44 protein-coding genes, 1 pseudogene and 1 other annotated feature (1 of these 46 cut by a window edge) are annotated in these 41,801 nt (G+C 36.3%); of the genes and pseudogenes, 28 read left to right on the top strand and 17 right to left on the bottom strand.

Going from position 1 to position 41,801, the window contains the following annotated elements; translation table 11 throughout:
• Positions 1 to 182 precede the first annotated feature (182 nt).
• A complete protein-coding gene (locus tag B5P42_RS03445; protein ID WP_113733652.1) occupies positions 183 to 416 on the top strand; it encodes a hypothetical protein in 234 nt (77 codons plus the stop codon).
• A gap of 239 nt (positions 417 to 655) precedes the next feature.
• Positions 656 to 888 (top strand): annotated as a pseudogene (locus tag B5P42_RS03440) (DUF2642 domain-containing protein).
• 67 nt (positions 889 to 955) lie between these two features.
• Here B5P42_RS03440 and B5P42_RS03435 read toward each other — a convergent pair.
• Positions 956 to 1,231 carry a hypothetical protein gene (locus B5P42_RS03435; protein WP_002166150.1) on the bottom strand — a complete coding sequence of 92 codons (276 nt, stop codon included), beginning with the start codon at positions 1,229 to 1,231 and terminating at the stop codon, positions 956 to 958.
• Positions 1,232 to 1,535: 304 nt separating this feature from the next.
• On the opposite strand from B5P42_RS03435, the gene B5P42_RS03430 reads away from it, so the two are divergent.
• Complete coding sequence (locus B5P42_RS03430) at positions 1,536 to 1,772, top strand: hypothetical protein (protein WP_113733651.1); 237 nt, start codon at positions 1,536 to 1,538, stop codon at positions 1,770 to 1,772.
• 135 nt (positions 1,773 to 1,907) lie between these two features.
• Here the strand turns inward: B5P42_RS03430 and prsA are convergent, their stop codons facing one another.
• Complete coding sequence (prsA, locus tag B5P42_RS03425; protein WP_113733650.1) at positions 1,908 to 2,765, bottom strand: peptidylprolyl isomerase PrsA; 858 nt, start codon at positions 2,763 to 2,765, stop codon at positions 1,908 to 1,910.
• A gap of 130 nt (positions 2,766 to 2,895) precedes the next feature.
• Positions 2,896 to 3,027, bottom strand: coding sequence for a DUF3941 domain-containing protein (locus B5P42_RS03420; RefSeq protein ID WP_001120851.1), 132 nt, complete (start codon positions 3,025 to 3,027; stop codon positions 2,896 to 2,898).
• A 100-nt stretch (positions 3,028 to 3,127) separates the two neighbouring features.
• Here B5P42_RS03420 and B5P42_RS03415 point away from each other — a divergent pair, with 100 nt between their 5' ends.
• On the top strand, positions 3,128 to 3,985 hold the full coding sequence (locus tag B5P42_RS03415) for a YitT family protein (RefSeq protein WP_113733649.1): 858 nt from the start codon (positions 3,128 to 3,130) through the stop codon (positions 3,983 to 3,985).
• A 26-nt stretch (positions 3,986 to 4,011) separates the two neighbouring features.
• On the opposite strand, the gene B5P42_RS03410 is transcribed toward B5P42_RS03415, so the two are convergent.
• The 3 genes from B5P42_RS03410 to B5P42_RS03400 form a co-directional block, all read right to left on the bottom strand.
• Complete coding sequence (locus B5P42_RS03410; RefSeq protein WP_002011309.1) at positions 4,012 to 4,209, bottom strand: DUF3813 domain-containing protein; 198 nt, start codon at positions 4,207 to 4,209, stop codon at positions 4,012 to 4,014.
• Positions 4,210 to 4,350: a competence protein gene (locus tag B5P42_RS03405; RefSeq protein ID WP_113733648.1), complete on the bottom strand. Its 141-nt coding sequence runs from the start codon at positions 4,348 to 4,350 to the stop codon at positions 4,210 to 4,212.
• Between the two features lie 105 nt (positions 4,351 to 4,455).
• Positions 4,456 to 5,265 (bottom strand): Cof-type HAD-IIB family hydrolase, encoded by an 810-nt coding sequence (locus B5P42_RS03400; protein ID WP_002030271.1) that lies wholly within the window; start codon positions 5,263 to 5,265, stop codon positions 4,456 to 4,458.
• 490 nt (positions 5,266 to 5,755) lie between these two features.
• On the opposite strand from B5P42_RS03400, the gene B5P42_RS03395 reads away from it, so the two are divergent.
• Positions 5,756 to 5,935, top strand: a complete 180-nt coding sequence (locus B5P42_RS03395) for a YjzC family protein (protein ID WP_002086997.1) — start codon at positions 5,756 to 5,758, stop codon at positions 5,933 to 5,935.
• 172 nt (positions 5,936 to 6,107) lie between these two features.
• Positions 6,108 to 8,708, top strand: coding sequence for an ATP-dependent chaperone ClpB (gene clpB, locus B5P42_RS03390; protein ID WP_113733647.1), 2,601 nt, complete (start codon positions 6,108 to 6,110; stop codon positions 8,706 to 8,708).
• 31 nt (positions 8,709 to 8,739) lie between these two features.
• On the opposite strand, the gene B5P42_RS03385 is transcribed toward clpB, so the two are convergent.
• Complete coding sequence (locus B5P42_RS03385) at positions 8,740 to 8,922, bottom strand: YjzD family protein (protein WP_001211111.1); 183 nt, start codon at positions 8,920 to 8,922, stop codon at positions 8,740 to 8,742.
• 156 nt (positions 8,923 to 9,078) lie between these two features.
• On the opposite strand from B5P42_RS03385, the gene B5P42_RS03380 reads away from it, so the two are divergent.
• The 7 genes from B5P42_RS03380 (at position 9,079) to B5P42_RS03350 (ending at position 15,387) form a co-directional block, all read left to right on the top strand.
• Entirely contained in the window at positions 9,079 to 9,813 is a 735-nt protein-coding gene (locus B5P42_RS03380; protein WP_063217364.1) for a lipase family protein, read from the top strand.
• Between the two features lie 29 nt (positions 9,814 to 9,842).
• Positions 9,843 to 10,715: an NAD-dependent epimerase/dehydratase family protein gene (locus B5P42_RS03375; protein ID WP_002188748.1), complete on the top strand. Its 873-nt coding sequence runs from the start codon at positions 9,843 to 9,845 to the stop codon at positions 10,713 to 10,715.
• Between the two features lie 64 nt (positions 10,716 to 10,779).
• Positions 10,780 to 10,956 (top strand): ComZ family protein, encoded by a 177-nt coding sequence (locus B5P42_RS03370; RefSeq protein WP_002011319.1) that lies wholly within the window; start codon positions 10,780 to 10,782, stop codon positions 10,954 to 10,956.
• A 433-nt stretch (positions 10,957 to 11,389) separates the two neighbouring features.
• Positions 11,390 to 12,322: a beta-ketoacyl-ACP synthase III gene (fabH, locus tag B5P42_RS03365; protein ID WP_001100550.1), complete on the top strand. Its 933-nt coding sequence runs from the start codon at positions 11,390 to 11,392 to the stop codon at positions 12,320 to 12,322.
• A gap of 31 nt (positions 12,323 to 12,353) precedes the next feature.
• Positions 12,354 to 13,592, top strand: a complete 1,239-nt coding sequence (gene fabF / locus B5P42_RS03360) for a beta-ketoacyl-ACP synthase II (protein ID WP_113733646.1) — start codon at positions 12,354 to 12,356, stop codon at positions 13,590 to 13,592.
• A 115-nt stretch (positions 13,593 to 13,707) separates the two neighbouring features.
• Positions 13,708 to 14,499, top strand: coding sequence for a DUF2268 domain-containing putative Zn-dependent protease (locus tag B5P42_RS03355; protein ID WP_113733645.1), 792 nt, complete (start codon positions 13,708 to 13,710; stop codon positions 14,497 to 14,499).
• A 141-nt stretch (positions 14,500 to 14,640) separates the two neighbouring features.
• Positions 14,641 to 15,387, top strand: a complete 747-nt coding sequence (locus B5P42_RS03350; RefSeq protein ID WP_002030367.1) for a YjbA family protein — start codon at positions 14,641 to 14,643, stop codon at positions 15,385 to 15,387.
• 387 nt (positions 15,388 to 15,774) lie between these two features.
• Here B5P42_RS03350 and trpS read toward each other — a convergent pair whose 3' ends face one another.
• Together trpS and B5P42_RS03340 are read right to left on the bottom strand one after the other, a co-directional pair.
• Positions 15,775 to 16,764: a tryptophan--tRNA ligase gene (gene trpS / locus B5P42_RS03345; RefSeq protein ID WP_002011330.1), complete on the bottom strand. Its 990-nt coding sequence runs from the start codon at positions 16,762 to 16,764 to the stop codon at positions 15,775 to 15,777.
• A gap of 74 nt (positions 16,765 to 16,838) precedes the next feature.
• Positions 16,839 to 17,056: a binding site (T-box leader), on the bottom strand.
• Between the two features lie 105 nt (positions 17,057 to 17,161).
• Positions 17,162 to 17,542, bottom strand: a complete 381-nt coding sequence (locus B5P42_RS03340; protein ID WP_002125921.1) for a DUF3899 domain-containing protein — start codon at positions 17,540 to 17,542, stop codon at positions 17,162 to 17,164.
• Positions 17,543 to 17,861: 319 nt separating this feature from the next.
• Here B5P42_RS03340 and B5P42_RS03335 point away from each other — a divergent pair, with 319 nt between their 5' ends.
• The 5 genes from B5P42_RS03335 (at position 17,862) to B5P42_RS03315 (ending at position 23,556) form a co-directional block, all read left to right on the top strand.
• Positions 17,862 to 19,496, top strand: coding sequence for a peptide ABC transporter substrate-binding protein (locus B5P42_RS03335; RefSeq protein WP_113733644.1), 1,635 nt, complete (start codon positions 17,862 to 17,864; stop codon positions 19,494 to 19,496).
• A 127-nt stretch (positions 19,497 to 19,623) separates the two neighbouring features.
• Complete coding sequence (gene opp3b / locus B5P42_RS03330) at positions 19,624 to 20,553, top strand: oligopeptide ABC transporter permease (protein ID WP_088035105.1); 930 nt, start codon at positions 19,624 to 19,626, stop codon at positions 20,551 to 20,553.
• Entirely contained in the window at positions 20,550 to 21,566 is a 1,017-nt protein-coding gene (gene opp3C, locus B5P42_RS03325) for an oligopeptide ABC transporter permease (RefSeq protein ID WP_088035103.1), read from the top strand. Before opp3b ends, opp3C begins: the two co-directional genes overlap by 4 nt.
• Before the next feature lie 18 nt (positions 21,567 to 21,584).
• The gene (locus B5P42_RS03320; protein WP_088035101.1) at positions 21,585 to 22,628 is read left to right on the top strand and encodes an ABC transporter ATP-binding protein; all 1,044 of its coding nucleotides are present in this window, start codon (positions 21,585 to 21,587) and stop codon (positions 22,626 to 22,628) included.
• On the top strand, positions 22,621 to 23,556 hold the full coding sequence (locus tag B5P42_RS03315) for an ABC transporter ATP-binding protein (RefSeq protein ID WP_002086978.1): 936 nt from the start codon (positions 22,621 to 22,623) through the stop codon (positions 23,554 to 23,556). The genes B5P42_RS03320 and B5P42_RS03315 overlap by 8 nt, the downstream gene beginning before the upstream one ends.
• Before the next feature lie 191 nt (positions 23,557 to 23,747).
• Here B5P42_RS03315 and B5P42_RS03310 read toward each other — a convergent pair whose 3' ends face one another.
• Positions 23,748 to 25,193: an MATE family efflux transporter gene (locus B5P42_RS03310; RefSeq protein WP_002166144.1), complete on the bottom strand. Its 1,446-nt coding sequence runs from the start codon at positions 25,191 to 25,193 to the stop codon at positions 23,748 to 23,750.
• A 354-nt stretch (positions 25,194 to 25,547) separates the two neighbouring features.
• Here B5P42_RS03310 and B5P42_RS03305 point away from each other — a divergent pair, with 354 nt between their 5' ends.
• Positions 25,548 to 27,194 carry a peptide ABC transporter substrate-binding protein gene (locus B5P42_RS03305; protein WP_113733643.1) on the top strand — a complete coding sequence of 549 codons (1,647 nt, stop codon included), beginning with the start codon at positions 25,548 to 25,550 and terminating at the stop codon, positions 27,192 to 27,194.
• Positions 27,195 to 27,224: 30 nt separating this feature from the next.
• Here the strand turns inward: B5P42_RS03305 and B5P42_RS03300 are convergent, their stop codons facing one another.
• Entirely contained in the window at positions 27,225 to 27,428 is a 204-nt protein-coding gene (locus B5P42_RS03300; RefSeq protein ID WP_000559981.1) for a hypothetical protein, read from the bottom strand.
• 580 nt (positions 27,429 to 28,008) lie between these two features.
• On the opposite strand from B5P42_RS03300, the gene spx reads away from it, so the two are divergent.
• On the top strand, positions 28,009 to 28,404 hold the full coding sequence (gene spx, locus B5P42_RS03290; protein WP_002011348.1) for a transcriptional regulator Spx: 396 nt from the start codon (positions 28,009 to 28,011) through the stop codon (positions 28,402 to 28,404).
• Positions 28,405 to 28,454: 50 nt separating this feature from the next.
• Here the strand turns inward: spx and B5P42_RS03285 are convergent, their stop codons facing one another.
• Entirely contained in the window at positions 28,455 to 29,129 is a 675-nt protein-coding gene (locus tag B5P42_RS03285) for a TerC family protein (RefSeq protein ID WP_002030376.1), read from the bottom strand.
• Positions 29,130 to 29,565: 436 nt separating this feature from the next.
• On the opposite strand from B5P42_RS03285, the gene mecA reads away from it, so the two are divergent.
• The 4 genes from mecA (at position 29,566) to pepF (ending at position 35,070) form a co-directional block, all read left to right on the top strand.
• Positions 29,566 to 30,249 (top strand): adaptor protein MecA, encoded by a 684-nt coding sequence (gene mecA / locus B5P42_RS03280; RefSeq protein ID WP_002011351.1) that lies wholly within the window; start codon positions 29,566 to 29,568, stop codon positions 30,247 to 30,249.
• 72 nt (positions 30,250 to 30,321) lie between these two features.
• Positions 30,322 to 31,866, top strand: coding sequence for a cardiolipin synthase (locus B5P42_RS03275; protein ID WP_002064255.1), 1,545 nt, complete (start codon positions 30,322 to 30,324; stop codon positions 31,864 to 31,866).
• Positions 31,867 to 31,957: 91 nt separating this feature from the next.
• Positions 31,958 to 33,193 carry a competence protein CoiA gene (locus tag B5P42_RS03270; protein ID WP_113733642.1) on the top strand — a complete coding sequence of 412 codons (1,236 nt, stop codon included), beginning with the start codon at positions 31,958 to 31,960 and terminating at the stop codon, positions 33,191 to 33,193.
• Positions 33,194 to 33,243: 50 nt separating this feature from the next.
• Positions 33,244 to 35,070 (top strand): oligoendopeptidase F, encoded by a 1,827-nt coding sequence (gene pepF / locus B5P42_RS03265; protein WP_002134970.1) that lies wholly within the window; start codon positions 33,244 to 33,246, stop codon positions 35,068 to 35,070.
• A 133-nt stretch (positions 35,071 to 35,203) separates the two neighbouring features.
• Here pepF and B5P42_RS31885 read toward each other — a convergent pair whose 3' ends face one another.
• The 4 genes from B5P42_RS31885 to B5P42_RS03250 all read right to left on the bottom strand — a co-directional run bounded on the left by B5P42_RS31885 (position 35,204) and on the right by B5P42_RS03250 (position 37,662).
• Entirely contained in the window at positions 35,204 to 35,377 is a 174-nt protein-coding gene (locus B5P42_RS31885; RefSeq protein ID WP_000748141.1) for a hypothetical protein, read from the bottom strand.
• A 229-nt stretch (positions 35,378 to 35,606) separates the two neighbouring features.
• Positions 35,607 to 36,500 carry a ClpXP adapter SpxH family protein gene (locus B5P42_RS03260; protein ID WP_002011359.1) on the bottom strand — a complete coding sequence of 298 codons (894 nt, stop codon included), beginning with the start codon at positions 36,498 to 36,500 and terminating at the stop codon, positions 35,607 to 35,609.
• A complete protein-coding gene (locus B5P42_RS03255) occupies positions 36,500 to 36,898 on the bottom strand; it encodes a globin domain-containing protein (protein ID WP_000043388.1) in 399 nt (132 codons plus the stop codon). The genes B5P42_RS03260 and B5P42_RS03255 overlap by 1 nt, the downstream gene beginning before the upstream one ends.
• A 185-nt stretch (positions 36,899 to 37,083) precedes the next feature.
• Positions 37,084 to 37,662: a CYTH domain-containing protein gene (locus tag B5P42_RS03250; protein ID WP_060749442.1), complete on the bottom strand. Its 579-nt coding sequence runs from the start codon at positions 37,660 to 37,662 to the stop codon at positions 37,084 to 37,086.
• 144 nt (positions 37,663 to 37,806) lie between these two features.
• Here B5P42_RS03250 and B5P42_RS03245 point away from each other — a divergent pair, with 144 nt between their 5' ends.
• Genes B5P42_RS03245 through B5P42_RS03230 form a run of 4 tightly spaced genes read left to right on the top strand, consistent with a single transcriptional unit; the run spans position 37,807 to position 40,572 of the window.
• Positions 37,807 to 38,178, top strand: a complete 372-nt coding sequence (locus tag B5P42_RS03245; RefSeq protein WP_002011362.1) for a UPF0738 family protein — start codon at positions 37,807 to 37,809, stop codon at positions 38,176 to 38,178.
• A gap of 30 nt (positions 38,179 to 38,208) precedes the next feature.
• Positions 38,209 to 38,847, top strand: coding sequence for a GTP diphosphokinase (gene yjbM / locus B5P42_RS03240; protein WP_002125951.1), 639 nt, complete (start codon positions 38,209 to 38,211; stop codon positions 38,845 to 38,847).
• An 18-nt stretch (positions 38,848 to 38,865) separates the two neighbouring features.
• Positions 38,866 to 39,663 carry an NAD kinase gene (locus B5P42_RS03235; protein WP_002011365.1) on the top strand — a complete coding sequence of 266 codons (798 nt, stop codon included), beginning with the start codon at positions 38,866 to 38,868 and terminating at the stop codon, positions 39,661 to 39,663.
• A gap of 15 nt (positions 39,664 to 39,678) precedes the next feature.
• Positions 39,679 to 40,572, top strand: coding sequence for an RluA family pseudouridine synthase (locus B5P42_RS03230; RefSeq protein ID WP_002134973.1), 894 nt, complete (start codon positions 39,679 to 39,681; stop codon positions 40,570 to 40,572).
• A 45-nt stretch (positions 40,573 to 40,617) separates the two neighbouring features.
• On the opposite strand, the gene B5P42_RS03225 is transcribed toward B5P42_RS03230, so the two are convergent.
• Positions 40,618 to 41,801, bottom strand: partial view of a peptidase G2 autoproteolytic cleavage domain-containing protein gene (locus B5P42_RS03225; RefSeq protein ID WP_088035093.1) — the 3' portion only. The gene runs 211 nt beyond the window's last position; only the last 1,184 of its 1,395 coding nucleotides appear in the window; its start codon lies beyond the right edge, outside the window; the stop codon is at positions 40,618 to 40,620.

Below are 41,801 nucleotides of genomic sequence, written 5' to 3'. Positions count from 1 at the left end.
TAATAGGAAGGAGAGGGTCGGGATTATCATAGTGGAAAGCTTAACATTGGTAGGATTTCTTTTCATGTTATATACATTAGTTGCTAAAAAAACAAACTAATTATTTAAAACGATATATGGTTTCCTTTTTAAGGGCGAGATTTATTTGATAGTGAAATGGATAATGTAAAGGAGGAATTTAGATGGATGCAAGGAAAGAACGCATAAAATACGAAAAGATGTCAAAGAATTATGACCGTATTTATTCAGTTTCGTTTCTCCTATTAATTGTACTTGTTTGTAATAGTGTGATTATCATAGGAGCTACAGGGGGAAAATATGGAGTGTTTTTATTGTTAGCAATTTTACTTACCGCACGTATTACGAAAGAATCTCAAAAAAAGTATGAGCAGTATTCTAATAAAGCGCGTATTTAAAATGATACATATCTTGAAAGGAACAGCCTGGATGTACATTCAAAATATCCCTATATCATCACCTATTAACTAGTAAAAGTAACCTTATATAAATAATTTTTTAGCAATTTAGGAATAGAAAACGCACCTTATTAAAATGTTAGTTTCTTTTTTTATAATGAATTATCCTTCTAGTATAGTTATAAGATTTATATCATATATTAAGAGAAAAAATGTAAGTTAGAAAGGAGTCCTATAGAATGAGCTTTTTAGAGGCAAATGACTTTAGTGAACAAAATATGGTAAGTGTACCTAATCCCTACGTATATTAGACATTACAATCGGTAATTGGTAAACATGTGGTTATTGAAGCTGTAAGAGGTAATGTAAGAGGAAAGTTAAAGAATGTGAACCGGATCATTTGCTCATTGAAGATAAGGTGCCGCATATTGTACGTATTCAACAAATTGTATGGATTATGCCAAAACAATGATCAAATTACATCTAGTTTGATTTATAACCGATTGGCGTCATAGACGCCCAAATAAAAATACAGGATTTTATCTCTGTGTTTCTTCAAATTTTCGTTTTTGAATATATGCTTGAGCATGAATGATTTCTTCCTGAAGTGCTTCTAATTCTTCTGTAGATCCTGATTCAATCCTCATATAAGTAGTAACTAAACTAATCATCATATCCATCTTCTCTACTATATTTTGAATGACCTGTTCAGATTGTTCTTTTTTAGGGTGTTGTATTGCTATTAATACATTTTCCATATAATTGTTCTTTCTTTGCTGGATATCATAAATAAACTGTTTTGTGTTTGAGTTCATTTGTTGTTCCTCCTTTTGGATATATTTTCATTCTATCATATTTGAATAGAAAATATTGGATTCCCCTAAATTCACACCTGTCTCGTATATCTCCACAAATATACAAACTAATTCCTTAACGTACAGGGAATAAATTGAAATACGTCAATTTAATGTCTAAATGTACAGTTTTCTTTTTTGGGTATGGTGCCCCCTAATAGCTTCAGTTGAATTTTGTATGCTTTTGTTACAAGAGATTAAGAAAGAATAGATGAGATATTGAAACGGAGGTACGGAAGGGCAAGATAATGTACTAGAACAATTAATAAACCGTCTTTCCGTAGTATGCCCTGAAAAAGAACGTGAAATATTAGCGGTGGATTTAAATGATATATATGAGAGTAGTGAAAGATTCGAAAAATTGCTTGAAAATATTATGAAATCTCAGCAAAATAAACACGACTTAATAGATATATTAATTGAAGTAGAGATAGAACTAGATCACATCAATTGGCATTATAAAAGTCTGAAGAAAAAGCTGAAAGTATTAATGAAAGAATAAAAGAAGTAGGCTGCTCAAGCAGCCTACTTCTTTATGTTGTCAATTTTGGTCGGTAAATCGATATATTCGAAAAAATGCCGATATAATCTCATTTACCATCATGCATACTGTTCAAAAAGTTTGCACCCTCGTTTTTTATTTCTCTTTCCCAAAAAGATGAGAAAATGTATCTTTCAATTCACTATCGTTTATTTTAATATCCGCCTTTTTTAATTCATCTTGTAATAATTTTTGACCGAAGGAAGGGTCGGCAAGACGTTCTTCTTCTAAGTCTTTACGTATAGAGTCTTTCACTTTATCGTAAGGTTGTAAATCTTTTTTATCAGTTAGTTTAATAATGTGATAGCCGTTTGGTGATTTTACGGGATTGCTAATTTGGCCGGGCTTTAATTTGTAGGCAGCTTTTTCAAATTCAGGTGTCATTTTGCCTGCCCCGAAGTATCCGAGGTCTCCGCCATTATCTTTTGATGCTAAATCTTGAGATTCTTGTTTTGCTAATTCTTCAAATGAAGTGCCGGTATCTAATTTCTTCTTTATCTCTTTCGCTTCATTTTCGTTACTTACTAAAATGTGACTAGCTTTAATTTCTGGTTTATAGTGGTCTTTCACATCTTTTTCTGTAACGCTTTGTTTAATCGCTTCATTCAATGCAAGTTTGAATTTAATTTGATTTTTGAAATCTTCTTCATCTTTTAAACGATTATTTTCTAGTGTTGCTTTGAATTGTTCTCCATATTGATCTTTTGCTTTTTCTACTTCTTTATCTACCGCATCATCAGATACTTTATATTTTTTAGTAATAACATCTTGTGCTACCATTTCGTATAGCGTGTCTTTTCCGTATCGATCTTTCAATTGTTTTTCGAAATCGCTCTTCGTAATGGTTGAGTTTGTTGTTGTAGCGATTGTGGCCGAGTCATTTTTTTGTCCGCAAGCAGATAGCATTAATATACTTATTAGTGCAGTGATAATGAATGTACTTTTTCCTTTCATGCTAACACCTCATCCGAATATGTTATCGCTATTGTAGAATATAGAAGTGAACATGAAGTGAATTTTTAATGTTTTTTCCCTGTAAAATGTAAAAAAAGTACATCAACATTAAAGTTGATGTACGATGTAATCAAAGGTGATCGGTTTTCTTAGAATATGCACGTTTTCCTTGCTGAATATTTTTTTGCTCTTGTTCATTTTTTTGAGTGCGCTTTGCATTATTGTCGCGTGCTTTTTTGTCGTTATCGCTAGTATGTGGCATATGTATCAACTCCATTTCTAAACGTTGTATGTTTATCATTTCCTTTTTCGTAAAGACTATGTATAGCGGTGCATTCATGAATACTAAAGGTGGATTAGAAATGGATTTGAAGCTGAATTATACTGAACTTATTAAGAAGTTAGTTGTTGTAATTATTGCGGGTTTATTAAATGCGATTGGGATGAATTTATTTTTAACACCAGCGAAAGTGTATGCGAGTGGTTTTGCTGGATTGTCTCAATTATTGTCACAAATATTAGGTGACTTTTTATCTATTCATATATCTACGGGGGTATTGTTTAGTTTGTTTAATATTCCTGTCGTTATTTTAGCGTGGAAAAAGGTTGGGAAGGCCTTTACATTTTTTAGTTTTCTTTGTGTTGTATTTATGACTTTGTTTTTAGAAATTATCCCAGTTAGAGCGGTTTCGCACGATATTATATTGAATGCGATTTTTGGTGGTATTATTTCAGCGATTGGGGTAGGGGTTGCTTTAAAGTGGGGGGCTTCTACAGGTGGTCTAGATATTATTGCCATGATTTTATCAAAAATAAAAGATAAGCCTGTCGGCACGTATTTTTTCTTCTTTAATGCACTTATCATTATCGCTGCTGGCTACGTATATGGATGGGAAAAGGCATTATATACTTTAGTCACTTTGTATGTATCAACGAGAATTATTGATGCGATTCATACCCGTCATGTGAAGATTACGGCATTAATTGTTACAAAGAACGGGACAGATGTGCGAAAAGCGATTCACTCTCGCTTAGTGAGGGGGATTACAACTATACCAGCAACAGGTGCTTATACAAATGAAAATAAAGAAATGTTAATGATTGTTATTACTCGTTACGAGTTGTACGAATTAGAGAGGGTTATTAAACAAGTGGACCCAGGTGCATTTACAAATATACTGCAAACGGTCGGTGTGTTTGGATTGTTTAGAAAAGATTAAGGAGGACCAAAGCTGGTCCTCCTTTTTTAATGCGAATTCGTAATGTTTTGCAATTGCTCCTGCATTTCACGTAGCTGAACTTTTTCAGCAGTTGAAGAGTTTGCATAAGCAGAGTGCAAAGAGTTTTTTGCTCTATAAACGAGTTCCTGTTGTTCAGCGCCACTTGAACAAGAAACGGCACTTGAAACAGCGTCTCTAGCTTGTTGGAATAGTAAGTTCCCCATTTAAACCCCTCCAAATGAAGAGTTACTTCTCGCTTTTTCTGCCTCAGCTAATGTACCTCTGTACGGGAATCTTGCATCATGCTTCATAACAGCATTGGCTCCTTGCTGGATAAAACGCTTTGATTTGTTCTTTTTACCCATTCGAAAAACCCCCTTTATTTAGCTGAAAACAATTGACGCGCTTTCTCTTGCGTCTAATAATAGTATGAGCGTTTGGCGAGAAACTATAAGCAGGGAATTTTTAGATTACAATCCAAGAACCTCTTCTAAATATAGAGCGATACCATCTTCTTCATTCGTTAATGTCGTATGATTTGCGAGTGATTTTAATTCAGGAATCGCATTACCCATTGCGATTCCATGACCAGCAAATTCGATCATTTCAAAGTCGTTATCCTCATCACCAAAAGCGATAATTCGCTCTTTAGGAATATTATAATGGCCTGAAATTTTTTGTAATCCGACAGCTTTATTTAATCCGCTTTTTACAATTTCAATAATTGGCCAAGGCGCACCCCATTTTCTATGGTCGATGACTTCAGCATGCATATCTGTTAAATGTTGGCGAATTGCAGCAGAATGCTCGTCATGTGCATCGATTAATAAGCAAGTTGGATGGTCGTTTAAAATATTTAATAAATCTCCTGTGAAAATCTTTGGAGAACCGAATTCAAAAATATGTTTTTTATCTTCATCAATTTCACGGACATACACATCATCGATGACTTCAGCATAGACATTTTTCACGCCGAAATCAAAGCAAGCTCGGACGATTTCTTGCGCTGTTGAAAGTTCAAGAGGAGAGTGATGTGTTCCCCAACTTGAATCAAGAGGGTGATGCACGTAAGCTCCATTAAAGTTTACGATTGGTGTGTTAAGGCTAAGTTCTTTATAATAATCGTAACTAGCGCGGAATGGACGTCCTGTTGAAATAACGACAATATGTCCTTGTTCTTTTGCTTTTGCAATTGTGTTTTTCGTTCTTGGAGAAATTATTTTGTTGTCTGTTAATAAAGTTCCGTCTAAGTCTAATGCGATTAAATGTTGTTTATTCATAATTTCACCTCTTATAATAATTTTTTTATTTCTATCTGTATTTCCGTTTTTAATATGCAGAAATAAGAGGTTAGACTGGGTGAAACTACTGTAAATGAAAGTTTCACTATATATCCATCTTACGTCGCGAAGCGCTGTGGTGTCTACTATTTCTCATTGGAAATTAGGAAAAGTCAACATCTTTTTAGAAAGTTCAAACAATGTTTCTTTCGTTATGTACAATTTGTGAAAAGGGTTACATTGTTTGAACAATGCGACTTATAATGAACATGTAATCTTCTCGTATATGTTTGACTCTCCTTTGAAACTGGCCTAAAGTAGGTTGGTTTCTTTTTTTTCAACAAATATGCCAATAATTCCTGCTTAAGCTTGTGTAATTATATATATGTACATGGGTAAACCGTAGTACTTGTTTCCTAAACATGACAGAAAAGCTTTCTTTTAAAATGGATATACTAATGAGGCAAGACGTCATGGAAGGAGAATGGAAATGGGACAAAATCGCAGGTTTCGTTCAGGGCAAAAAGCGCCAAATGATGGCATTTACGTAGAAATTGGTGAAACGGGAAGTATGGTGAAAAATCCGCAAATGGTACAATTAACTGCCGGTGAAAAGTTTCCAGAGAACGCAAATCATAACCGTCAGTGGACATATAAAAGAAAACCGTAACAGAAGCCGCAATCGTTATTGCGGCTTTTTTGATTAGGAAAATGAATGTTACTTTTTTCTTTTTCCAATAATAAGTTTGAACTACATAAGCAAAATTATTGTATAAAAAAGTCAGTTGGCGTATAATCAAATCAAAGGTCAAAGAAAGTCAAACATTTGGAGGGCTGTAAAGATGGACTTAAATCAAATGACAACGAAAACACAGGAAGCGATTATGAGTGCTCAATCTTTAGCGGTATCTCATCATCATCAAGAAGTAGATACTGTTCATCTATTGCTTACGTTATTAGAGCAGCAAGACGGATTAACGGTACGTATTTTTCAAAAAATGAATGTCGATATAGAAGCGTTAAAGCAAGGTGTAGAAAGTTTAATTAAGAAAAAGCCTTCTGTAACTGGAAGCGGGGCAGAGGCAGGGAAATTATATGTAACAGGTGCTTTGCAACAACTGCTTGTAAGAGCAGGAAAAGAAGCGGAGAAATTGCAAGATGACTACATTTCAATCGAACATGTATTACTTGCTTTTTCTGAAGAAAAAGGCGATATAAATCAATTATTCGCAAAATTTTATATTACGAAAGATAAATTATTACAGTCTTTAATGACAGTTCGGGGGAATCAAAGAGTGACTAGTCAAAATCCAGAAGCAACTTATGAAGCGTTAGAAAAATATGGCCGTGATTTAGTGGCTGAAGTAAGAGCGGGGAAAATTGATCCTGTAATTGGCAGAGATAGTGAAATTCGCCGCGTGATCCGCATTCTTTCACGCAAAACGAAAAATAACCCCGTTTTAATCGGAGAGCCAGGTGTTGGTAAAACAGCAATCGTTGAAGGATTAGCGCAGCGTATTGTGAAAAAAGATGTCCCAGAAGGATTAAAAGATAGAACAATTTTCGCTTTAGATATGAGTGCACTTGTGGCCGGAGCAAAATTCCGCGGTGAGTTTGAAGAACGTCTGCAAGCTGTATTAAATGAAATTAAAAAGAGTGAAGGTCGCATTTTATTATTCATTGATGAACTTCATACAATCGTCGGCGCTGGTAAAACAGAAGGAGCGATGGATGCGGGAAATATGTTAAAACCAATGCTAGCGCGTGGTGAACTGCATTGTATCGGGGCAACGACATTAGATGAATACCGTAAATATATTGAGAAAGATCCAGCGTTAGAAAGACGTTTCCAACAAGTGTTAGCAGAAGAGCCAACTGTTGAGGATACAATTTCCATTTTACGTGGTTTAAAAGAGCGTTTTGAAATTTATCACGGTGTAAATATTCATGACCGCGCGATTGTAGCGGCATCTGTTTTATCAGATCGATATATTTCGGATCGTTTCTTGCCCGATAAAGCAATTGATCTTGTTGATGAAGCTTGTGCAACAATTCGAACAGAAATTGATTCTATGCCAACAGAACTAGATGAAGTAACGCGCCGCATTATGCAGCTGGAAATTGAAGAAGCTGCTCTTGGGAAAGAAAAGGACTTAGGTAGTCAAGAGCGCCTAAAAACATTGCAACGTGAATTATCGGATTTAAAAGAAGTTGCAAGTAGTATGAGAGCGAAATGGGAGAAAGAAAAAGAAGACATTCATAAAGTGCGTGACTTACGTGAACATTTAGAGCGCTTGCGCCGTGAGTTAGAAGAAGCAGAAGGAAATTACGATTTAAATAAAGCAGCTGAGCTTCGCCACGGGAAAATTCCAGCTATCGAAAAAGAGTTAAAAGAAGCGGAAGAGATGGGTGCACATAATAAACAAGAGAATCGTTTATTACGCGAGGAAGTAAGTGAAGAAGAAATTGCAGACATTGTTTCAAGGTGGACTGGTATTCCTGTCGCAAAACTCGTTGAAGGTGAACGTGAGAAATTATTACGTCTTGAACAAATTTTATCAGAGCGTGTTATCGGTCAAGAGGAAGCGGTAAGCCTTGTATCAGACGCAGTACTTCGTGCTCGCGCTGGTATTAAAGATCCGAATCGTCCAATTGGTTCATTTATTTTCTTAGGCCCTACAGGTGTTGGTAAAACTGAGCTTGCAAAAACGTTAGCGCAAACATTATTTGACAGTGAAGAGCAAATGATTCGTATCGATATGTCTGAGTATATGGAGAAACACGCAGTGTCACGCTTAATTGGAGCGCCTCCTGGATATGTTGGATATGAAGAAGGTGGACAATTAACAGAAGCAGTAAGACGTAAACCATATTCTGTTATTTTGTTAGATGAAATCGAAAAAGCACATCCAGAAGTATTCAACATTTTATTACAAATGTTAGACGATGGCCGCATTACAGATTCACAAGGACGTACAGTAGACTTTAAAAATACGGTTATTATTATGACTTCAAATATTGGATCTGCTCACTTATTAGAAGGGCTAGAAGAAGATGGTTCTATTAAAGAAGAGTCAAGAGAACTTGTAATGGGACAATTAAGAGGACATTTCCGACCAGAATTCTTAAACCGTGTCGATGAAATTATTTTATTCAAACCTCTTACAAGGAATGAAATTAAAGGTATTGTTGATAAGATTGTACAAGAATTACAAGGGCGTTTAGCAGATCGCCACATATCATTAGAATTGACGGAATCTGCAAAAGAATTTGTTGTAGAAGCTGGATTCGATCCGCTGTACGGAGCTCGTCCGTTAAAACGATACGTACAGCGTCAAGTTGAGACGAAATTAGCGAGAGAATTAATTGCAGGAGCGATTACGGATAATAGTCACGTAGTTGTTGATGTAGAAAATAACGAATTAGTCGTTCATGTAAAGTAAAAAAAGAGTTCGGATAAAATCCGGACTCTTTTTAGTGTTGTTCTACTGGCTCGTTTGGAATCGCAGCTGCAATCGCTAATACTAATACCGCAAGAACAACTGAGAAAATAGACGCTTGGTTAAAATCGTATGTACCGCCAGTCATAGAGCCGATTACATAGCTCATCATATGTACAAGCGCGAACGACCAAATTAATGCCCAAATGAAACGCATATTTTACACCTCTATTCGTTCAATCTGTCCTTATTGTAACACAATTGAAAAAAGAATATAGAAAAATATTTGTAGATTTTTCAACGCAAATTTGCATTCTGTTCATACATTATAAAAGAGTACTTTTATACGTTTAGAAAATAAGGCGGGGGAAAAATGAGTATTACGGAACGTTTTTTTTACTTAGAAAAAGAACCATGTGTAATTTATTTACCGGAAAAGCCAAATGGATTTTCTGTTATGCTCCTAGGAGATTATAACTATTTTATTGAGAATGGTACAAGTTTATGGACACAGCATGCAGGGAGAGCTTATTTTTTACAGGGCCTTATTGAAAAAGGCTATACGGTCTTTTCATCTAACTTATACGGAAGGCATTGGGGGAACGATCGAGCTGTTCGTCTTGCAAAACGTTTGTATGATGTCGTTCTAAGAAAAGAGACGTTGAATGCGAAAATGCACATTATGGCAGATGGTATGGGAGCGCTTGTAGCACTGGAGATGATGAACAAATACCCTGAATGTATACGTTCTGTCGTTATGCTAAATCCGTGTTTAGATTTACCAGAATATGTGGATTTTGAGAAAGAGCATAAGTTTTTTTACAAAAGATTAGTGAAGGAATTAAGTTTGGCGTATGATTCCAAAGAAGAAGAATTAGAATCAAAAATAAATAAGAAATCATTTGCGCTTCTTCCGTCTTGTGTACCTGTTAAGATTTTCGTATCAACACAGGAAAAAAGAGGAAGAAAACAATTGTTACGTAAATACGAGAAAATGAGGCAATTCAATCAATGCGATACTTCTGTTTTATTCCATCTGCAAGATGTGAAATATAAAATGGTTAGACAAACGACTGATTTCTTTAAAAAATATGAAGAAGAATTGTGAAGCTCCCATATACATAAATGAGGAGCTATTTGTTTCAAGGGGAAAGGGTTGGTGGTATGAAACGCGTGCTGATTATAGGTGCACTTACGTTTGTAGGTTATCACCTTGTGAATAAAATGATTGCAGAAGAAGTAGAAGTATATGGTCTTGATTTTGATGAATTTGATAGTATGACAAAAATTAATGAAGAGAAATTATTGTTGATTGGGCGGAATGCGTTATTTACGTACTATTCTATAAGGGATGAAGACGGATGGCGATCGGTAGAGGAAGAGAGTTTCGATACAGTTTATTTTTGCTTGTATGAGCCGAATCAGCAAAGTGGATTTCGGAATGAAAGGGTCATATTACAATATTTAAAACGAATCGTAAGGATGTGTGAAAAAAATAAAGTAAAGTTAAATCTAATTTCTTCTATTGAAATAGGAAGCACTGAAGAATCCGAAAACAAACATCTATTTTCGAAAGTGGAAGAAGGGTTGAAAAAAGGCGAATTACAATATAGTGCATATCGAGTTCCTACATTATATGGGCCGTGGCAACCGTCGTTTATGATGTATCATCAGCTTATTTTATCAGAACTTGATGAAAAAGAGTGCCGTTGTATAAATGGAGAAAAAGGAAGCGATTTACTTTACGTTGAAGATGTATGTGAATATTTATGGGAAAATGGAATGAATGTAAAACACCTCGGTATATATAACTTACTTAGCGGAAAAGAAGCGTTATGGGAAAAAGGTATGACCTTGCTGCATGCAGATGATAAAGTAAATAAAAAAAATGTGGAAGTAAGAGATGAAGCTGTAGAGGTTATTTCTATTCAAAAAAATACACCAGTAGAATTCGGTTTAAATAAACAATTAGCACATATGAAAAAATATAAAGAGTTATACGAAGGGTAGCGCACGTGTTAAACTATTGTATGGATAATTGATTGAAAAGCTTTAATGGAGAGGAAGAGATTACATGAACGAAAAAAGTATGCAATTTTTACAAATCGCAATGAAGCATTTACCAGAAGCAAAGGCAATTTTAGATTCTAATGGAATTGCACTTGATATGGAGAAAGCACAGCCGGTGTTAGAGCTATTGATGAAAGTAATGGGCGAAGCATATGAGCTTGGGAAAGCAGATAAAGAATAAAAGAAACCTTCTTTTTTGATGGAAGAGAGGCTCGAACCGTGGATAGAAGCGGTAAGGGCCTTTTTTTATTTCGAGCGAGGTAAGACCAGAGGGATGATGAGGCTAAAGTGGAAGGTTATGAGGAGAAGGTCTTAGTTTTGAAGGGAAAGCAGATAAAGAATAAAACCAAATCCTTCTTTTTTGATGGGAGAGAGGCTCGAGCTGTGGATAGAAGCGGTAAGGGCTTTTTTTGTTGCGAGCGGAGTAAGGTCAAAAGTATTGGGAAGTTTATCTTTTGAAAGGATAGGGGTTTTTCTGTTTCTTTTAATGAAAAATAAAGTTAGTAATACGCTGTCTTATTTTTTTAGCTGAAATATATTCTAGACAAAAGCACATTTATGTTTTAAAATTAGTACCAAGTCATAATAATTGATATAAAACGGAGGGCTGCGATGTGAACGTGGGCATTTTAGGGATCGGAAGATATGTGCCAGAAAAAGTAGTCACAAATCACGATTTAGAGAAAATCGTAGATACATCTGATGAATGGATTCGTACGAGAACGGGAATTGCAGAAAGACGCATTGCCGATGATACAATAGATACTTCATATATGGCGGTAGAGGCTTCTAAAAAAGCACTTGAAGATGCCGGGATTAGCGGAGAGGATATCGATCTTATTTTAGTGGCAACAGTAACACCAGATCGCGCATTCCCAGCAGTAGCTTGTGTAATCCAAGAAGCAATTGGCGCAAAACACGCAGCCGCAATGGATTTAAGTGCAGCGTGTGCTGGGTTTATGTACGGAATGATTACAGCGCAGCAATTTATTCAAACGGGAACTTATAAAAATGTATTAGTAGTTGGTAGTGACAAACTATCTAAAATTGTAGACTGGAACGATCGAAATACAGCAGTACTATTTGGAGACGGAGCAGGTGCTATCGTAATGGGAGCTGTTTCGGAAGGAAAAGGTGTACTTTCTTTTGAATTAGGAGCGGACGGAAGTGGCGGTAAGCATCTTTATCAAGACGAGTATGTTATGATGAACGGCAGAGAAGTCTTTAAATTTGCTGTTCGCCAACTTGGTGATTCCTGTCTTCGCGTGTTAGAAAAAGCGGGACTTACGAAAGAAGATGTGGACTTCTTAGTACCACATCAAGCGAATATTCGTATTATGGAATCTGCAAGAGAAAGATTAAATTTACCGAAAGAAAAAATGAGTATGACAATTGAAAAGTTCGGTAATACATCGGCTTCTTCAATTCCAATTGCAATGGTAGAGGAATTGCAAAATGGACGTATTCAAGATGGTGATTTAATTATACTAGTCGGTTTTGGCGGCGGGTTAACATGGGGAGCAGTAGCTCTTCGTTGGGGTAAATAAGGACTGAGAGAAAAAAAGGAGTGTATTTTGTATGGAAAAAAAGAGGGTCGTAATTACAGGGCTAGGAGCTGTTACACCGATCGGAACAGATGTTGAAACAGCTTGGGAAAACATTAAAAACGGTGTATCCGGAATCGGACGACTTACAAGAATAGATTCAGAACAAATTCCTGCAAAAGTAGCAGCAGAAATTAACGACTTTGAAGTCGAAAAATATATAGATAAAAAAGAAGCGCGCCGTATGGACCGCTTTACGCAATATGCAGTAGCAGCAGCGAAAATGGCAGTTGCAGATGCGAAGCTTGAAATTACAGAAGAAAATGCACCACGCATTGGTGTATGGGTTGGTTCTGGTATTGGTGGTATGGAAACATACGAAGAACAATTTAAGATTTTTACTGAAAAAGGTCCGCGCCGCGTGAGCCCATTCTTCGTACCAATGATGATTCCAGATATGGCAGCAGGTCAAGTGTCAATCGCTACAGGAGCGAAAGGAATTAATACTTGCTCTGTAACAGCTTGTGCATCTGGAGCAAACTCAATTGGTGATGCGTTTAAAGTAATCCAGCGCGGTGATGCTGATGCGATGATAACAGGCGGAGCAGAAGCGCCATTAACAAGTATGGCATTCGCTGGGTTTAGCTCAGCGAAAGCATTAACATTCAATGAAGATCCAGTAACAGCTTGCCGCCCATTCGATAAAAATCGTAGCGGTTTCGTAATGGGTGAAGGATCAGGAATTCTTATTCTTGAAGAATTAGAGCACGCATTAGCACGTGGTGCTCACATTTATGCGGAAATTGCTGGTTATGGTGCAACTGGTGATGCGTTCCATATTACAATGCCTGCTCCTGGCGGTGAAGGCGGAGTTCGTGCGATGCGTCAAGCTTTAGCTGATGCAGGTCTAGAGCCAAAAGATATTGATTACATTAATGCACATGGTACAAGTACAGATGCAAATGAAAAGTATGAAACGATGGCAATTAAAGAAACTTTCGGTGAGCATGCATATAAAGTAGCGATTAGCTCAACGAAATCAATGACAGGTCATTTATTAGGAGCAGCTGGTGCTGTTGAAGCGATCTTCTCAATTAAATCAATTACAGACGGAGTAATTCCTCCGACGATTAACTATGAAACACCAGATCCAGAATGTGATTTAGATTACGTACCAAATACAGCGAGGCATCAAGAAGTGCGGGCTGTATTAAGTAATTCATTAGGATTCGGTGGTCATAACGCAGTATTAGTATTTAAAGCATATAAATAATATGTACAATAAGGTGTCTTTTCGTAAAGTATTACGAAAAGACACCTTATTTATTTTTAATCACCTTTACGTTCCTTTCTTTTTTGCATATATATAAGAAAAGGAGGGATGAAGGTTGGGGGTTGTTGAAACGGCAGAATGGTTACATCTGTATTATGGACGTCCAGAGAAGCTTTGTGAGAAATTTACAAAGTATATTCCATTACCAAAAGAGAGACTGTATCGCTTTTTAATCTCTAAAGGTATGTATCGCCCAGTAATGCGGGGGGAGCAGGAAATTAAAGAGTTAGAGAAGAAAGAAATTTGGAAAGAACTTAGCATGGAGTATGAAAAATTGAAAGGTTGGCTAAAAGGTCCAGATGTCCCTATCTTTATTTTATTATCAGATTCATACAATCGAACTGTACAAGAGGAATATAACGGGAAGGCTGGCTTATCTATGCGTAACGTTATTTTCTTATTCGTATGTGGACGTAATTCAGTAGAGGAACTAAAAGCTTTATTAACGCATGAATACCATCATATATGTAGGTTACATCAAATTGAGACGAAAGAAACAGAGTATACATTACTTGATACGATGATTATGGAAGGGTTAGCTGAGCAAGCTGTGTATGAAAGGTATACAGAAAAAAGATGTGCACCGTGGACTACTTACATTTCAAAAGAAGATGCTATTTATTATTGGAGGAATTCAATACAAGAACGAATAGGCGTAAAGAGAGGTACGAGGGAGCATGATGTTTTATTAAATGGACTGCACTCGTATCCGAAAATGCTTGGCTATGCACTTGGATTTCATATTGTGAAAGATTGTGTAGCATTTGAAGGAGAAAATACACTTTCTTTATTATCTATAGATGCGAAAGAAATATTGAATAAAGCAAATACATTTCATGTTTCATGAAAAACAGGGGAGCTATCTCCTGTTTTTTTAATATTATAGAAGAAAAAATAATAATTAGAATATATTTCCTCAAGTGGAATAAAGTTAAGCAAAACTGAACATAATGATTGGTACAAACAGTAGTGAAGTGAGGGGTAGTGAATGTTATATCTACATGATGTATGGGTAAATTGGTTTGAAGGTGAAGAGAATGGGTATAACGTTTGTCATTTTTACGAATGGCGGAAAGATGATACGATTGAGCTATTAGATCAAGTGCCATTATTAAAAGTAGATGCCACATTATATCATTACATCGAGAACGAATTATTAGAGCTTCCGCAAAAATTATTGGAAGACGTATATCATAAGGCTTATATTCGTAAAAATCACGAACGTTTGCAACAAGAATATTGTTTTGTAGTTACAGATGGAAAAGGAATTATTGCGATTGATTCAATCGGCTATAATGTGCCAATTAGAAAAAGTAGGCTTATACCGCGTCAAGAACAGATGGTATATGAGATGGTAGAGAATGTGCAAGCAGAAAAGTATGAGTTCCAAGTGGAAGAGATTGAAAAAGAACATCATATTTTATCGCCGTCGCCTTTCATTATGAATGGCCTAACTCGTAAAGAAAGACAGTTAAAACAATTATTATTTATGGCATTAGATCAATTACATACAACGAAAAATCCAGCTGAAATTCGCTATTGGTTCACAGAGTGGGATCCATCAGCGTACGGAATGGTCCAACATATGGAGTTTGAAGATGTTTGGGCTAAACTTTATGATGAAGCGAAAACTGGATGGTCTGAGAAGCACGAGCAATTATGTGAGCGCCTTGTAAAAGGACAGCCGTTTTTTGAAAAGTTATGGGAAATGGAAAATGAGCAGAAGGTAAATTAAAAAAACCGCCAATTGGCGGTTTTTTTTATGGAGGTGACAAGAATGTTCGGTGGCTTCGCGCCTTCCTGCGAGGCAAAACCCGCCTCTACGTCAGGAGCTCCATCCTCCTCACATTATGAACGAGCCGCTTCCGCTTTATAAGAAATCCAGCTCCGGCTCCTAGCCCTTCGCGTCTAAGAACCTTCCCCACGAGAAGGTAAAAAGCACCTTCTGTGGGAAAGAACCTTAGCCGTCAGGGCTAAGCAGTCGCCTCCGCTTTATAAATAAATCCAGCTCCAGCGGCAAGAATATTCGGTGGCTTCGCGCCTTCCTGCGAGGCAAAACCCGCCTCTACGTCAGGAGCTCCATCCCCCTCACATTCTGAACGAGCCGCTTCCGCTTTATATATTACCTACGCTTTCTACTTAATCCCATTGCGTTTTCTACTTTGCGTAGTTGTTTGAATGCAACGTGGTTCGCTTTTTCGGCACCTTTGTCTAGAATTTCGTCTAGTTCTGGTGAGTTGATTAGTTCGTTATATTTGTCTTGGATTGGACGAATTGCTTCTACGACTACTTGTGCTAGGTCGCCTTTGAAGTCTCCGTATCCTTTTCCTTCGTACATTGCTTCTATTTCTTCAACTGTCTTTCCAGAGAATGAAGAGTAGATTGTTAATAAGTTAGAGATTCCAGGTTTGTTTTCTTTATCAAATTTCACGATACCTTCAGAATCAGTTACAGCACTTTTAATTTTCTTTTCAATTGTTTTTGGTTCATCAAGCATACTGATCATTGCTTTTGGATTCGGATCAGATTTACTCATTTTTTTCGTAGGTTCTGTTAATGACATAACGCGAGCTCCTACTTTTGGAATACGAATTTCAGGAACAGTGAACACTTCACGGAAGCGTTTGTTGAAACGCTCTGCTAGGTCGCGTGTTAATTCCATATGTTGTTTTTGATCATCACCAACAGGTACGATTTCAGTGTTGTAAAGTAAAATATCAGCAGCCATTAATGGTGGATACGTTAGTAATCCAGCTGGAACTGAATCTCTACCAGAAGATTTATCTTTATATTGCGTCATACGCTCTAATTCTCCAACGTAAGCAACTGATTGCATAATCCATCCTAGTTGAGCGTGTGCTGGTACTTCTGATTGTACAAATAAAGTAGCTTTTTCAGGATCGATGCCGCATGCTACATAAAGTGCAGCAAGACTGCGAATGTTTTTACGAAGTTGTACGGGATCTTGAGGTACTGTAATCGCATGTTGGTTTACAATACAGAAATAACAGTCGTGTTCATTTTGAAGCTCTGTAAATTGCTTCATAGCTCCTAAATAGTTTCCAAGTGTAATCGTTCCGCTTGGCTGAATACCAGAAAAGATAACTGACATAAGTAATTCCTCCTAAAATTGAATGTGCGATGGGGAAGAGAAGGCATACAAAAAAGCCCATTCATCCCAAATTACATAGGGACGAATGGACCGCGGTACCACCCTAATTATTTCACAGCTGTGAAATCTCTCAAGATCCATAATAACGTCTGGATATAACGCCAAAGCCTACTACTTTCGGTTCGGTTTGGTGCTCAAAAGCCCATTCCATACTGTACAATTACTTGTTCACACCAGCCACAAGCTCTCTGAAATTGCCCCAATATGTACTCTTCTTTATCATCGCATACATATAAATTTATTTATTGTTACCTAAGCTCTTTTAATATGAAAGAACTAAAGTTTTATAACAAAATGTTTTGCTGATTATTATATCATATGGGATAGTGTTTGCAAACTACATCAAAATAGTAAAGCTAATGAGGATCGAGAACAACCCAAGTACGATACCGGTAATACAAATCGGATACGTCCATTTGAATGAATATGTTTTATAAATACGTTCTTTCTTATCGATAGGTTCCTCTGCTTCTTCAATTAAAGAGTCAATTTTTTTATTCGTACCAAATACTCTTTGGAATGCGTAAATTGTTACGTTAAAAAATCCGTTTTGAAATATGAATAAAAAACCACCTATAAGAATAAAAAACAATGCAATATAGAATGAGATGTTGACAAAATTCAACAAAAAATGAGATGAAACGAGGAATGCGCCCACACTAGAAGCGATTATCGCAACCAAAAATAGTATACAAGTATGAAAAAAAACTTTATTCAAAATATTCCCCTCCGTCAAAATATTACTAGAATTATTATACTATAAAAGTTATAATAAGTAATATAAATAATTTTTTGAAAATTATACGCAATTGAGGTTCTAATTTCAAGATGATGGTAGCAATGTTACCGTATCCCTTTACAAAAAATTTAAAATATAAACATTTTATTAAAAATTTTAACAAAAAAATAAAAAACTATATTCACAATCGTCTAATTATATGTATAATGAAAATTGTAGAAACTTGGAGATTATTCTTTCAATTCTAATTTTCTACAAGTGAGGGTACAGGAAGTGCAATTAGGGGAGGCAACACAACATGAAGAAAAAGATACCGCTATTGCTTGCATCGACGTTGACAGTAAGTGTGCTAGGAGCCTGTAGTTATCAAAAAGATGATAATAAGGCAAGTGCGAAAGGATCCAGTACTTCAAATAAGCAAGTATTGAATCTAACAGAAACTGCTGAGATACCAACAATGGATACGACGTTATCAACGGATGCAGCATCTTCTAACATCATGAATAACACAATGGAAGGATTGTATCGTCTGGGGAAAGACGATAAACTTGTTCCGGGAGTCGCTAAATCTTATGAGAAATCAGAAGATGGTAAAAAGTATGTATTTAAATTACGTGAAGATGCGAAATGGTCGAATGGTGAACCTGTAACAGCGAAAGACTTCGTTTATTCTTGGAGAAGAGCTGTTGATTCAAATACGGGTGCCAAATTTGCTTACATACTATTTGATGTAAAAAATGCAGAGAAAATTAATAAAAAAGAATTACCAGTTGAGGAACTTGGTGTAAAAGCAATTGATGATCACACACTTGAAGTGGAATTAGATAACCCTGTTCCTTATTTTGTAAGTTTAACAGTCTATCCAACATTTTATCCTTTGAATGAGAAGTTTGTAAAAGAACAAGGAACAAAATTTGGATTAGAATCCAATACGACACTTTATAATGGCCCATTCGTTTTAAATGAATGGAAACATGAACAAAGTTTCCACCTTAAGAAAAATCCAACGTATTGGGAAAATAAAGAAGTGAAGCTTGAGGAGATAAACTTCAATATTGTTAAGGATCGTTCAACTGCTATAAATTTATATGAAACGAAAGCGATTGATCGTGTAGTATTAACATCAGAATTTGTAGATAAATACAAATCAGATGCTGATTTTAAAACAATTAAGAGACCATCTACACAATTCATTCGTTTAAATGAAAAAAATAAGTTTTTAGCAAATAAAAATATCCGAAAAGCAATTGCGATGTCCTTTGAACGTGAAAGTATCGGAAAAGTTATCTTAAACGATGGTTCAGAAGGAATGTATGGTTTTGTTCCGAAAGGTTTGGCAAAAGGTCCTAACGGAAAAGACTTCCGTGAAGAGAACGGAAAGCTTATAAAAGAGGATGTTAAAGAAGCTCAAAAATATTGGGAAGCTGGTAAAAAAGAACTTGGTGTAGACAAAGTAGAGTTAGAGTTATTAAACTTTGATACTGATGATGCCAAAAAAATCGGAGAGTATTTAAAGGGACAATTCGAAAAGAACTTACCAGGTTTAACAGTTTCAACAAAAATGCAGCCATTTGCACAAAAATTAAAACTTGAAGCAAGTGGAGATTATGCGATGTCATATGCGGGATGGAGTCCAGATTATATGGATCCAATGTCATTCCTTGAAATGTATACAACAGGTAATTCACAAAATAAAGTGAATTACGCAAATCCAGCTTATGATGAACTAATTAAGGAAGCCAAAACAGAAGTAGATGTACAAGCTCGTTGGGATGCTCTATTAAAAGCAGAACAACAACTGCTTGAAGATGCAGCGATTGCTCCAGTATATCAACCTGGAAAGGCATATTTACAACGTAGTTCAATTACAGGCCTATTAGAACATAAATATGGCGGAGAATTTAGCTATAAGTGGGTTGAACTCAAAAACTAAAAATGGTTTCCATCATGAATAAGGGTATATGCCTATGATGGGCATGTGCTCTTATTTTAAAAAAATAAAAGTAAGAATATTTCAAACTATCTTATTGCTTTTGAGAAAAACGGGGAGGTGCTTGACTATGGGACGTTATGTATTAAAACGTTTCGTGTACATGGCTTTGACATTATTTTTAATTACTACAATGACTTTCTTTTTGATGAAATTACTACCGGGTTCTCCACTTAAAAACCAGGAGAAACTATCACCGGCACAAAAAGAAATCATTCTTGAAAAATATGGATTAAATGATCCAGTACCAGTTCAATATGCACGTTACTTAGGTAACTTAGCAAAAGGTGATTTAGGGGTATCATTCCAATATGATAATCGCCCAGTAACAGATATGATTGTGGATCGTATTGGACCATCAGCACAACTTGGTTTACAAGCGATTATATTAGGAACATTTATCGGTTTAATTTTAGGAATCGTTGCGGCACTTCGTAACAATACGTGGGTCGATTATGGGGCGACCATTATTTCCGTACTCGGGATGTCGGTACCATCATTCGTATTCGCCGCATTACTACAATATTTCGTAGGAGTAAAACTTGGTTGGTTCCCAGTAGCATTCTGGAAAGGACCGGAGTTTACAGTAATGCCTACAATTGCCTTATCGATGGCAGTTATCGCAACAATCGCACGTTTCGCTCGTGCAGAGTTAATTGAGGTTATGCAAGCTGACTACATTTTAACAGCGAAAGCGAAAGGAATTAGCCAAGGCGTTATCATTATCAAGCACGCACTGCGTAACGCATTAATTCCAGTTGTAACAATTTTAGGACCAATGGTTGCAGGATTAATTACAGGGACACTAGTTATTGAGCAAATTTACGCTGTACCTGGACTTGGGGAACAATTCGTTAAATCGATTACAGTGAATGATTATACAGTTATTATGGGAACTACAATTTTCTATAGTGCGATCTTCATCTTAGTTATTTTCATTGTCGATATTTTATACGGAATTATTGATCCTCGTATTCGTTTAGCGGGAGGGAAAAAATGATGAAAGATGTACAAAAATTATCTCCAGATTTATTTCAACAAGCCAATCAAAATAATGTTGATAATGAAGTCATTGCCCGTCCAAGCTTAACGTTTTGGCAAGATGTAAGAAGACGTTTGTTCCAACATAAAGGTGCAATGTTTGGTTTCGTATTATTAACGCTTATTATATTATTAGCAATTATAGGCCCGATGATAAGTAAGCATTCTTATAAAGAGCAGGATTTAGGTCGTGCGAAAATGCCACCGAAAATTCCATTGATTGAAAATGTTCATTGGCTACCATTTGACGGTACAGATCAATATGGCGTTGACCAATATGAAAAACGTGATATTAAAGAGTACTTCTGGTTTGGTACAGATGATCTTGGCCGTGATTTATGGACAAGAACATGGGAAGGTACACGAGTATCATTATATATCGCTCTTTTAGCAGCAGCGATTGACTTAGTAATTGGGGTTGCATACGGAGGGATTTCAGCCTTCTATGGCGGCAGAGTAGATAATATTATGCAACGTATTATGGAGATTATTAATGGTATTCCATACTTAATCATCGTTATTTTAATGGTAATCATTATGGGATCAGGTATTTGGTCGATTACACTTGCGATGGCAATTACAGGTTGGATAGGGATGTCACGTATCGTTCGTGGACAGATCCTAAAATTAAAAAACCAAGAATATGTATTAGCATCTCGTACATTAGGGGCAACGAATACACAGTTAATTGTGAAGCACTTAATTCCGAACGTAATGGGACCAATTATCGTAATGACAATGTTTACAATTCCAACAGCGGTATTTGGGGAAGCATTCTTAAGCTTTATCGGACTAGGCATTCAGCCACCATTCGCATCACTTGGTTCTCTTGTAAATGATGGTTATAAATCAATTCAAACGTATCCACATATGATGTTCATCCCAGCGGTTGTCATCAGTATGTTAATCTTAGCATTTAACTTAATTGCAGACGGATTACGCGACGCGTTAGATCCAAAAATGCGTAAGTAAAAGAGGGGAGAAGTAAAAATGAAAACATTGCTAGAGGTAAAAGATTTGCAAGTCTCCTTTGATACACATGCAGGTGAAGTACAAGCTGTACGCGGCGTTACTTTTGATTTAAAAAAAGGAGAAACATTAGCGATTGTAGGAGAATCTGGTTCTGGTAAATCAGTTACTTCTAAAGCGTTAATGGGATTAATTCCGAATCCTCCGGGACGTATTAAAAACGGTGAAATTGTATTTGAAGGTCGTGACTTAACGAAACTAACAGAAAAAGAAATGCAGCAAGTACGCGGTAAAGATATTGCGATGATTTTCCAAGATCCAATGACATCATTAAACCCAACGATGACAATTGGTAATCAGATTATGGAAGGTCTTATTAAACACCAAGGGATGAGTAGAGCAGATGCACGTAAAGTTGCTTTAGAATTAATCGACCTTGTAGGTATTCCAAATCCAGAAGCACGCTTAAAACAATATCCTCACCAATTCTCAGGTGGTATGAGACAACGTGTAGTTATTGCAATGGCGTTAGCTTGTAATCCGAAATTATTAATTGCCGATGAGCCGACAACAGCGCTAGACGTTACAATTCAGGCGCAAATTCTAGAGCTTATGAAGGACATTCAGCAAAAAACAGAAGCAGCAATCATTTTCATTACGCATGACTTAGGTGTAGTGGCAAACGTTGCAGACCGAGTTGCGGTTATGTACGCTGGTAAAGTTGTTGAAATTGGAACTGTTGATGAAATTTTCTACAATCCACAACATCCATACACATGGGGCTTAATCGCATCTATGCCAAGCTTAGATGGTTCAGAGGACGAGCTATATGCGATTCCAGGAACGCCTCCTGACTTATTAAAGCCGCCAAAGGGTGATGCTTTTGCACCACGTAACCCGCAGGCGCTGAAAATTGATTTTGAAATGGAACCACCTTTATTTAAAATAAGTGACACACATTATGCGGCAACTTGGTTACTTCATGAGCAGGCGCCAGAAGTAAAACCACCAGCAGTTGTTGAAAAACGTATTCTTCAAATGAAAGCAGGTGAACAACATGACTAAACAACGTGAGAAATTAATTGAAGTAAAAAATGTGAAACAACACTTCGATGTGAGTGGTGGTGTTGTTAAAGCAGTTAATGATATTTCATTTGATATTTACCGCGGTGAAACATTTGGACTTGTAGGAGAATCTGGTTGTGGTAAGTCAACAACTGGAAGAACGATCATTCGTTTATACGATGCAACTGCCGGTGAAGTGTTGTTCGATGGTGAAAATGTACATGGGAAAAAATCACGCGCAGAACTTAAGAAGTTCAACCGTAAAATGCAAATGATTTTCCAAGATCCATATGCATCATTAAATCCTCGTATGACAGTAGGGGATATTATCGCAGAAGGTATTGATATTCACGGACTAGCAAAAGGCAAAAAAGAGCGTATGGACCGTGTTCATGAATTATTAAATACAGTTGGTTTAAATAAAGAGCACGCGAACCGTTTCCCGCATGAATTCTCAGGCGGACAACGTCAACGTATCGGTATCGCTCGTGCGCTAGCTGTAGAACCTGAATTTATCATTGCTGATGAACCAATCTCAGCACTTGACGTATCGATTCAGGCGCAAGTTGTAAACTTACTGAAACAGTTACAAAGAGAAAAAGGTTTAACATACTTATTCATCGCCCATGATTTATCAATGGTAAAATACATTAGTGATCGCATTGGTGTAATGTACCGTGGTCAAATCGTTGAGTTGACAACAAGTGAAGAGTTATATGCGAATCCAATGCATCCATATACAAAATCACTACTATCTGCAATTCCGCTTCCGGATCCAGATTATGAGCGCAATCGTAAACGTATCGTATACGATCCATCTCAACATCAATATGGTGAGGAAGCACCAACAATGCGTGAAATTCGCCCAGGACATTTCGTATTATGTTCTGAAGCAGAGTATAAGAAATATAAAGAAATCTATCAATAATAAAGTAGAGCCATTCTTCTATTACAGAAGGATGGCTCTATTTTTTTATACTAATTAAACTTAATTTAGTATAAAGAGATTTTATCCAAGTTCTTTTTCTGTTTAAAGACAGCAAATTAAGAGTTTCCAAGAATGAAGAAAAGGCGACTGAAATCCAGCCGCCTTTTTCTTCATTTAGAAACACTTTTATTTTACTGCGCTTGAACAGAAACACTCTCATCTTGCTCATTTGGTTTAACAAGTGCATAATTTTCCCACGATCTACTTCTCCAGCGGAAGAACATAATAATTGCTCGCGTCCATTCGTCGATAGCAATCGCTAGCCAAATACCAACGAGCCCCATGTCTAAATGGAAGGCGAAAAAGTAACCGAGTGGTAAGCTCATTAACACCATGGAGAATGCGCCGATTAAAACAGGATATTTTGCATCGCCAGCTGCACGAAGTGAATTAATGATGACGATGTTCATCGTCCGTCCTGTTTCAAGTAGTACACTTAGTAAAAGAACGCTTGCCCCTAGAGCGATAATATGAGGATTATCCGTAAATAGTCCCATTAATTGTGTGCGGAATGTAACAACGAGCATGACCATAAATAAAGTTACACCAATCGCCCATTGTACACTTTTCCATACGCGTGTGTAAGCTTCATCCTTTTCATTTCCGCCAACTAGGCGTCCAACGATAATAGCTGTTCCCATACCGATAGCAATGGCGAATAAATAAGTGAACATGGAAATGTTAGTAGCGTATTGTCTTGCAGCTAACGATTCCGTACCTAAGTATGTTGCGTAATATAAGAAGACAATTTGACAAGCTTGATACATGACTTGTTCGAATGCAGATGGAATGCCGATCTTTAAAATTTTGCCAACGTATTCTTTTGATAAAGTGAAGTAATATTGTAATTTCACACGGTATTCCATAACGCGGTACAGTAACCAGAAGAAAACGATAAGTGCGATTAACCGGCTGACAGCGGAAGAAATCGCGGCCCCTTGCACACCAAGTTCAGGGAAACCGAATTTCCCGAAAATAAGTACGTAGTTTCCGGCGATATGAATAATATTCATTCCAAGCGAAACAAACATCGCTTGCTTTGTAAAGCCGTGAACGCGGATAATTGCGGCTAATGAGTTAATAATAGCTTGAAGGAAAATAGCTCCTCCGACGATGGATAGATAGCTTTGTGCATAAGTTAGTACATCGCCTTGTAAATTCATTGCCATCATCATATGTTTTGAAAATAAAAGAAAACCAGCGCTTATAATGAGTCCGACCACTAAATTTAATGTGACGGCTAATGCTGATATTTTTGATGCTTCCATAAAGCGTTTAGAACCGAGGTATTGGGATACAACGATAGCTGCACCATTCCCTATGACTTCTAGTACTAAAATCGCGATATGAAGGTATTGATTCGCTGCACCAACCCCAGATACAGCATCGTCTGATAATGCACTTAACATGAAAGTATCAGCGATCCCCATCAGCATAAAAAGAAAAACTTCTAGAAAAATAGGCCATGTTAATAAGAATAAACTTAATTTCTCTGTTGGCCCGTTTTTTGAGCGAATTGCTGTCATGTCCGTCCCCTCTTTACCGATATCTATTTTTAGCAAAGTGTATCGTAACACACTTTCATATCCTTTGCACTTATTTTAGCCTACATATTTTCAATATGAATAAACCTTCATTTTATGACAAAAAAGGAGGAATAATTATGCGTAAGATATTATGGAATATAAAATTTGTTTTTCTCTGATAATTTAGAAAAGTATAAAAACCTTCATTTTTAACACTTTAGTTCAATAAAAACGCAGTGTGAAGCGTTTACAAATGCACGTGGTGTTAACAGAAAATTTTAATAAAATAGAAATATAAATATACAAAGAATATATTTATGTGTATAATATGAATTATTAGAACATATATATATTTCTTTCTGTTTGAAAATGAAAGGGCTAACATTTTTTTTGGAGGGTGGAAGTATGAAAAAAAAGATACCAGTTTTTGTAGCATCAACAGTAGCAATGAGCATGATTTTAGGGGCATGTGGCTACCAAAAAGATGAACCGCAAGCGAACGCAAAAGGGGATAGCGGGAAAAGCGGTGCGAAGCAAGTTATTAACTTAATTGAAACACAAGAAATTCCAACGATGGACCCAGCGTTATCAGCTGATGCAGTTTCTTCAAAAGTAATGAACAATACGATGGAAGGCCTATACCGCCTTGGGAAAGACGATAAATTAGTTCCAGGTGTAGCGAAGGAATTCCAAAAGTCAGAAGACGGTAAAAAGTATATATTTAAATTACGTGAAGATGCAAAATGGTCAAATGGTGAACCTGTAACGGCGAAAGATTTCGTGTATGCATGGCAAAGAGCAATTAATCCAGATACAGCTGCGAAATCGGCTTACATTATGTACGATATAAAAAATGCTGAGAAAATTAATAAAAAAGAGATGAGTCCAGACCAATTAGGTGTAAAAGCGATTGATGATCATACACTAGAAGTAGAATTAGATAATTCTATTCCATATCTTGTTGATTTAATGGTCTATCCGATCTTCTATCCTGTTAATGAAAAGTATGTGAAAGAGCAAGGGACGAAGTTTGGTTTAGAAGCAAATACAACACTTTATAACGGACCATTTACATTAAGTGATTGGCAACATGAACGTAGCTTCAAAATGACAAAGAGCTCATCATATTGGGACAATAAAGAAGTGAAGCTTGAGGAAGTAAACTTTAATATTGTAAAAGATACGTCTACGCCAATTAATTTATATGAAACAAACGCAGTCGATCGAGCGACGTTATTAGCAGAGTTCATCGATAAATATAAAGGAAAACCAGATTTCAAAACGGTAGAAGATACATCTGTATTCTTCCTTCGCTTAAATCAAAAAGACCCAGCTTTAGCAAATAAAAATATTCGTAAAGCAATTTCTCTTGGTTTTGACCGTAAACCATTCGTTGATACATTATTAAATAACGGTTCTAAGCCAGCGACGGGATTAATTCCTGACAATTTCATTAAAGGACCGGATAAAAAAGATTTCCGTGTTGAAAATGGAGATATTGTAAAACCAAATGTAAAAGAAGCGAAAAAGTATTGGGAAGCTGGTAAAAAAGAGCTTGGTAAAAACGAAATTGAATTAGAGCTATTAAATGAAGACGTTGAATTATCGAAGAAAACTGGTGAATATTTAAAAGGTGAGTTAGAAAAGAATTTACCAGGTTTAACAGTGAAAATTAAACAACAACCATTCGCGCAAAAACTAAAATTAGAAGATGCGGGCGACTTTGTAATGTCATTCTCTGGATGGAGTGCAGACTTCCCAGATCCAGTTACATATCTTGATATGTTCGTAACTGATGGGGCACAAAATAAAATGAAGTATTCTAATCCGAAGTACGATGAGATTATTATGAAAGCGAAGAAAGATGGAAGCGACGTAAATGCTCGTTGGAAAAACTTACTTGAAGCAGAAAAAATGTTACTTGATGACGCTGCGATTGTTCCAGTATATCAACGTGGTAGAGCATATTTACAAAGAGAAACAATTAAAGATATGTACAACCATAAGTATGGTGGCGAAGTAAGCTTCAAATGGGCATCAGTAGGAAAATAACAAAAAAAAGCAGGTAATTACCTGCTTTTTTTAGTACGTACGTTTTTTATAAATGCCTTTTCCGCCAACTTGGTTCCAGCCAGATTGTACATCTAAACTTTTGTTAACAAACTTCATTTTTTCTTTCCCACCAAAGAGTTTTTCACCGATGCTATTTGTAATGACACCAATCAATGCTGTTATTCCGATGATGAGGGTAGCAACAATGATAAAATCAGTAAAAAAAGCGATCATATGCAAATTCCCCCTTTGTCTGTCTGTATTTTTATTGTATGAGATAAATGGTAAAAAAGAAAGAAATGTCAGAAAAATATTCGATTTGCTTTAGAAAGCATATAGACACGAGCGGGGAGATTTGTTAAAATAAGAACAAATGTTCCTTTTTGTTTCTAACCTTTAGAGTCTTACATTTCTCAATTGTTTTGTTGGGAAAAGGTAAGAAAACGCTCTCTTTTTAATGGGGAAGATTATGAAACTGTAATTGTATATCAAGTGAAGATTATTGTAGAAAGTAAGTATCAAAAGGGTTGAAGACCGTTGTTAAAGGACAGTTTTACTGAGTATAATCATGTTGCATAGCAGTGGAGTACACGGAGAAATTTTCTCAACTAGCAGTAAATTCACTGTATATTTCTTGCAAAAACTATTGTATAATGATTATAGAAGTTACTTATTAAAAGTAATTATTGTTGCTTACATGAATTGCGATTTTTTACTTTGCTATAAGACAAGTTATCGCGAAAAATTGCGGAAGTTAGAAATTTAAACTGTAATTAGTACAGAATTTGTACTCTTTAAGGAGAGTGAGCTTTGTATGGTAACATTATATAGTTCTCCAAGCTGTACGTCTTGTAGAAAGGCGAAATTATGGCTAGAGGAAAATCATATTCCTTATACAGAACGTAATATTTTCTCAGATCCATTAACGATTGATGAGATTAAAGAGATTTTACGTATGACAGAAAGCGGAACGGATGAGATTATTTCTACTCGTTCAAAAGTTTTCCAAGAATTGAATGTGAACTTAGAGTCTTTACCACTTCAAGATTTATATAAGATGATTCGTGACTATCCAGGTATTTTACGTCGTCCAATTATGATTGACGAAAAACGCCTTCAAGTAGGCTACAACGAAGATGAAATCCGTCGTTTCTTACCACGTACAGTAAGAACGTTCCAATTACGTGAAGCACAGCGTCTTGTAAATTAATTATAATAATATGAAAACCTTCTACCTATTATAGAGTAGAAGGTTTTTTTTTACTGTTTAACATTACGTAATCGCACTTGTTGAACGATAAAGCCTATGCATAAAATGGTGAAAATGAACAAATAAGGGATACTTGTGGCAAAACTAGGATTATGATGAAAAAACGTTGCAAGTCTGTCTTCATGTGTAATCATTTTTCCTGCTGTATAGGCGAGAACTGCTGCTCCGCAATAAATGAGAAATGGAAAGCGTTCCATGAGTATTAAAATAAGTTTGCTTCCCCAAATGATAATCGGGATAGAAATGAATAAACCGATAATTACGAGTGAAAGTCTTCCGTGAGCTGCTCCGGCAATGGCAATAACATTGTCAAACCCCATAACGAGATCCGCGAATACAATTGTACGCACAGCTTGGAATAAAGTCGTTTTTCCTTTGATAGAAGAAAGATCGTTGTTATTATCAGTGAGTAAATTGACCGCAATTAATGTGAGTAAAATTCCGCCGGTGAGTTGTAAAAATGGGATATCAAGTAAATAGACAGCTAGTATCGTGAGGAGAATTCGTAGCACAATTGCTAACATAGTACCAATCAAAATGGCTTTATTTCGTTTTGCTTCAGGTAAATTTCGGCTAGCTAGTGCGATGACAATTGCGTTATCGCCACCTAGTACAACATCGATACCGACAATCAGTAGTACAGATGTTAAAAACTCTAAGTCCATTCGTCTGCCTCCATTTATGATGTTTTAATAAGCGAAATATATGTATGTGGTGAAGAAAGTTTGTCTAGTTTTGATCCCGCGCTCCCAGGGACAAAATAATCACCTCTAATAGAAGTTTCACTTTATTACAGTGTACGAGGGAATATGGGAATGTATGTCCAAATTTTTTGCGAGCAGTGAATTGGTATAATGGTATATTTATTCCGATTGGTGCGAGCTAATAATCAGTGGAGGATGAAAAAAATACTGATTATTGTTTCACTTTATGTAAAAAGTCGAATACAGATAGGTATATAACTATTTTTGTAAAATAAATCGATTTTATTTCCCTTCTGGAGAATCTTATCATAAAATGAGAGTACAAGAATCTATTGTTTTGTCATATGAGTGGGGAATCCCTTCATAACAATTCTAAGCAGGAAGGGAGCGTTGTATTTTGGATATTGAAAGAATTAATGACCATACGATGAAATTTTTTATTACGTACATTGATATAGAGGACAGAGGGTTTAATCGTGAAGAAATTTGGTATGATCGCGAACGAAGTGAAGAGCTCTTTTGGGAGATGATGGACGAAGCTCGTGATCATGATGATTTCTTTATCGATGGGCCGTTATGGATCCAAGTGCAAGCAGTCGATAAAGGGATTGAAGTACTTGTAACGAAAGCGGAGCTTTCAAAGGATGGACAAAAGCTGGAACTACCAATAGGTGTAGACAAAATTATAGACATTCCTCTAGATGAAGGCATCGAATCATTATTCCAGCAAGAATTAGTGGAAGAGGTAGAAGAACAAGTAGGAACAAACTTTAATGAAGATGGTACGTTTGGCTTTTTAATTAAGTTTAATGATTTTGAAGATGTTATTTCATTAAGTCATCGTCTTATCTTTGAAGATATAAAAGATGAATTACATTCATTTGAGGACCGATATTATGTATATGTGGAATTCGATGAAGTGCTACATGATGAAGAAGAAATTGATCGTATTTTAAGTATTGTTTTAGAATATGGAGAAGAATCTACTTTAACGATTCACCGTGTAAGTGAGTATGGGAAACAGGTTGTGAAAGAGCGTGCGCTTGAGACAATTCGCAACAATTTCCCTCCTAAAATGTAGGCCGATTTCTATAGTATGAAATCGGCTTTTTTTATGAAGAATAGGAAGGCTTTCTTAGTAAGGAGGTAAGAGATGAAAAACACGTTAAAACTACTTTTCTTTTTTCTACTATTGTTCGCATTATTTGTTTCATTACGCATGTTTATTGATGTAGCATTTTATTCGGATGTCATTGGGATAAAGGATGTTTCTATTTTAGGTATTATTAGTATTTTATTTACGGTTTCCGCATTTTTAATTGGATGTGTTATTTTCTTAGAAAACCGCCATCCGTCTAAAACACTTACGTGGTTAATCGTACTAGGTATTTTTCCGGTGTTCGGTTTCTTTGCTTATCTTTTATTTGGACAAAATTTTCGTAGAAAAAGAATGTTCCAAAAGAAGGCATTACTCGATGAACAGGCGTTTTTACAATATAAGGGACACGAAGATTACGAAGAACGGATTTTACGAAATCATAAGCATCAAGAATTGTTATTTCGTTTAGCAGATCGACTAGGTGCTTTAAATATTTCATTTCAAACTGAAACGAGGACATTAACAAATGGAGACGAAACGTTTCAGGCAATTTTAGATGGGTTAAATCGAGCGAAACACCACATTCATATGGAGTATTACATTGTGCGTGATGACAAGCTCGGTACAGAAATTAAAGATATTTTAATAAAAAAATCAAAAGAAGGCGTTGTCGTTCGTTTTTTATACGACGCGGTTGGAAGCTTTAAATTATCAAATTCGTATATTGAAGAATTGAATGATGCAGGAGTAGAAATGATTCCATTTTTCCCTGTGCGCTTTCCAATTTTAAACGATAAAATTAATTATCGAAACCACCGGAAAATCGTTATTATAGATGGAAATGAAGGGTTTGTAGGTGGATTAAATATTGGTGATGAGTATTTAGGGAAGGATAAATATTTCGGTTTTTGGCGAGACACGCATTTATATTTACGCGGTGAAGCAGTGCAAAGTTTACAGCTAATTTTCCTTCAAGACTGGTTTTATATGACTGGTGAGGCGGTATTAGCACCTGAATATTTACAAGCGGAAGCAGTTGAGGGTGATCATTGGGGCGGAGTCCAACTTGTTGGAGGTGGACCGGATAATAAATGGGAAACAATTAAACATTTATATTTTGCAATGATTGCTTCAGCTAGGAAATCGATTTGGATTGCAACACCATACTTTATCCCAGATGATGATATTTTATCTGCATTAAAAGTAGCTGCACTTGCTGGTATTGATGTTCGTTTGTTAATGCCAAGTAAGCCAGATAAGCGGACTGTCTTTTATGCATCAAGATCGTACTTTCCGGAGTTATTAGATGCAGGAGTAAAAATATATGAATATGAAAAAGGTTTTCTTCATAGTAAAGTTGTCATCGTGGATTCTGATCTCGCATCAATTGGGACAGCTAATATGGATATGAGAAGTTTTCATTTAAACTTTGAAGTAAATGCCTTTTTATATGATACAGGTAGCATTCGAAAGCTCGTTCAAGATTTTAAAGACGATTTAGAAGAATCCAGTGAAATTCATGTTGACCGATTTCACAAGAGACGTCTTCATAGGCGGATTGTTGAATCGACGTATCGGTTATTATCACCTTTATTATAGAAAGAGATGTCCTAATTTAGGACATCTCTTTTTTTGAGAGGAATTTGTAGTAAATTGTAGAATACAAGAAGTTGAAAGGGTGTGATGGTGGATGTTTATTGCAAGGAGAGAAAACGGAGAGAAAATTCATCTATTATATAACCGGGATGAAGAACGTTTACGCGAAATGCGTAAACGAGAAAAATTCTTTTGTACAGCTTGCGGAAAAGAAGTGCAAATGAAATTAGGAACACAAAAGAGCTGGCATTTTGCTCATAAGAAAGTGGATTCATGTCTTACCTTTTATGAAGCAGAATCTATGTATCATATGCACGGTAAAGAATTGTTATATAGATGGTTGAAACGTCAAAATTTTCATGTGGATATAGAGCATTACCTTCCAAAAATCCAGCAAAGACCAGATGTTTTCGTAGAGAGAGCAGGTAGGGAAATTGCGATTGAATATCAATGCGCCAATCTCTCCATAGAACAGCTTTCTAAACGAACATACTCGTATTGGCAAGCTGGTATACAGGTCATCTGGATCATTGGTGGAAATCAATTAAAAAAGCAATCTGCATATTGGATGAAATTTTCCTCACTTCTGGCTTTCTCCTTACAATCTTATCCTCAGCCATTTCTTATTTTCTTCTGTCCGAAACAAAAATCGTTTATGAAATGCGCATTTATCACTCCGTTTTCTACAAATGTCTCTTTCTCACATACTATTTATTTACCAACTGATACGACTACTGTTGACATGCTCTTTTCCTCTGTTCCTTTCCAAAAAGAGGTATTAGGACAAGAATGGAAGAGAAAAAAGAACCATTTTCGGCAAAACGCTCTATCTATCTGGAATTATAATCATAAGTCACTACTCCGCCTCTTATATCAATATAAATGTACCCCAGCGAGCTTTCCTTCTGAAATCGGTGTTCCGCTCCCATCCGCGTTTGCTTTTCAAACAAATCCATTTACATGGCAAGCTTTTCTATACATGAAGTGTATAGGTGAGCTTGCGGTAGGGAAGTGTATTTCCCTTCAATATGTGTGTAGTTATGTAAAAAAAAATACGGAAATGCGCTTACTTCCGTACTTTTCACAACATATATGGAAAGTAGCGGTTACTGAATATATGACTTTTTTATGTTTTGTAGGCGTGTTGCATAAAGTAGGGACTTATACGTACCGAAAAATGAGGAATATAGTTATGTTACAGGCGGAGGAGGAAGTTAGGAAATATGATGAGATTTGCCTAACTTATGCGCTATCTCTATTTGAGACAAAGTTCAACATGAGAGAAGAAAAAGGGGATATAATAAAGAATGAACGTGAAGGAATTACATAAGAAAAACAGAATTGTACTTAAGTAGAGATATTTAAAGGAGGGCTTACAGAATGTCTGAACAAAATAAAGCAAAAACATTACCAGATCGCAATGAGATTGAAGAAGCAAGCACATGGCGATTAGAAGATATTTTCCAAACAGATGCAGAATGGGAAAAAGAATTCCAAGCTATTAAAGAGCTATTGCCAAAGTTAACTGAATTTAAAGGGAAGCTTGGCGACTCTGCAGACAATTTGCTTGAGGCATTGCAATATGAAGATGAAATTTCAATGCGATTAGGTAAGCTATATACATATGCACATATGCGTTACGATCAAGATACAACAAACTCTGTGTATCAAGCACTGAATGATCGCGCAACAAATTTATACTCACAAGTATCTAGTAGCACAGCGTATATCGTACCTGAAATTTTATCTATTTCAGAAGATACATTGCAAACATTCTTACAAGAAAATCGAGAACTAAGTGTATATGAGCATGCATTAGAAGAAATTACACGTCAACGCCCGCACGTATTATCTGAGGCAGAGGAAGCGTTATTAGCAGAAGCATCTGAAGTGATGAGTGCATCAAGTAATACATTCGGTATGTTGAATAATGCGGATTTGAAATTCCCATCTATTAAAGGTGAGGATGGAGAAGAGGTAGAAATAACACATGGCCGTTACATTCAGTTTTTAGAAAGTGATGATCGTCGTGTTCGCGAAGATGCATTCAAAGCTGTATTTGAAACGTATGGGAAATTTAAGAACACATTTGCAAGTACGTTAAGCGGGGCAGTGAAACGTAATAATTTCAATGCACGTATTCGTAAATATGACTCTGCTCGCCAAGCAGCATTAAGCAATAATAATATTCCTGAAGCAGTATACGATCAACTCGTTGAAACGGTAAATGACAACTTACATTTATTACACCGTTACATTGATATTCGTAAGCGTGCACTAGGACTTGATGAGCTTCATATGTACGATTTATATACACCACTTGTACAAGAAGTGAAAATGAATGTGAAGTATGAAGAAGCGCAAGACCTGTTATTAAAATCTTTAAACGTACTTGGTGATGAATATGTTGAAATTTTAAAAGAAGCATATGAAAATCGCTGGGTAGATGTGTACGAGAATAAAGGCAAACGAAGCGGAGCATATTCATCTGGTGCATACGGAACAAATCCGTATATTTTAATGAACTGGCATGATAATGTAAATAATTTATATACACTTGCTCATGAGTTTGGTCATTCGGTGCATAGTTATTACACAAGAAAGACACAGCCACACGTATACGGTGATTATTCAATCTTCGTTGCAGAGGTAGCATCAACTTGTAATGAAGCGCTTCTAAATGATTATTTATTAAAAACGACAGAAGATAAAAAAGAGCGTCTATATTTATTAAATCATTATTTAGAAGGATTCCGTGGTACTGTATTCCGTCAAACAATGTTTGCAGAGTTCGAGCATATCATTCATAAAAAAGTACAAGAAGGACATGCGGTTACGCCAGATATGTTAACGGAGATCTACTACGATTTAAATAAGAAATATTTCGGGGATGCTTTAGTAATCGATAAAGAAATCGGTTTAGAATGGTCTCGTATTCCGCACTTCTATTACAACTATTACGTATATCAATACGCAACAGGATTTAGTGCAGCGACTGCGTTATCTAAACAAATTTTAGAAGAAGGGCAACCAGCAGTAGAACGTTACATTAACGAATTCTTAAAAGCGGGAAGCTCCGATTATCCAATTGAAGTGTTGAAAAAAGCAGGAGTTGATATGGCATCTCCTGAACCAGTGAAAGAGGCACTTCAAGTATTTGAAGAGAAATTAAATGAATTAGAAGCGTTATTATTTGAAGAAAAGTAATGAGAAAAGACGAGGAATTTTATCCTCGTCTTTTTTGTTTGAAAATGTTTTTTGTCGATATTTGTCGATAAAATAAGGAGGATTTCCTTACTTTTTCTAAATTAGAAGGCAGTTTTACAGTTGATTTTTGTAATTAAAATCCTTTAAATCGTTTTCTATAGTTGAAATAAGAGACAGCGATGACGATAACTCCGAATAAAAGAGGAAAGGCAATAATTTTAGGGAAAGCTTGTAATAGAGAGAGGATATACAAGAAAAAAGAAACAATAACACATAGAAAGATAAGAAAAATATGAGATTTTTTCATAAGGAAACCTCCTAAATTGCTTTTTTTATAGCTTATTCAAGAATGAAAACGTTTAGAATGTGACAAAAATGTGAAATTCGACAAAAGGGGTTGTCATCTGACGTCGAATCTTGTAATATAATAAGCGTGAACGAATTCACATACAAACATATACCCCTTTGTTTGAACGTGAAAATTTCTCCCATCCCCTTTAATATTTTTATAAGCCGTAAAGAAAAAGACCTGGTGTTTACACCAGGTCTTTTTCTTTTGCTATCCATTTCCAATAACGCTCGCACTTCACTTCAATCATTTGTACTTTTCGTTTTAGTTGTAATTTTTTTAGTTCACGCTCTATTTCTTGCTGAGGGCAGTCATATATAAATGAGATTTCCTTTGAAGAAATAAATTGTGTTGCTTCTAGTAATACTTCTAAAGGAGGTAATGGTTCTGGCTCAATTTCGCATTTTACCAGTTCTTTTAATAGCTGTACGTATACATCATAGGAATAAATCCCTGTGATTTTAATACCTTCCTCATCTGAATTTGCATGAAAAAATAGGAGGGAAGGTATTTCTGTAATATGCATCTCATTTGTGAATTTTAGGTCGCATTGGAAAGCTTTTTTTGCGCTAACTGAGTGTAGGTCTTTTTTAAATTCCTCTACATCAATGCCACTATCTTTAGCACATGTAAGCAATAACTCACAGTCAGGGTTTGATACATTTTCAAGAAAAATGTATTCTTGGAGTTTTCGCAAAAACTTCGAACCTGCTTTTCGGCCTTGCAACTCCGCCGCCTTAATTGCCATCGAAACTAAATACGGTGTTGACGACGCCTCTTGCATATGTACTTTTCCATCACATGAAAAACCTTGTAAACTTGTTGTCTTTTCCCACACAAATCGAATATTAGCAGGTTTATTCCATTTGTGTGAGGAAGCGTTTGCCCCGTCCACTTTTCCTGTTACTATATGACGAATAGAGAAGTATTTCCCATACTCAAGCCATAGTTTAATAATAAATGGCTCGATATCCCAGCAATCTTTACAAAGTGGATCAATAAATAAATATGCTTCTACAGATTTATGCTCGCATGTGGAAGGAGAAGGCATATTTATATGCTTTGCTTCCTGCTTATCCATTACACTTCACCTGTTTCATTTGGAGTATTGACCATATGTTGAGCAGTTAATGCTAAACGTTCAAAAACAAACTCTCTTATATGACCGTGCACTCCTGTATCATCCATTGCTTGCTCCATACATGACAGCCAAGCTTCTGCGCGTTTTGGAGTAATCTCAAACGGAAGATGGCGTGCTCTTAGCATAGGATGCCCATGTTCTTCAGTGTATAAATTAGGACCACCTAAATATTGTGTTAAAAATTGTTTCTGCTTCCTAGCAGTTTCTGTTAAATCATCCGGGAAGATCGGAGATAAGTCAGGGTGTTCACTGACATAGGAATAAAATGTATCCACTAATGTTGCAATGCATTGTTCACCGCCAATTGCTTCAAATGGTGTCATCGGTTGCTTGCTCATCCTTTATAAACTCCTTTTTCCATGAAATGTATATCTATTGTAGCAATGGAATGTTATGAAGAGCAACTAAACAGCCTTCATAACATTCTTTGCTTATTCTATATGTTGCTAATAAATCTTTTGCTTTTCAAAAAGGTGAAATGTAGCCGTAAGTACAGCTCTTCTTCACTGATGGAAATTTTACTTTAGCGCTCTTCGTTTTGTTTGGCAAGGAAAAAGCGTTTTACTTTGTTGTTTGTATGACGAACTGGTACGTTATGTTGCTTTAATAACCTTATAAATGCTGCTTTACCGGTCTTTTCATCTTGCACTTCGTATTCAATTTCATAATCATCGTGATTGTAATAGAAACTATGATCAAAGACAAGCGTTCCGCCTTCAAATAATATTTCAGCTCTTTCTGTTGTTAAACTACCCATATAAGTTAAAGAGGAAACGGGAATTTGTAATTTGTGTAGCTGATCCATTACAGTTCCTTGAATGATTGTGTTTGTTTCCATCATAAGTTGTGCTTCTTTTTCTGTTATAGATTGATGGGTTTCTAATAAACCAATTTCAGCAGGTTGTTTTAATGTTAATGTATAAGTTCCATCTTTATGACGAATACGAAGTGCAGAGCCTGCATCTTTTAAAGAGAAGTGAGGCGTTTCAAAGTAGTGATTTACTTGTTTTGTAAATGCTTCAATAGAAAAAGATTTGCATAATGTTTGGAATTCTTCCTCTGTAACCATATTTTTAAATTCAATTTCAATTTCTTGTGTCATTGTATGCGCTCCTTTTGAAAAATAATTCTTTCCACATTATCGCTTTTTCGCAAATTTGGTTCAATGTTTTATTTGTTTGCGTCCATGTTATGATACAATAATACTGTTAAGTAAGACAGGAAGTTGAGATGGAGGAGTTCGAGTATGCAAAATAAAATTCAAGTTAAGAGCGTAGAAACGAGAGAGAATGCGCTTATTTTTTGTGCGGAAAATACTGAAATAGAGGTAAAGGAGTTAAGTGCGCGTAATCACGTACTTGTAGACTCAGACAATTTATCATTTTTATATATCTTAGAAAATGAATCATCTTTCATTTATGTAAGTATTCCGCATACATGCTGGGAAGCAATGCATGAAGCGATGAATAAAGATACAGCGATGTTTATTCGCGTGAATGATGTTGAAATAGAATTAGAAGGATTAAAAGAAGAAGTAGAATATTTAGTTGAAAATATTGAAGGTAATGCAAATTACGGAGAAGAACTAGTAACTGCTGTAGAAAAAGTGTTTCTATAAGCAAATGGATTGATTTTGGTGGTGGTTGAAATGAATCGTAATTGGGAAGAATTTTTAGCACCGTATCACCAAGCGGTGGCGGAGCTGAAAGTGAAACTAAAAGGAATGCGTACTCAATTTGCAATGTTAACGGAGCATTCTCCAATTGAGTTTGTAACAGGAAGGGTAAAGTCGGTTGCAAGTATTATTGATAAAGCGGAGAAGAGAAATGTACCGCTAGACCGAATTAGAGAAGATATGCAGGACATCGCGGGCCTTCGAATGATGTGTCAATTCGTAGATGAGATTAAGCCTGTTGTAGAATATCTTCGAAAACGAAATGATTTTGACATTGTAGAAGAACGTGATTATGTAACGCAAAAGAAAGATAGCGGCTATCGCTCTTACCACGTTGTCATTAGTTATCCTGTTCAAACGATACAGGGGGAGAAAAAAGTGTTAGTTGAAATTCAAATTCGCACGTTAGCAATGAATTTTTGGGCAACGATTGAGCATTCTTTAAATTACAAATATAGTGGACGTTTTCCTGAAGATATTAAAATACGCTTACAACGTGCAGCGGAAGCGGCGTTTTTATTAGATGAAGAAATGTCTTCCATTCGTCTTGAAATTCAAGAAGCGCAAAAGGTCTTTTCACGAAAGCAGGAAACGAAAGATTCTGAATCATAAACTAAAGGGTGTTGGGCGATGAAATTTACAATTATGTCAAAGGGAGATCAATCATCAGATACACTAGCAAGTACAATGAAAGAATACTTGTTAGATTTTGGGTTTACAATGGATGAAAAGGAACCTGATATTGTAATTTCTGTTGGGGGAGATGGAACGCTTTTATATGCATTCCATCGTTACTATAATCGATTAGATGAAACCGCATTTGTTGGTGTACATACAGGGCATTTAGGTTTCTATGCAGATTGGTTACCGACGGAAGTAGAGAAGTTGGTGATTGCAATCGCTAAAACACCGTTCCAAGTGGTTGAATATCCACTTTTAGAAGTGATTATTCGCTATGTGAATGGTAGTAAAGAGTCACAGTATTTGGCGATGAATGAAGCGACTGTAAAAAGTGCAGAAGGTACATTAGTAACAGAAGTGGAAATACGCGGAGAGTATTTCGAAACGTTTCGCGGAGATGGTCTTTGTATTTCTACTCCTTCAGGAAGTACCGCGTATAATAAGGCGCTTGGCGGAGCAATTATTCACCCTTCTATTGAAGCGATTCAAATTGCAGAAATGGCATCTATCAACAATCGTGTATTTCGTACGGTAGGTTCGCCGCTCGTACTGCCGAAGCATCATACATGCGTTTTAAAGCCGGCTGCAGGAATGAACATGCAAATTACCGTGGATCATTTGACGATGGTTCATCAAGATGTGAAATCAATTCAGTATCGCGTTGCAAACGAGAAAGTACGATTTGTTCGTTTCCGTCCGTTCCCATTCTGGAAACGTGTTCGTGACTCGTTTGTTGCAGATAAATAGAGAGGGTTTATATATTTGAACAGATTTACATTGAAATGGGATATAGGGCTGGCTGAAGAGGGAACTTTAGTTAGAGAATTTTTGAAAACAAAAGGGATTTCGAAAGCTGCTTTAACGGATATAAAGTTCCGCGGGGGAGCAATTGAAGTAAACGGTCAACACACAAGTGTTCGTCACAAGTTACAAGCTGGTGAAGAGTTACAAATCTTTTTTCCAGTGGAGGAAAGAAGTGAAGGGATGGAAGTGGAAGAGATCCCTTTATGTATCGTATATGAAGATGATGCGGTTCTTGTTATAAATAAAGAAGCAAATATGTCGACGATTCCGTCTAGGGAGCACCCGTCAGGAAGTATTGCAAACGCTCTTTTATATCATTATGATAAACAAAATCTTGCAAGTACGGTGCACATTGTGACGAGGTTAGACCGTGATACTTCAGGGCTTATGTTAATTGCGAAAAATAGATTCGTTCACCACCTTTTATCGAAGCAGCATCAACAAAAAGGGGTGAAACGAACGTATGAGGCAATCGTTCATGGGACTATTTTAGAAGAAGTAGGAACGATTGACGCGCCAATCGGACGAAAAGCGGATAGTATTATCGAGCGAACTGTCTGTGAAGATGGTCAAAGAGCTGTTACTCATTTTAGAGTGATGGAGAGTTCTTCCGATAAGACGCATGTAGCGCTTGAGCTCGAGACGGGAAGAACACATCAAATTCGTGTACATATGGCATATATAGGACATCCGCTACTTGGGGATGATCTATACGGTGGCCGAAGAGATGTGATAAAACGTCAAGCGCTGCATAGTACATCTTTGACGTTTTATCATCCTATTTTAGAAAAGGGAATGACTTTTACCGTAAGTATCCCAGAGGATATGCAATACGCTTTACATAACAATTAAAAGGGAACAAAATTCTTATCATAAAAAGAATTTTGTTCCCTTTTTTTAGCGAAATAATATTAAAATTTGATTTTCACCAGTACGTTTTATAACGAAAAAGCCACTTTCAGCTTTCGTGGCAATGCCGTCATCATTTGGACGACAATATCCGTGTGTTTCGCAAGTGCCGTCATCACGTACTAACATTTGTCCAATTAATCCGACAGGAAGCCACTCGGTGCGATTTCGTCTCGATATATATTTGCAAGCTGGATCCCATTCTGTATTTAAAAGTGGCTGTATTTCTTGCGTATCAGTACGTGTATATTGGCGTTTTCCGAAGCTATCTGTTTTATAACGCTTTGCCCAACTTAAAGCACCGCTATTTCCTATGAGAGCGGGGGTAGCGCTAGATATTCCTAATATGAATGAATCATTTGAAGTAGCTTTTCGAATTTTTTCTTCGCTACTAAATGTAATGAAATAGCCGATATCAATAGGGCTATGATCTGCTGCCTCAAACATTTGTGCAAAATCAGTACCACCTGCATTGTAAGAAGCACCATCGATATACATTTCTCCGTTATGGGCAAGCCATTTGGCACCTATATTATAATCAGTGTCATTTGTCCCATTTGCGATAAACCAGGAATAAGCTTCTTCTGCTGTACCAAATTTACCCATAATATGGCTGCCTGCAAAATTAGCTGTTGATGTATGATTTCCTTCCGCATGAGATGAGAATCCGTTAGCGATAGTTGCGGTTCCTTCTGCATGTGCTGCTTCGCCCAAAGCAATTGCATGTTTTCCTTCTGCATGAGAATAAGAGCCGCCTGCTGTCGTTTCACTTCCTTCGCTATGCGAACTATGTCCAGTTGCCTTTGTTTTTGTCCCTTCTGCATGAGAAAAGGGACCCGTTGCATGTGTAAGAAGCCCTTCTGCATGTGAAGCGATTCCATCAGCTTTAGAGTGAAGTCCTTCTTTATATGCGTGACGAGCTCCTTTGTTATTTTCTTTTTTTATAGGTGTAGGTACAGGAGCCTGAATAGGGGCGGATCTTTCTATTTGTACATCGTTGCCCGAGATTAATGCTTCTTTTATTTTTTTTACTTGATTTATAATAGTAGCTGGAATTTCTGGTTGTACTTTTTCCTTTATTGCTGCAGGAATGTTTTCTTCTATATTTTCTTGTATCTTTTCCGAATTAAGCACAGGTTCATCATTATTAGAAGCGAGCTTCTTTTTTTGTT

This window comes from Bacillus sp. SRB_331 (assembly GCF_003264175.1).
Taxonomy (GTDB): Bacteria; Bacillota; Bacilli; order Bacillales; family Bacillaceae_G; genus Bacillus_A; species Bacillus_A mycoides.
The sequence above is the reverse complement of the archived record's forward strand: the minus strand, read 5'-3'. Positions and strand labels throughout refer to the sequence as shown.

Excerpts from the sequence above, each read along its gene's own strand:
- B5P42_RS03445 (WP_113733652.1), top strand. The coding sequence starts at position 183 with ATGGATGCAAGGAAAGAACGCATAAAATACGAAAAGATGTCAAAGAAT.
- B5P42_RS03435 (WP_002166150.1), bottom strand. The coding sequence starts at position 1,231 with ATGAACTCAAACACAAAACAGTTTATTTATGATATCCAGCAAAGAAAG.
- prsA (WP_113733650.1), bottom strand. The coding sequence starts at position 2,765 with ATGAAAGGAAAAAGTACATTCATTATCACTGCACTAATAAGTATATTA.
- B5P42_RS03420 (WP_001120851.1), bottom strand. The coding sequence starts at position 3,027 with ATGCCACATACTAGCGATAACGACAAAAAAGCACGCGACAATAATGCA.
- B5P42_RS03415 (WP_113733649.1), top strand. The coding sequence starts at position 3,128 with ATGGATTTGAAGCTGAATTATACTGAACTTATTAAGAAGTTAGTTGTT.
- B5P42_RS03410 (WP_002011309.1), bottom strand. The coding sequence starts at position 4,209 with ATGGGGAACTTACTATTCCAACAAGCTAGAGACGCTGTTTCAAGTGCC.
- B5P42_RS03405 (WP_113733648.1), bottom strand. The coding sequence starts at position 4,350 with ATGGGTAAAAAGAACAAATCAAAGCGTTTTATCCAGCAAGGAGCCAAT.
- B5P42_RS03400 (WP_002030271.1), bottom strand. The coding sequence starts at position 5,265 with ATGAATAAACAACATTTAATCGCATTAGACTTAGACGGAACTTTATTA.
- B5P42_RS03395 (WP_002086997.1), top strand. The coding sequence starts at position 5,756 with ATGGGACAAAATCGCAGGTTTCGTTCAGGGCAAAAAGCGCCAAATGAT.
- clpB (WP_113733647.1), top strand. The coding sequence starts at position 6,108 with ATGGACTTAAATCAAATGACAACGAAAACACAGGAAGCGATTATGAGT.
- B5P42_RS03385 (WP_001211111.1), bottom strand. The coding sequence starts at position 8,922 with ATGCGTTTCATTTGGGCATTAATTTGGTCGTTCGCGCTTGTACATATG.
- B5P42_RS03380 (WP_063217364.1), top strand. The coding sequence starts at position 9,079 with ATGAGTATTACGGAACGTTTTTTTTACTTAGAAAAAGAACCATGTGTA.
- B5P42_RS03370 (WP_002011319.1), top strand. The coding sequence starts at position 10,780 with ATGAACGAAAAAAGTATGCAATTTTTACAAATCGCAATGAAGCATTTA.
- fabF (WP_113733646.1), top strand. The coding sequence starts at position 12,354 with ATGGAAAAAAAGAGGGTCGTAATTACAGGGCTAGGAGCTGTTACACCG.
- B5P42_RS03350 (WP_002030367.1), top strand. The coding sequence starts at position 14,641 with ATGTTATATCTACATGATGTATGGGTAAATTGGTTTGAAGGTGAAGAG.
- trpS (WP_002011330.1), bottom strand. The coding sequence starts at position 16,764 with ATGTCAGTTATCTTTTCTGGTATTCAGCCAAGCGGAACGATTACACTT.
- B5P42_RS03335 (WP_113733644.1), top strand. The coding sequence starts at position 17,862 with ATGAAGAAAAAGATACCGCTATTGCTTGCATCGACGTTGACAGTAAGT.
- opp3b (WP_088035105.1), top strand. The coding sequence starts at position 19,624 with ATGGGACGTTATGTATTAAAACGTTTCGTGTACATGGCTTTGACATTA.
- opp3C (WP_088035103.1), top strand. The coding sequence starts at position 20,550 with ATGATGAAAGATGTACAAAAATTATCTCCAGATTTATTTCAACAAGCC.
- B5P42_RS03320 (WP_088035101.1), top strand. The coding sequence starts at position 21,585 with ATGAAAACATTGCTAGAGGTAAAAGATTTGCAAGTCTCCTTTGATACA.
- B5P42_RS03315 (WP_002086978.1), top strand. The coding sequence starts at position 22,621 with ATGACTAAACAACGTGAGAAATTAATTGAAGTAAAAAATGTGAAACAA.
- B5P42_RS03305 (WP_113733643.1), top strand. The coding sequence starts at position 25,548 with ATGAAAAAAAAGATACCAGTTTTTGTAGCATCAACAGTAGCAATGAGC.
- B5P42_RS03300 (WP_000559981.1), bottom strand. The coding sequence starts at position 27,428 with ATGATCGCTTTTTTTACTGATTTTATCATTGTTGCTACCCTCATCATC.
- spx (WP_002011348.1), top strand. The coding sequence starts at position 28,009 with ATGGTAACATTATATAGTTCTCCAAGCTGTACGTCTTGTAGAAAGGCG.
- B5P42_RS03285 (WP_002030376.1), bottom strand. The coding sequence starts at position 29,129 with ATGGACTTAGAGTTTTTAACATCTGTACTACTGATTGTCGGTATCGAT.
- B5P42_RS03275 (WP_002064255.1), top strand. The coding sequence starts at position 30,322 with ATGAAAAACACGTTAAAACTACTTTTCTTTTTTCTACTATTGTTCGCA.
- B5P42_RS03270 (WP_113733642.1), top strand. The coding sequence starts at position 31,958 with ATGTTTATTGCAAGGAGAGAAAACGGAGAGAAAATTCATCTATTATAT.
- pepF (WP_002134970.1), top strand. The coding sequence starts at position 33,244 with ATGTCTGAACAAAATAAAGCAAAAACATTACCAGATCGCAATGAGATT.
- B5P42_RS31885 (WP_000748141.1), bottom strand. The coding sequence starts at position 35,377 with ATGAAAAAATCTCATATTTTTCTTATCTTTCTATGTGTTATTGTTTCT.
- B5P42_RS03260 (WP_002011359.1), bottom strand. The coding sequence starts at position 36,500 with ATGGATAAGCAGGAAGCAAAGCATATAAATATGCCTTCTCCTTCCACA.
- B5P42_RS03255 (WP_000043388.1), bottom strand. The coding sequence starts at position 36,898 with ATGAGCAAGCAACCGATGACACCATTTGAAGCAATTGGCGGTGAACAA.
- B5P42_RS03250 (WP_060749442.1), bottom strand. The coding sequence starts at position 37,662 with ATGACACAAGAAATTGAAATTGAATTTAAAAATATGGTTACAGAGGAA.
- B5P42_RS03245 (WP_002011362.1), top strand. The coding sequence starts at position 37,807 with ATGCAAAATAAAATTCAAGTTAAGAGCGTAGAAACGAGAGAGAATGCG.
- yjbM (WP_002125951.1), top strand. The coding sequence starts at position 38,209 with ATGAATCGTAATTGGGAAGAATTTTTAGCACCGTATCACCAAGCGGTG.
- B5P42_RS03235 (WP_002011365.1), top strand. The coding sequence starts at position 38,866 with ATGAAATTTACAATTATGTCAAAGGGAGATCAATCATCAGATACACTA.